Here is a 55,417-nt window from a genome sequence, read left to right as displayed (position 1 = left end):
GGGGGGCATACCGGGGACCTTTGCAACAACGTCTTCGTCGAGGAAGTCAGGGGCTTCTTCTCCGGATACATCGCACTGGCCGGCGGAATCTCGAGCGGCCGGGCTGTGCTGGCGTCGAGAGCGCTGGGCGCTGATTTCGCCTATATCGGCACCTCCTTCATGGCCGCATCGGAAAGCAGGACCGACCCCGCCCACCAGACGATGCTGCTTACGAGCTCGTGCGAAGATCTGATCGTCACGCGCGCCTTTACGGGAGCTCGAGCGAACATGCTCATCCCCAGTATCGTGGCGCAAGGACTTGACCTCGAAATTGTCGCAAGCAGCAGCGCAAAAAAGAATTTTACGGGTCTCGAAGGTGCCGAGGTCAAGCCGTGGAAGGGGATATGGTCAGCCGGGCAGGGCGTGGGCAGAATCCGGGAGATCGAGCCCGTGTCCGGCATAGTGGATAGGCTTGACCGCGAATACCGGGCGGCGCTCAGCGAGCTCGCACGTGGGACTCGCGTTGCAGTGTGATAGTCGCTCCCACCGGGCTACTGGCCGAAATCTGCGAACCCGGTCAGTGACGGAGCTTTTGGTCGACGGCGTGCGGTTCCGTGTCCCACACGTGATCGTCGCAGTCACAAGGTTGCCTCAGATCTTATCCGAGTTGAGCTTTTTGGAGGGTATTCCTTCTCGCCAACGAAAGTATTTATTTATCCGGCACACATCTTGGCAAACGTCGTCTGGAGTTGCAGGTGTCTCAGACCAAACTTCGGAAGCCGCACCAGGCGCCTTCGTCAACGGACATTCGCCGGCAACCAACGTATTCGGCCCACCACCAACTTGCGCCGACTGCTGTTTCCGCTCCCTCCAAAGTTCGCTCAAACGAGTTCTGCTTCTTTTATTACGCGCGATGACCGGCACCGCCCGACGGCCCGATCCAGTAATTAGGGCTGGCCATTGATCATTGGCTTCTCGATTGAGGCATCATCCGGCAGGCCCCACTTGTGTAGCAGCTGACCATAGGTGCCGTCAGCGATCAATGCGCCAAGTGCCTGTTTAAGCTCTTCTCCGAAGTTGGGGTCATCTTTTGAATAAGCCATACCGGTCAACAGCTTGATCACAGGTTTGCCAATGACCGCGTACTGGTCTTCCTCAAGCTTATTTTGATACGCAATTATCGCTGCACCCGTCAGACCCGCGTCGGCAAAGCCCTGCTTGACCATGAGGCGCACTTGGGGCGTATTCTCTCCGGGCACCACGATGATTGCAGGCTTGCCAGCTTTGGTGCAATTCTCCTCGCTCCATTTGACCACCGCGCCGGTTTCGATAACACTGGTGCGTATTGCCCCGACTCTTTTGCCGCACAGCACATCCATGTTGGGGAATTGATCAGCGCTCGCCCTTACCGTGTAGAACACATAGGGTTGATATACGTAATCGATAAAGTTCACACTGGCGCGGCGTTCGGGCGTATCGCCTAGTGCGCTCGAAAGGATATCCGCACGCTTTGTTTTGAGCGGGGCGAAGCTGATTATCTGGGCGAAGCTCGATTGGGTCCAGTTGACTCGCGCGCCCATCTTGGAAGCAATCCCATCGAGAACGTCGATATCGAAACCAACGAGATTTCCGGATGCATCGGCGAATTCGAACGGCGGAAATACAGTTACCGCCATTGCATTGATAACTTTCCTTGCGGCTTCCGCGTCCGCGCCGCCATTGGGCAGTGTGAGTGCGACAGCCAAGACGATTGCCGCGAGACGAAGCGCAAAACGTTCAGACATCTTTAGTCCTTCCATGTTTTTTCGTGTGACAAGGCAGCGCGATCCACGGGCGAGTTAGCGGCAACGACGTTTCCCTGACGCGCGTCACTCAGTGGTTCACAGTCGAAATGTTCGGGGCGGGGCAAGATCGCTGCGAAGTTCACTAACGCGACCGCCGCCGACTGTTGCCGAATAGCGAAGCTGCAGTTCGAGCTGCTCGCAACGGCACCTCGCATGGCGGGTTGGCGGCGCGCTGAACTAGATCACTCGAGCCCTGGATCGCCACGCATGACGGCATTCGTCTGGGCTCTCGGGACGGCAGGCAAGGCGAGGCTAGCTGAACTGGATGCGGCGGGGGCGCGCCCGGCATGATTCCAGCACGACTTGTGCTCTGCAACGCCATTCGGGGCTCCGAGAGATAAGAAGGTCGATCGATTATGGTGGCGCTTGAGCGGTGAATTTCCTCATTTCCGAGTGCCGGTATGCCGAATTTTAGTGCCGACCTTCGGAATTGCGAAGTTTTCGTGCGAAGCCTAGACCGGGCGGCCTACGCGAGAAGAGCCCCGAACGTCTGGCCCAGCGCAACGGCTACCGCGACCGGATCTGGGAGACCCGTGCCGGCGCGGTCGAACTGCGCATCCCCAAGCTGCGCAAGGGCTGCTACTTTCGAGGCTTCCGCGAGCCGCGCCGCATCGCCGAGAAGGCGCTCACGGCCGTGGTGCAGGAAGCCTACGAGCAGGGCGTCTCGACCCGCTCGGTGGACGATCTGGTGCAGGCCATGGGCATGACCGGCATCTCCAAGAGCCAAGTCAGCCGGCTCTGCGCCGAGAGCGACGACAAGGTGAAGGCCTTTCTTGCCCGCCCGATCGAGGGCGACTGGCCGTATCTGCGGATCGACGCCACCTACGTGAAGGTGCGTCAGAATGGCCGCATCGTGTCGGTCGTGGTGATTGTTGCGGTCGCCGTCAACAGTGACGGCCGGCGTGAAGTTCTCGGCATGGATATTGGCCCTTCCGAGGCCGAGACGTTTTGGACGGCGTTCCTGCGCAAGCTCGCGCGCCGCGGCTTGCCTGCGTCAAGTTGGTCGTGCCCACGAAGGCATCAAGACCATTGTCGCCAAGGTGCTCAATGCCAGCTGGCAACGCTGCCGCGTGGGGCCGTTGAAGAACTACTTAGAGCGCACCAAACGCTGATAGCGGCCGCGGATCAGGCTGCGGCGAGATGGCCATGACCGTCGGGCAATACGAAAGAGGCGCCGAAGATCTGGAGAAAGCGCAAAAGAGCGATCGCCGGCCTCTTCAGGTTGTCGGCCGCGGCGGTCAGGAACACTTGGACGCGCATGTTCTGAAGACCGCGTCGGATTGCGCGCGCGAGCCCATGCCAAGTCTTTGCCTCGCCCTGGTATCCTTCGGAGCGCCAACGGTGTCGTCGGTAGAGTTGCCTGTCCTCGGCCGACCAGTTCTCCCGTCGACGACGCGCTCGAAGGAGCGCAGGATGATCGTCGCTCACGACCACAGCCTTCCGCCGACCGGCGGACAGGCACAGGTTCGCCACCGAGCAACGGCTGCAGTCCTTGGCTCTCGAGTAGAAGAAGCTCTCGTGGTTGGTCAAGCGCTGCGGCCGCAGGACCTTGCCTCTGGGGCACTTCAGGATGTCGTTCTGGGCGTCGTACCGGAAGCGACGGAGTGGGACCGGCGAGCGGATCGGCTCGGCCTTGGCAGGGATCACGGCGTGGATGTTCCGCTCTTCCATGGAGCCATAGACCTTTCCGTAGGCGTAGCCCGCGTCGGCGGTGACCGTGGTCACCGCTGTGCCGGTCCTCTCAGCCGTCCGGTCCGCCTGCTCGACGATGTGCTGGCCCTCCTTCAACTCCCCGGTAGTGACCTCCACGTCGAGGATGACGCCGCGCCTATCGTCCACGGCCGCGTGCTGCTCATAAGCCGGCTCGAGCCAGCGATTACGGCCGTTCGTCGCCATCGTAGCCTCGGGATCGGTGGTGCAGACCTTCTTGAATTTACCTGTCTGGCGGCCGCTTCGTGGTATCGTCGAGCTCGGGAGCGTTCGCCGCTTCCACGGCCGCGACGTGCCTCACCGCCACACTCTCCCAGGAGACATTGGCGCGGATCAGCGAGGCGTCGATGGGCACGATCTCTCCAGTGGCGATCTTCGCCACGAGGCAGGCTTGAACGGTTCGAAGATGCGGCGGAAACGATCAGCGCCCCAACGCTGGCGTATGCGGCTTAGGGAAGAATGATCCGGCACAAGCTCGTTAAGGTCGTAGCCGAGGAACCAGCGGATCGCGATTTTGACCTGGGCCTCCCGCAAGAGGCGCCGATCGTGAACGACGCCTAGGAGAAACCCAGCCAGCATCAGCCGAAGCGCGGCCTCAGGATCAATCCCCGGCCGGACATTGTCGTTGCAGTAGAGGCCCGCCACTTCGCCCTGAAGCCAGGAGAGATCCAGCACCCGATCGACCTTGGAAGGATGTGGTCGTCGGGGACAAGCTGGCGCAGCGAGCCGGTGATGAACAGCTCGAGCTGCGCGCGTTCCTTGCATCCCAGCATCGCCGTCGTTCCTATCGCGACGAGTGAATCAGCGCTGTCGGGGTTCTTCAAGCGTCCCCGGTCCACTTCATGCGCAACCCTTTGCCGCATGCCGGCAAGAGCGGGCGGCGCCTCGTCTCCACCTTCATTGCCACAGCCTTCGCACAGGACGATGCGCGAGGCCGCGCGAACTCAGTGGCGCTAGGTCGCCGACCAGTTCCGGCCAAAGCTGCCGAAGCTCGCTGGCTTCCTCGACGAGGCCGACACCGAGGTGCTGGCCTACATGATCTTCCGGCCCCAGCACCGGACCAACTGCACTCGACCCGATCGAACGTCTCAACGGCGAGATCAAGCGGCGGACCGAGGTAGTCGGCATCTTCCCCAATGAGGACGCCATCGTTCGCCTCATCGGCGCGATTCAAGGCGATCTGCTCGCTAGCTCCAGTGGACTCGTAGGTCACGCGAGGGTGTCCCAAAATCTTGCCTGATTTTGTAAAGCTCACAACTATAGTGATCTTGATTGGACTTGCGTCAGATGGCTTCGGGGCTTGCCAGCAACTACCTAGGCAAGTCATCAGTTCGTTTATGGTGTTTACCTGCGGTTCGTTCATTCGGCCAAGCGACGGCGAAGAGGAAGCCAGGAACGTGAGAGCCACCAGGGCGCCCAAGAACAGTTTGTGCATTGTATAACTTCAGCGTTGGAGCTTCAACTAAGCATAGCGGGCTCGGCAGGTGAATTTCATGCACGAGTCACCAGCCACCCAGCACGAGTGGTTCGCCGCAGTGCTGCGTGGACACTACGGCTACTACGGCACGCCGCACAACTATCCAGCGCTCAACGGCTTCTGTCGCGAAGTGCGTCGGACTTGGCTGCGCTGTCTGAGACGGCGCAGTCAGAAAACTCGGCGCATGGGCTGGTCGGAGTTCGAGACCCTGACGGCACGCTTCCGTCTGCCCGTTCCAGGCATCACTCGCACTTGGGCGCAGGCGCGGATATGACGCGGGTTACCCTCGGGAAGAGCCGGGTCGGGAAAGCCGCACGCCCGGATCTGTGAGGGCGAAACCCAAATGGCTGAGCTGCTCGACCACGATCCTCGCCGCACGTGCCGAAAGCAGGTCAATTGCCAGGCGCTGAACGCCGGCACAGACGCAGTATGACTAAAAGTGGGCTTGGCAAACGATGCAATTCAGAGCCGCGCGATGCAGAACAATCGCAGAGATGAAAGAACCATCTAAAGCCATTTTCACAAAGCGCGAATCGCAGCCAGATTAGATCTTACTTTCAACGCCCGACCCAAACGTGCGCTCGGGGTAAAGTGAATCTGGGATACCGCAGTGTCGGGCGTCAACAATTTCCAGCTTTCCTGGGAGTGACAGCGCGTTTCGCCGGCGCGCAGGACCACAATTTCGAACGCGCGTCGTCATCAGATAGTGATACATAGTTTTAAACTTGACACACTTTCCGTCGTCCACTTACGATGCCTTTGTTCGAAACAATCGAGTGTCTCAATGGCGAATGCATTGCTGCGCAGTGACGGAAACAAGCTGTACGCCTCGACCAGGCAATCGCAGTCCAGTGAACGTGGCCCAGGACTGGAGCTCGATAGAATCGATGCTCATCTTCTTGATCTCGTGCAACGCAACAATCGTCTTGGCAGTGAGCAGCTCGGCGCCAAGGTCGGCTTGTCTGCGTCCGGAGTTCAGCGCCGGCTGAAGCGCCTGCGATCAGAAGGCGTAATAGAAGCAGACGTGTCGATCATTCGTCCAAAAGCGGTCGGCCGAAACGTAACGGCGTTGGTTCTCATTACGTTCGAGCGTGGCCGCGCCGACATCATTGATGGCTTTAAGCAGGCAATGCGGAAGGTGACGGACGTGATGAGCGCATTCTGCGTTGCCGGGCAAGCTGACTTCGTTCTCCTCGTTACGGCAAACGACGTCGAGAGCTACGACGACTTCACCCGCCGTCTTGTGGGAGAGCATCCCAACATAAAGCGCCTCGAAACCATGATCATTTTGGATCGGGTGAAAGCGGGCTTCACATTGCCCATCGCTTCTGTCGCAAGCGTCCCCTACTCATTGCGCGGCGGCTGACTGATGCTAATGACTGCCTTCCTTAGGCTAAGAGTTGTTCAGCACTGTGGTTGTCGCCTATCTAGCTGGCGTCGCTGACCGGCGACCGGAGATGCAATTTACTGACCTGCTCTAAGAGCGCCGGCGGCAAATCGCGCGATTTCGGCGGTCAACAGCTGAATGTGCACGAGCGTCCAGATCGTCGCGCCCCGATCAGAAGAACTGAGCTTTGTGAACAAGCGCCGAGGCCTCTGACTCCTTTTTTGTCGCAGCGGCGAGTCTCGGTGCAACAAAGGGTATCGACGGCGTCAAGAAGATGTATCACATTATGATACGATCATAATAACTTGACACACCGGCGAATTGGCGACACATTTGCCAAATCTAGAAAACGCAACGTGGCAAGCTTCCATGAATGAACGTCCGCACGCGCCCGCTGAACGGGCCGCCGCCTCGATTGATCCAGACTTTGCGCGTTATGCGCTTCGGCGCATGGCGTTCATTCGCGGCTTCGAGGAGGCCTGCCTCAACTTGAGCGCTGGCGCGGAAGCGCTGGTTGCCGGATCAATCCACCTCTGCGCGGGGCAGGAAGCCATTGCGGTTGGCGCTTGCGCTGCGACTAACGAGGAGGACCGCATTCTCGCCACCTACCGCGGTCACGGGTGGGCGATTGAGGCGGGGCTCGATCCGTTCGAAATCCTCTCGGAGATCTGCCATCGCGAAACGGGCATCAACGGAGGACGGGGCGGTTCCGCTTATTTCATGGGCCCTGGCACCAAATTTGTGGGAGAAAACTCGATTGTTGGCGCCGGCGCGGCAATCGCAAACGGTGTCGCTATGGCGATGGACAAGACGAAAGGCGTCGTGCTCGTCTCGATCGGTGATGGTGCGATGAACCAAGGTGCCTTGCATGAGGCCATCGTTTTCGCCACCTATAAAAAGCTGCCCGTGATCTTCGTGTGCGAAAACAACGGGTGGTCAGAGATGACGCCGATCGATCGCATTGTCCCGTTCGAACGGCTGTCGCGGCGCGCGAATGGGTACGGTATCCCCGGCGCGACCATCGATGGCTGTGATCCTGTCACGGTTCGCGATACGATTGCTCTTGCGATCGACCGTGCACGGGCGGGCGAGGGCCCGTCCCTGATCGAGTGCAAGGCCATCCGCTTGTGGGGGCACTACAATCGCGACATTGAGCACTATCGACCGAAAGCCGATCGCCTCAGGGCGGCGGAGGCTGATCCGATCGTGCGCCTGCGTAGGCGTATTCTCGAAAATGGGCTGTTTTCCGAAGACGAGCTGGACGCGGATGTCGCGGCGGTAAAGACGCAAATCCAGGCGCTGGTTGAGCGCGTTGCGGCGGCATCGAAGCCGGATGCGGCGACAGCGCGCCTTCACGTGGTGGCTGAGGAACACGCCGCCCCGCATTCGGGGGGGGCGGCTGTTGCGACGGAGCTCACTTACCAGCAGGCCGTAAACGAGGCTCTCCGGGACGAGCTGAAAGAGCGGCCCGAGGTTGTCGTTTTCGGCGAGGATGTCGGCTTCGCCGGCGGTATTTTTGGTTGTACCCGAAATCTTCAGCGCGAGTTCGGCGAACGGCGCGTCTTCGACACGCCTATCGCGGAGGCATCGATCCTCGGAGCGGCGGTCGGTGCCTCAATGTGCGGTCTCCGGCCGATCGCCGAGATCATGTGGATGGACTTCCTTCTCGTCGCGCTCGATCAGTTGGTGAATCAAGCGGCAAACGTGCGCTATATCACACAAGGTAAAAGCAGTGCTCCCATGGTTGTGCGCCTTCAGCAAGGTGCGACGCCCGGCTCGTGCGCGCAGCACTCGCAGTGCCTCGAAGCATTTCTTGCGCATGTGCCTGGCCTGAAGGTCGGGATGCCGAGCACGCCACAAGACGCCTACGATATGATTCGTGCTGCCGTCGCGGATAACGACCCTTGCATCATCATCGAATCCCGCGCGCTGTATCAAACAACGGGCCAAGTTACCAAGACCATTTCCAAGGTCGGATCAGCAAAGCTTCGCAGAGAAGGCTCAGACGTTGCGATCATATGTTGGGGCGCGATCGCCAGTCGTGCCGAGGAAGCCGCGGAGGTCCTTGCTATCAAGGGCGTGCATGCAGCCGTTCTGGATCTACGGTGGATTGCGCCGTTAGATGAAGATCAGCTTGTGTCTGTCGTCGAACGGTGCGGCGGCCGGACTATCATCCTCCACGAAGCGAACCTCACTGCTGGCTTCGGTGCTGAAATTGCCGCGCGGCTTACAGAGCGCGGCTTCGCAAATTTCCAGCGTCTCGGCGCTCCCAATACTCGCATCCCCGCATCGCCTGTGCTGCAAGCGGCTCTTCTTCCTTCCGTCGATGCGATCGTGGCGGCTGCGGATCGCGTGATGTTGCGCGTTTCGCCACGGATCCATGCGTCCTAGTCACCATTCCAGTTATTAGAAACGCGAGAGAGTGATGGCCATCCAAACCGAAGCCGGACGCAGCACCGGCAGAAAGCGCAATGCGAAACAGGAGGCGCTTAAAGCGCCTGCGCCGCGTATTCAGTCGCTCGGGCGGGGGTTCTCGGTCCTCTTTCTCATTGCCAAAAGCGAAAATGGCTTGATGGCGTCGGAAATCATCAAGGAAACAAAGCTTAATCGGCAAACCGTCTACCACATTCTTCAGTCGCTCGGCGCCGTAGGCGTCGTCGTAAAGAACCACAATTCCCAACGGTATGTCCTGGGACTGAAAGTCGCGGGCTTAATCGAAGCATTCAAGCGCCACCTTGCGCCGCCAGAGCGCCTTGCGCCTCTCGTTCGGGAGATCGCCAATCGCACGGGTGAGACCGCCTATGCCGTCGGGTGGGCGGAGGGCGAGATCGTAGTCATCTCCGCGATGCGCGGCAGCGCGACGGTGACCGCCATCGATGTACCGCCTGGCTACTTCGGCAACGCGCATGCGCGAGCTTCCGGAAAGCTCCTCCTCGCGCTTTCCAGCGCCGATACCCGAAAGGTCTACTTCGAAACACGCAAGCTGAAGGCGCTTACACCCCGAACCATCACGGACCTTGCGGTCTTGGAAAAGCACTTCGCGCAAATCCGCAAGCAGGGCTACGCCCTGGAAAAGGAGGAGTTCGTCCCGGGCCTCAGCTGCATCGCCGTGCCGGTCGGAGATGCGGACTCAGGTTTTGCGATCGCGGTGTCGGCCCCGTCACACCGCGTGGAAGAAAGCCTGACGCTTTACCTCCAAACGATGCGCGAAGTTGCGATGCGAGGCGATGAGTGAACCGATGCGTAAGTTCTATGCCGAACGTATGGGTGATCTCACGCTGCCATATCAAGCTGTAGCGATTGAGCTTGGCGTCACCTTGAAACCGATGCGAGAAAATGCGGGTCGCCCGCAACGATGATGGAGAGCCACAAAATGGAACGGACCAACCTACTGCAACGGCCGTATTCGGCGTACGATCGGAAAGAAATAGGCCCAGATGCCGAGTTTCTGAAGGTCGGCAAAGGCACGCCGGGAGGCGAATATTTACGCCGCTTCTGGCAGCCGTTCGCTTTCACCTCGGAGTTTACCGACGTTCCTATGGTCGTTCGAATGTTGGGCGAAGATCTCGTCGCCTTCAAGGACGGCCAGGGCAACTACGGTCTTCTCGAGCGGCGCTGCAGTCACCGCGGTGCGTCGCTCGAATTCGGAAAGGTCCAAGAAAAAGGAATGCGATGCTGCTATCACGGCTGGCACTTCGATGTTGACGGCCGGATTCTTGATATTCCAGGCGACTCGTCGGGGCTCAAGAATCGTCTGTGCCAGGGCGCGTACCCCGTCCACGAATACAAGGGTTTGCTCTTCGCCTATATGGGCCCATCGGATAAAAAACCGGCGTTTCCGCTCTATGACGTGCTTGAGCGCGAGCCCGGCACGCAATTCCAACGCAAAGACGTAGCCCCGTGCAACTGGCTGCAAATCCGCGAAAACGAAACGGACCCGATGCATCTCTCGCAATTGCATTGCGGTCTGTTTGGCATCCAGTTCACTGAAGTGTTCAGCCAGATACCGGTCAGCCTGCAGTGGTTCGAAACGTCGATCGGCGTGATGTACGCAGGCACGTTCCGCTGGAAAGACAAGGTGTATGTGCGCACGAATGACTTAATCATGCCCAACCTGACGCGCGTGGCAGGTGTCGAGGATGCCGAAGGGGAGGTGTTTAACGATATCCGCGGCGGGTCGACGAACTGGGTCGTTCCTCTCGACGATTATAATAGCATGACTATTGGCTGGCGCGATATCGAACCGGAGGTTGATATTGCGGGCGTGGCCGCCTATCTCGATCGTCAGCGGAAGGGCGGCGGCGAAGCGCTTTCGACGTCCGGCAACATCGACACCCAGACCGGTAACCGCAGCTACGAAGAGCGCCAACGGGCGCCGGGGGACTGGGACGCGTTTGTGTCTCAAGGTCCGATGACGATCCACGGTCGCGAACATCTCGTGGGCAGCGATCGTGGCGTCATGACGTTTCGGAAAATGTTGAAGACTGGCATAGAAGCGGTGCGAGCCGGAACAGACCCGCTTGGCGTCGTGCGCGCCGACCAAGCCAACTCGATCATCCGCACGCACGCCCGAAACACGGTGTTGCGTATTCCGAAGGCGCCGACCGAGAAAGAAGATAAGGAGGCTTGCGGCCGGGTTGGCCGCTGGTACGCCGATGCCCTCCGGGAGCACAGATTTGAAAACGCGCCGCAACCGTCGGCCAAGCGGCTCGAGGAAATCCGTGAGCAAGCGGTGAAAGTCTTTAATGGCGAAAAAATCGCTGCGGCGTAGATCAACGAATTCAGAAAGAGCGGAAGACAATGGCTGGCCGTCACGCAGTTTCGTCGGTGGTATTCTTTGTCTGTTGGTATCTCAGCTAGTGCGACAAAACCATTGAGAATCCCCGTCCAGGATAGTGAGCATCGTCTGAGGGTCTACGGATCAGAGCTCAATGCGGTCGCGCGACCCGGTGCGACCATCCTTGAGACGCTCTTGGAGCAAGGAGTTGAATATCCCCATGGCTGCACCACTGGGTTTTGCGGGCTCTGCAAATCCCATCTCCTTTCTGGTCGAGTAGAGCACCTCGATTTTATGGACTCGGCTCTATCAGAAGAGGAGAGGCGTGTTGGACTGATCCTGCCCTGCTGCGCCATACCCGGCTCGGACTGCGTTATCGAACCCGCCGTCAGCGATGTGCCATTGCCTCCGGTGGTGTCATTCGACACAGAGATCGTGAAGATCGAGCCGGTGAGCCCAGAAGTCCGGCTCCTGCGGTTGCGTTCCCAACAGCCGTTCGAGTTTCTCGCCGGCCAATACGCATCCCTTACCTTCGATGGCCTACCGGCCCGCGAATTCTCAATGGCGAGCGAACCCGGAAACGCGGTGATCGACTTCTACATCAAGTGCGTGCGCGGTGGCGCCGTCACCGACCAAGGACTAGCACGCGCGATCGTAGGCGACCGCGTCACGGTGAGCGGTCCGTTTGGCACCGCGTTCCTGCGTACCGACGATACAAGCCCGATCGTTGCGGTGGGTGGAGGCACTGGCATCGCTCCGATCCTGTCGATGCTCTCGAGCGGTCTTGGCAAGGGGATAAGCCAGGACATCCGTCTCTATTTCGGAGTTCGCAACGAAGCCGATCTGTTCTCGATGGAACAGTTGGAAAGTCTGGCGAGCGCACACAAGAATTTGTCACTTAACGTGATCCTATCGTCGCCCGGCGCCCCATCGGCGCGCTGGCGGCGGGGCCGCTTGGATGCCGCCGTGAAAACGGACCTGGCCTCAATGGCCATAACTGGCTGGCGCGCCTACGTCGCAGGCTCTCCTGCAATGGTAAACGCTGTCAACACAACGCTTGCTGCCATGGGTGTCCCCTCAAGCCGCCGCCATTGCGATCCGTTTCTAACGGCGGCCGATCTTCATCGTTAACGGATGCGGCCCCTCGCGCGGTGCAGGAGAATCAATATGTCGAGCGAATTCGTCTTACCCGCCGGGCGCGGCATAGCCGTTCAGCTCGACAACGCCCAGACCGTCCGCATCACGAATATCCGCGGCAGTCAGGTTGTCGATACCTGGGCGTTTAATGCAAGCGAGACGTCCGAGTTCATGTCGATGGAGCACACCCGAGCGTCTCTGAAGAAGCTTACGCCCTGCTGCGGCGAATCCCTTGTCACCAACAAACGGCGGCCCATCCTCACGTTGCTCTCAGATTCTTCGCCCGGCATTCATGACACCTTGATTGCCGCCTGTGACCGTCATCGCTACGAATTGCTCGGCCACATCGGCTATCATGACAACTGCACCGATAATCTGGCGGCTGCGATGCAGGCGATAGGGATGGTCGTGCCCGAAACGCCCTGTCCCTTGAACCTCTTTATGAACATTCCCGTTATTCAAGGTAGTCGGCTCGATTGGCGTGCGCCTGCCTCAAAAGCCGGAGATCACGTCACACTCCGGGCAGAGATGGCCGCGATCGTGGTATTCTCAGCCTGCCCGATGGATTTGCTGCCCGTCAACGGCGTCGATTGCACACCAACCGACGTGGCAGTGTCGATTGATTAGGTCCGGCGTGCGTCGGCCGGCCGCTCGATGGGAGGGGAGACCCTCTCTATTGGCCATGAACCGGTTGGGCAGCGCGCTCGGCAGGATCGCATTCGCCATGCAATCACGGGATTGATCTTATTTAATTTAGCGCTTCAGCCCCAAGCCACAGAACGCGCCGCAGCTCGAGTTACTCCCGCCATCTAATCTGCGGGACGCACGACCTGTTTCTAATTCTTATGTTCAACTTATCTGCGAGTCGCAAGAAGTTCATCAGCAACACGCGCCCTCGCTGAGTAAGGATCGACTCTGGATGGAACTGCACGCCATACGTTGGTTGATGGCGATGAGACAGAGCCATGATCTCACCGTCCTCTGAACGCGACGTCACAACGAGATGTGGTGCGCTTAACTCATTGAGTTCGACGACGAGAGAATGGTAGCGCCCGACGCGAAGTGGCAGCGGAAGTCCCTTGAACAGCCCTTGGCCATCGTGGGTTACGTAAGCGGTTCGGCCGTGCATAGGGCGACGTGCACGCACCACCCGTCCGCCGAAAACGCTTCCGATGCACTGATGTCCAAGGCAGATGCCGAGGATTGGCACGAAACCGGAGAGTTGGCGTACGATGGCGTTGGATATTCCCGCCTCGACCGGGGTGCAAGGCCCGGGTGAGATGACGACTGCGCGCGGATTGAGGGCAACAACATCGCTGACGCTGACCTTGTCGTTCCGGACAATCTCCGTTGCCTCCCCAAGCGTGCAAAAATAGCGGGCAATGTTGAAGACGAAAGAGTCGTAGTTGTCGATGATGACGATCAAAATGCGCCAGATGCTTCAGCACGAAATGCTTCAAAGATTCGTTCCGCTTTGACGAGCGTCTCTTCATATTCCGCCTCTGGTTCGGACATCGCCGTTACCCCGGCACCTGCATGAAAAACGGCCAGATCGTCATCGATGGTTACCGTGCGGATCGCAATATTTGTGTCCATATGCCCATCGAAACCGATGAAGCCGATCGCTCCACAATAGATCTCTCGCGCGATCTGCTCGATGTCCGTAATAATTTCCATCGATCGTACCTTTGGCGCTCCCGTAATAGAGCCGCCGGGAAAGCAGGCTCGAATTAAAGTAATGGCGTCTTGGCCTTCTCGGAGTTGACCAGTAACGACCGACACCAGGTGGTGCACCGAGGCATATGACTCGAGGCTGCATAGCGCCGGAACGTCGACTGAATGCGAAGTGCAAACGCGTGACAGATCGTTGCGTAGAAGGTCCACGATCATAATGTTTTCGGCACGGTCCTTTTCTGATGCAAGAAGCAGTTCTCCGCGGCGCCGGTCTTCATTGGGAACGACAGACCGCGCGATGGTGCCTTTGACGGGGCGCGTTTCGACCAGGCGCCCGTCGAGCCTCAGGAATCGTTCCGGCGAGCTGGAGGCAATGGTCAGCTTGCCATAGCGCAGCAAGGCTGCAAAAGGTGCCGGGTTCAATGATCGCAGCCGACAGTACAAGGCCAATGGATCAAATGAGGTCGAAAGGCGCGCGCTGAAGCACTGCGCAATGTTGGCTTGAAAGACGTCTCCAGACAAAATTAACCCAATGACTCGCTGTACCGCCGCTATGTAAGCCTCGCGGCTGAAGTTCGAACGCCACGCGCCGGCGGCGCCGACCGAACGATTCAGCGTCGATCTTGGGCCGTCAAGCAGTGCGACGAAGTCATCGGCTCGGCGGTGTGCACGCTCGCTCCGACGCGCGGGATGCTGCTCCGGCCATCCAGTGGAAACGATCCAGCATCTACCGTCACGGTGGTCGAAGCTGACGACCACGTCGTAGAAATGTAAGATGGACTGGGGCAGACCCAAGCAGGAAAGCGCCGGGAAGGGCAACTTCTCTAACGTTCTGTTCAGATCGTAAGACAAGAAGCCGGCGGCGCCGCCCTGGAAGGGGGGAAGATCCGGGCGATGTTCTTGCCGATACGCGGCGAGAAGAGTGCGAAGAACGTCCCATGGATCCCCCTGAAGAGCCACTCCATCGCAACCCGCCCGTCCGCCCACGATCGTGTAGGTGCTAAACGGATCGCAGGCAAGATATGAGTAGCGCCCAAGCAGCTCATGGGGTGCCGCGCTGTCGAGAAATGTAAGCTGCCCTCGATGCGAGAGACAGCGGGCCGCTGTGACAGGCTCAATCCACTGCAGTTCGCGGACGTGAGTCGGGCTATCAATCACCGGCGATGTGCCTTTCGAAAAGAGCCTGTATGGCGATTCACTTCAATGAAAGCGATGCTCGCTGACCGTCGAATGCGCTTAAGATTCTAGCGATGCACCGCCGCTGAAGATTGTGCGCCGACAACAAGGCCAACGTTGTCCTTATGCGAAGCCAGCATCCGGCGATACATTGTAGTCAGCAGCGAACCGAAGGTCCCGGAGTGGGCGCACTCGCCTGATCGATTCCTGGTAAAGATCATGCGCCTTGTAAGCCGCAAGTTCCAGTTCGTTGTCGAACTCACCATAGACGATGACGTCGATATCGTTGCCGAGCTGGTCGGACTTGCAATTGCGAGCAACCTCGAGTCGGCGTGCATGTGGGATTGTGGTAAGAACCGACAGGCCCTCGATCATTTGCTCGATACAAGCCGTATCCTTTGCGGTGAACAAGACAATGTGGCGGATCATGGATGGCCTTAACGCGATGACGTGACCTCACACAACTAACTTGAGCTCGAGCCCACCGCAACGGGTGTAACCATTGCTGAGCCTCGATCGCGGCAACGTAAGCACAGCTCTCGATAAGAGCACGCATCGGCGCGCATAAATCCTCCCACTTCAGCGATGGAAATCTGCGGGAATCAGGGAGAGCTCGCTTGATGTGTGCAAATTCACGCAAAAAGCCGCCGCTTTTCTACTTGAAGATGCAGGTAAGATGTTGCCTCTAGGCTAAAATCGTTCGACGCTGAGAAAGGGCTGCCGTGGCAGTGGACAGAAATGCCAATCACAACAATGCGCGAGTTCGCAGTGACTGGAAGCGCGCCGAAGCCGAGGCACTCTATCGACGGCCCTTTGCTGACCTGGTCTTTCACGCCCAGAGCGTTCATCGCGAGAACTTCGATCCGAACCATGTCGAAACCGCGAGCCTGCTCAGCATAAAGACCGGCGGCTGCCCGGAAGACTGCGGCTACTGTTCGCAGAGTGCGCATTACGACACCGGCCTGAAGGCGACCCGCTTAATGGATCGCGCCGATGTGGTTGCCGCCGCTCAGCATGCCAAGGACGCCGGCGCGACCCGCTTCTGCATGGCCGCGGCCTGGCGCAGTCCAAAAGATCGCGATCTCGATCAGGTCTGTCATATGATCGGCGCGGTCAAAGCTCTCGGCTTGGAAACCTGCGTCACCCTCGGAATGTTGACGCCGACACAGGCCGCTCGGCTCTTCCACGCCGGGCTCGACTTCTACAATCATAATGTGGACACCGCGCCGGAGTTCTACGGCAAAATCATCACCACACATACTATCCAGGATCGCATCGATACACTTGCACATGTGCGAGATGCCGGCATCAAAGTCTGCTGTGGCGGCATTATCGGCATGGGTGAAAGCGTCAATGACCGGCTCGCCATGCTCGTGCTGCTCGCCAATCTCCCCGGTCAAGCGGAAAGCGTGCCCATTAACCTGTGGAACGAGGTCAAGCGCGTGCCAGTCAGCGAAACCGCCGGGCGTCCAGATCCCATTGCGGTGGTGCGACTCGTGGCGACAGCCCGGATCATGATGCCACTCAGTGCGGTGCGGTTGTCCGCCGGACGGCAGTACCTGACGGACGAGCTGCAGGCTCTATGCTTTTTGGCCGGCGCAAATTCGATCTTTATCGGCGACGTGCTGTTAACGACCAAAAACCCACAGCGCGATCGGGACGCAAACCTATTGGGTCGGCTCGGCATCAAGTCCGGGCTTGCCTGAGCCAAGCGGCTCGATGAGCAGCCTGTGTACAATCTCAGTTTAGGCTAGAAAAATGCAAATTACCTTGATGAAAGGCAAAATTCACCGCGCGTCGGTGACCGACGCCGAGCTGCACTACGAGGGCTCTATTTCGATTGATCGTACGCTGTCGGAAGCAGCCGGGTTCGTGATCAACGAACGCGTCGAAATCTACAACATCGAAACTGGAGCACGCTTCGCCACCTACGTAATCGAGGCGCCCCGAGATTCAGCCATTATAGGATTGAATGGTGCGGCCGCGCGGCTGGCAATGCCTGGAGACAAAGTGATTATCGTCGCATATGCCTCGTTTGAGGAGTCGGAGGCAAAGATATTCAAGCCGCGCGTTGTGCTGGTCGATAAACAAAATCGCATCTTGCCACGTTAAAATCCGAGCGACTGACAGCTGCGAGCTGTTGTCCTTGCAGGCGATTCAATTGTTTCTACGTAGAGAGCCGGGGACAAAAATGGATTCGAACCGTCCAGCCGATTCCGAGTATGTCGCGGCCTTGCATGGCTTGAAGAACGACGACCGGCTGCGCTTTCTCAAGCGGCGCGCGGGAATCGACTTCGTATCGAATGATTATCTGGCGCTCGCGAGCGCTCCGCGGATGAAAAAAGCCGTCTTGGCGGCTCTCGGGTCTGGCACAGCGATCGGAGCGGGCGGCTCGCGGCTTCTGCGCGGCAACTGCGAGGAGCACGAACGACTCGAAGAAGAAGCTGCCAAGTTCTTCGGCGCAGAGACAGCACTTTTTTTCGGCGGCGGTTATGTGGCGAATTTTGCCGTCCTGACAACGCTACCGCAGCGGGGCGATTTGCTGGTTCTCGATTCTCTCGTGCATGCAAGTATTCACGAAGGTGCGCGAGCTGGGCGAGCCGACTTTCGGATATGCGCCCATAACGATCCCCAGTCGGTCGAAAGTACAATTCGTGAGTGGCGGGCCAATGGTGGAGTGGGCCGGATCTGGATTGTGGTTGAAAGTCTCTACAGCATGGATGGAGACTTCGCCCCGCTTGAAGAACTGATCGCGATTTCGGATCGGCATGAGTCGTTCCTGATGGTAGACGAAGCCCATGCCACTGGTGTCTACGGCCAGCAGGGCCGGGGACTCACGGCGCCCTATGAGCGACGCGAAAACCTTGTGGCCATACATACTTGCGGTAAAGCGCTAGGTGCTGCAGGCGCGCTTGTCACCAGTCCCCGCGTGCTCCGCGATTTTATGGTCAATCGGTGCCGCCCGTTTATCTTCGCCACCGCGCCGTCACCACTGATGGCCGTCGCCGTGCGGGAGGCACTCCTAATCCTGCAACAGGAACCCGATCTACAGCGACGCTTGACTGAGCTGGTAGCGTTTACGCATGGCGAGATTCGAACGCGTGGTCTTCGCAGCGATTCGAGCTCGCAGATCGTGCCCTATATCGTTGGCGAAAATGCTCGCGCAATGCTGCTCGCCTCCTCACTGCAGACCCGCGGCTTCGATATCAGAGGAATCCGGCCACCGACCGTGCCACCCGGCACGGCCCGTTTGCGCATCTCACTGACGCTCAACGTCGGGAGAGATGACATCTGCGCAATGCTCGATGCGCTGTCTGAAGAAACGAGGGAGTTGGAGAAGAGGGGCTGGTCTCGATGAGTCCGCGGATCGTGGTGGCCGGTACAGATACCGGGGTTGGAAAAACGGTATTTTCCGCGGGCCTCGCCCATTTACTCGAAGCCAATTACTGGAAGCCGATCCAGGCCGGGCTGGAAAGCGAGACCGATACTGAGACCGTTGCACGTCTTGGCTGTCTCTCGGCCGATCGCATCGTGCCGGAGCTCTACCGCCTTCGAACACCTGCGTCGCCCCATCATTCCGCGGAGGTTGACGGAGTTCGTATTGACGTCGATTCGCTCCATGTGCCGGAAACGGGAGAGCGACGACTCGTCATCGAGGGCGCGGGCGGTCTGATGGTGCCCCTGGATCGCGGCACTCTTTATATTGACGTATTCGAGCGATGGCGCCTCCCGGTGGTGCTCTGCGCAAGTACAGAGCTCGGTACGATCAACCACTCCCTGCTCTCGATTGAGGCTTTGCGGAGGCGGCATATGCATATTCTTGGGATTGCATTCATTGGCAAAAGGAACCCGGAAACTGAGAGCGCAATTTGCGACATGGGGCGGGTGCGTTGGCTGGGGCGACTGCCATGGATTTCACCTCTTTCGACAGAGTCGCTACAGGCCGTGTTCGCAAACTCGTTTGTGCGTAATGATTTTTTGAATCCATAATGCCAAAGGAGAAGTCGCCCATTTGGCATCCGTTCACGCAGCACGCGCTTCAAGGCGAGATGACTAAGGTTATACGTGCTGACGGTACTTATCTTTATACGGCTGATGGACGTCGGGTCATCGATGCAATCTCATCGTGGTGGATCGTGACCCATGGCCATTGTCATCCGCATATTGTGAACGCGATTCGGGAACAGGCAGGCAAGCTCAACCAGATTATCTTTGCCGGACATACCCATGAACCGGCTGAGGAGCTAGCTGCGCTGCTCTTGAAAATCACACCGCGCGGTCTCGATCACGTATTCTTCTCCGATAGCGGGTCGACCAGTGTGGAAGTGGCGCTAAAAATGGCGCTCGGCTACTGGAAAAACATCGGCAAGCCACGCACGCGCATTGTGGTAATGCAACATTCCTATCACGGCGATACCGTCGGAGCGATGTCGGTCGGTGCTCGAGGCGTGTTCAACGCAGCCTACCGTACCTTGCTGTTCGATGTCACCTCAATCCCATTTCCCGCCAAAGGTCGTGAACGGGAAACCCTTAATGCGCTCGCGTCGGTATGTCGAACCGAAGCGCCAGCCGCCTTTATCGTGGAGCCTCTCGTACTCGGAGCGGGTGGGATGCTGATGTATCCATCCTGGGTATTGAGAGAGATGAAGCGAATCTGCGAGGTTTCGGACGTTCTGTTCATTGCGGATGAGGTGATGACGGGCTGGGGGCGCACCGGTACATTGTTCGCCTGCGAGCAGGCCGAGGTCATCCCAGATATTGCATGTTACTCAAAGGGCCTCACGGGAGGGGCGGTCCCGCTCGCGGTTACACTCTGTGGTGCGAGAATTTTTGACGCGCATTATTCGGCAGATCGGACGCGAATGTTCTTTCATTCGAGTTCATATACAGCCAATCCAATTGCCTGCGCCGCCGCGAAGGCCAATCTGGAGCTCTGGCAAGATCCGAAAACTCCCAAGAAGGTCGCCTCTATCGCTAAGATGCAAGATCAGGCAATCGAACCATTTCGCGCCGATCCGCGCTTTGCAAACGTTCGTCGCACCGGGACCGTCACGGCACTCGATTTGAAGACGAGGAATCCAGGCTATCTCGCAGACATTGGTCCGAAGCTTCAAGCGTTCTTTAAGGACCGACATCTGCTGCTCAGACCGCTCGGTAATACAATCTACGTCATGCCGCCCTATTGCGTCACGGCGGCAGACTTGGACGCGGTCTATGCCGGAATCAGAGATGCTGCCGATGCGCTGACCTGAAGACGCGCTTTCTGCGGGCAGCCCGCAAAGACCGGTTTGACCCACCCGGCAACCTGAATCGATGGCGCAGCGTGAAAAAACTTGGCGCACGAAGAGTCCAAGAGAAGTACATATAACAGGTTCCGCAGGGCTCTAGATCGTGCGAAGTCGACCGGTTCGTGATTATTGATGCAGTGGAAATAGTTCCTAGCCGCTAGTCGCGTGCTAAACGCTTGCATCTCCCGCAATAATTGGAAATGTGCGGTCGCTGTTCAAAGCGCGTCCATTGGCGGCCTCATCTTCGGAGCGGATCTGCGACAAGCCGGCCGATCACAAATGCGAGTACCGGTGCGCTTGATGAGCTCTCAACCCGCGGTGCAGCTCAGAATTGGCTTGCCCGGGCCCATATTGCCCCGCCTTGGACACTCCGAGGTCAAATCAACTCTCCGGTTATTGAGCAACGCGCGAGCGTCTACTCGCTCACATACGATCGATGGTTTGCAGTGCCGACGAGCAGCTGACTATTCCCGCAGATCACGCCTTGGTTACTTGAGCTTTTCGTTCCAATCGAAAACTCGAGGACACGTGTCCCGCGCCAGGCTTGTCGAGAACCTTCAGTGGCTTGTCGGCGATGGCAGCGACGCGCGTCCTTTGCTCCTCTTTTCACGGCACGGCATCGGCGGCGCCGACGTCTGCAGATGTCTCCCGCATGCGTTGGTGACAATAATATGAACGGGACTGTCGAGCGGAGATTTCGCTTGACCTTACACACAACAATCGCCCGCCGAAATTGCGCGCTCGCCTCGATCAAAGAATACGACGATTAAGGGACGGTTCGCGCGTCGATCTCGTGAGTGTGTCTGCGGCGGAGCCCGGCGCGAATTGTTCGATCCGGCAGAGTCAACGCACGTATTTCATCGCTTGCACCTTCCGCGAAGTGATCGTTGCTCGCCACCAAAAACAAAGTTGGTTTCGTTTCATTGACTATACATCAAACGCTCCTACGATTTAGAGCGACAAGCCGAGACCGTCTATTGTGCTTTTGAAGCCGAGTAAGTCCCCGGTGTCCGAGACGATCTCGAATATCTCCGCTGTCGCGTCCGCGATCAGCGCGTAGCGGAGCATTTGTTCAGGGGATCGCGGCTATGAAGGTGATCATGAGCAACGCAATAACCATTCACGAGCTTATTCCGATAGCGGACATCATCAAGCTCGGAGTGCGACTTGGTGCCGAGATTAGGAACCTCAGGCTGTCAGATGATTTGCCAGACGAGGTTATCCGCGCGATCAACCAGTTGGTGCTCGAGCATAAGGTCATCTTCTTCCGCGACCAGCAGCCCCTTAACGACGCCCAGCATGAGCGCTTTGCTCAGCGGCTAGGCCATCTGGTTCCGGATCATCAAATCGGTATCGCTAAGGCGATGCTGTCGATTCTGAAGCCAGATTCGGGCCCGAGCGGTGGTCGCGCCGACCAGCGGCAGCATACGGTGATCATGGTTGAGAGGTATCCGAAGATGTCCCTCCTGGGCAGCGTGATAAGTCGGCTCTATCGCGGCTATACCGTTTGGTCGGATATGGCGGGTGCATATCAGGCGCTTCCGCTACCATTGCGCATGCTCGCCGATCAGCTCTGGGCGGTTCACAGCAACGACGACGATTCTGCGATCAAGGCGCAAGCCACCGGGGCAGAGAAACAAGAGTTGGACGAAGTGTTTGCCGGAACGAGCTCAGAGACAGAGTATCCAGTCACTCTAGTGCACCCCGAGACAGGTGAGCGCATGCTCTCGGTCGGAAGTTTCGCGCACCGCTTTGTTGGCTTGCAGAAAGATACCGGGCAAAAACTCTTCGGTCTCTTCCAATCGTACATTACCGCGCCGGAAAACATGGTGCGATGGAGTTGGATGCCAGGTGACGTTGCGATCTGGGATCGTCGCGCGACGCAGTGTCACGAGATGAAGGACCATGGCGATCCCCATCACCTGCAAGGCCGCGCTACGACCAATTGCGATGTGTCGCTCAGCATCGACGCTCGTCGCCGTGCCAAACGCGTCAACACGTCAAAGCCGCGGGTGCGCAAGGCTCATGAAGCTTACGGCGACATCCGAAGTCGCAGCTCGCCCCGGTGATATGGAACCTTCTTTGCCAAGCTGCTTATGGCTGCACTGGCACGCGAATGCACGGCGTTCAATAAAGCTCTTTAACCGGTTTCCGCCGGATCGCGACAGATTGCACGCTCTCTTGGAAGAATAGCGTCGTTTGTAACGGCAGCAGTGTTTGTGCCCCGACGCTTCAAGCCGTCGCGTCTTAGATGCACCTAGCGGGGCACCGCGGCTAGTTCGATAACTGGAAAAAACTAAGGACGAGAGCCTCGGCGACTGCTGTGAATGTCTCGAGTGACCACCGAAGTACAAGCGGTACGGAGTTGTGACCTTCAGCCTTGTTGACTGAGATTGCCGCTAGTCGAACAGATATTATCGTCGGCAGCGCGTCCGCCTTCATCGGGTCTGGACGAGATCGTCATCACGACCCTGCTCAACGTTGTCAATCTGCCTGGCGCGGAAAAGATGGAAGGCGTGCGCGCAGCTAAATGCGATCTCGGCTCACTGCGCCGCCGGCTAGGGATTACATAGCGCGTCAATTCGCGCGCCTCGAGGTCCCCTGATGAACTCCTGCACTAAAGAAGAAAATGCGCCGGATATATGCGCAACAGAGCCCAACAGCTGGCCGACTTTCTCCTCTATCTGGCGTAAGTGTCGTTTGCAGACGGGGCGTCCCGAAGGGGCGACAAAGGAATCCGACCGAATGAGCACGCGGAGCAACAGCTTCTTGTCAGGCGCCGAGCGCAAGGCGATCAAGCCATGAAAGAGCCCCACGAACCCGGGCATCCGCAGCCAGAGGACGAGCAACCGGAATGGGATGCGCTGGAGCAGGTCCACGGCGCGGGTGCCTTCTGGCCAAACAGCGCCGACAGTTTCTGTAACAGCTGCTATGTCGACCTGGCCGCTTTGGCGCCCGGTCCGAAGCTGTCAATTCAAACGCGCGGCAACATCGATGCGCTGATGCTCCCGGATGCGTGCGAAGATCTGTCTTATCGCTCGCGCCTCAATGGCTTTATGCGTCCAGCGGCCGTCGGTTCACGGACCCGTCGCGCAAATACGAGCCAGTCAGCGCTTCCGGGCTGTCAACGCTCCTTCATTAGGTCAGGTAATTCATGAACAAGGTCTATCCCGACGCCAAATCGGCGCTCGAGGGCGTTCTCAAGGACGGCATGATGATCATGTCGGGTGGCTTCGGCCTCTGCGGCATCGCCGAGACGCTCTCGGATGCGATCCGCGATTCCGGCGTGAAGGGCCTGACCGTGGTCTCCAACAATGCCGGCGTCGACGGCATCGGTCTCAGCCGTCTGCTGGAAACCCGCCAGATCAAGAAGATGATCTCGTCCTATGTCGGCGAGAACAAGCTGTTTGCACAGCAATTCCTCGCTGGTGAGCTGGAGCTCGAATTCAATCCGCAGGGCACGCTGGCCGAGCGCATCCGCGCCGGCGGCGCCGGCATCCCCGCCTTTTACACCAAGACCGGTGTCGGCACATTGATCGCCGAAGGCAAGGAAGTGAAGGAATTCGACGGCGAGAAATATCTGATGGAGCGCGGCCTGTTCGCCGATCTCGCCATCGTCCACGCCTGGAAGGGCGATACCGCCGGCAACCTGATCTACCGCAAGACCGCGCGCAACTTCAACCCGATGATGGCGACCGCCGCCAAGGTCACGGTGGCCGAGGTCGAGCATCTGGTTCCGGCCGGTGAACTCAATCCCGACCACATCCATACGCCCGGCATTTTCGTCAAGCGCATCGTCGAGGTCGGAACGGCCCAGAAGCGCATCGAATTCCGCAACACGCGCCCGCGCACGGCAGCTTGAGATCAGGAGAACCACATGGCCTGGACCCGTGAACAGATGGCTGCGCGCGCCGCAAAGGAATTGCGCGACGGCTATTACGTCAATCTCGGCATCGGCATCCCGACGCTGGTCTCGAACTACATCCCGGACGGCGTCGACGTCAGTCTCCAGAGCGAGAACGGCATGCTCGGCATGGGGCCGTTCCCTTATGAGGGCGAAGAAGACGCCGACCTGATCAACGCCGGCAAGCAGACCGTGAGCGAGCTGCCGTCGACCTCGTATTTCTCCAGCGCGGATTCGTTCGGCATGATCCGCGGCGGCCACATGGACCTGTCGATCCTTGGTGCCATGCAGGTCGCCCAGAACGGCGATCTCGCCAACTGGATGATCCCCGGCAAGATGGTCAAGGGCATGGGCGGCGCGATGGACCTCGTCGCCGGCGTCAAGCGCGTCGTCGTGGTGATGGAGCATTCGGCCAAGGACGGCCCGAAGCTCCTGAAGCAGTGCAACCTGCCGCTGACCGGCGAGCGCGTGGTCGACATGGTCGTCACCGATCTGGCCGTCTTCACCATCGACAAGCACGGCGACGCCGGCATGGCCCTGATCGAGCTCGCCGACGGCGTCTCGCTCGACGAGGTCAAGGCCAAGACCGAAGCCGAATTCCGCGTCGCGCTGAAGAATACGTAAGGTCTTCGCAATGCGGCGCGCATGACGATAAGGTCAGCGCGTCCTGAAGACGCCGAGTTCATCGCCGGCACCATTCTGTCCCCGACGCGTGGTCACCGGCCGCGCGGCGGGTCCGATATCGAGCTAAGCTAGCCGAGACGTTATGCTAAGTATAATCGTGCGGTGCCGAGAAGGTCTTGCTTCGCGCGCAATGCCAATTCGGGATCTTCAGATTCTTAGCGCTCACATGCGCTGGCGTCGCACCGACCAGCTCTTCGTAAAGGCTGGGGTCGGTCGCGCCCTCGGTGTTGATCAGGAATATCCGTGCATTTGGTCCAAGACCAATTCTGGCACGCAAGCCTGGATCGGAAGCAGCCTTCAGTAACGCTGCGAGACCAACACCACCACTTTCGCCTGCGACAACTGCCAAGTCGCCATCCGCCGGGTTTGCCAGACGCTTCATTGCGTTGATTGCGTCCTCGTCGTCGATAGTCATGAAAGCGTCCGCCATCCGCGAAAGGACACGCCAAGCAACCAGCGAAGGCTCATAACATTCGAGCATAGCCATCACCGTGGACTGCGCATGCGCCACCTTCACGGGACGTCCGGCTCGTGCGCTTTCTAAAAGGCACGCTGCACGCGAGGGGTCGACTACAGTGAAAAACGGGCGGTCATGGGCTAACAGTACGGAAAAGTGTCCGGCAACGGCAGCGGCGATCCCACCAACGCCTGACTGAATGAAGACATGGGTCGGGCACTCAGGCAACTGACGCAGGGCCTCGCTGACCAGGGCAGTGTACCCCTGCATAACCAGCCCCGGAATGCGCTCGTAGCCGGGCCACGAGGTGTCAGATACTAATGTCCAACTCCGTTCCGCCGCAACTCGGGTAGCCTCGGCAACCGAGTCGTCATAGTTCCCTTTGACGCGGATCATCTGCGCGCCAAAATGGGCGATGGCAGCTATGCGCCCATTACTCACGCCCGAATGAACGAAAATGGTGCATTCTGCACCGACAAGTTGGGCACCGTAAGCAACCGATCGGCCATGGTTGCCGTCCGTGGCACAGGAGACTGTCATGCCTGCCGCCATAGCCCTCACTTCAGGCGTGCGCAACTCGCTCACGTCGACATCGCGGCCGAACCTCCGACTTGCTTCCTCGAGCACCAATCGGATCACGGCATAAGAACCGCCCAAAGCCTTGAAACTGCCCAGACCGAGACGATGGCCTTCATCCTTGAGATGGATCGAACTGACTCCAATCTCACGAGCAAGGGCCGTCAATGAAACGAGAGGAGTTTCCGTGTGGCCATCCCGATACCTGAGAAATCGCTCGACCTCGCGAGCGGCCGCGACGCTCAACGTATCGGCGTCTGAGGTATCCAGAGGACGGCGGTAATCAGTGTGCTGGTTGAGGAGAAACACGGTTTGTTTTTATGACCTCGTTGACAGCCCTGTACGTGACAGCGCGATTGCGGAGTTCAAAGTTTCCGATCGCTTATGCAAGATCGCCCCAAAAGCGGCTGACCGCTCACTGAGTTAGATCGCTCCTTTCAGCTCTTGGTTACTTGGACCGAAATCAGCAAAGATAGCGTTACCGCAGATTGCAGATCCGGACAACGCCGGCTGCACACAGCCAATTTCTAAGACGCGCTCACATCGTCTAGCACTTTGGCGAATTTGGAAACCACGTGGGCTGCTGACGGCTTCATGGTTTTCTTCGTTGGCACAAGGTCGGCAATAGGTGCGGTGAAATCAATCAAAAAGCTCGATAAGGCGCCGAATTTATTCGTCAAATAGCGTGTCCTCGCACTAATAGCTCTCGATAAACTCATACAATAAGGATTAAGCGTGATTTATCCCCATGGGGTGTTGGGGGCGACAATACGGCGGTAAGCCACTTCAATTCGGCGGGCGTAGGAGTAGGACATGGCCAGCCACTTTTCCGTATGGGCGCGTATGCCGAGACCTTGTTTCGGAATAGCAAGCGCGACCTACAGCAAAGACTTTGGCTGCAGTACAATGTCATGCGGTTGGGCTGCGAACTCGATCAGTCCGAGCCTCGGTCCCCAGCCCGGAACGGATATGACGCGCGTAGGCCGAATCCAGAACTGGTCAGACAGGTATCTGCCGAAATGCGTGATCTCGCTTGCCCAGAATGACTAGAGCCTGGCGTCGTAAGCCAAGCTGCGTGTCTATTGACCAACGGCAGGTCATCAAGGGAGCCTACGCGGATGGCTACGGCAATCCGACGAACGCCTGGGCTCGAAGCGAAAGCACGTGTTTTCAAAGTACACATGAAAGGGGAATCGATATGTTCTCAAGTGGTATCCGTCGTCTGACCATGAGCGCTGCTGCGGCTATATTTGGCTTAATGGCTGCTAATGCGCACGCGCAAAGCGCAAAGCGAGTTATCAATGCAATGGCGCTGACTACGTATCCGCCGTTCGAATTCAAAGACGAAAAGGCTGGCAAGATCGCGGGATTCAACATTGATGTTCTAGAAGCTATGGCAAAGAAAGTCGGAGCGGAGGTCAGCTGGACCGAGACAAGCTACGCGCTCATGATCAGCTTTGCGCCGCTGAACACAAAGCGCGCCGACATCCTTTTGGGCACAATGGGTGATACGCCCGAACGCCGCGCCAATGCGAACTTCCTGGATTACGTGTACTCAAACGAGATATTCTACACTCTAAGCACAAAAGCTGAGGGCTTCGCGAACCCGGATGCGTTATGCGGTAAGCACGTAGCGGCGACACGGTCCAGCCTCATCGAGATCCAGGGGATTGAGAAATGGAGTGAGGAGAATTGCGTCAAAGCTGGCAAGCCCGCGATCGAGGTAGTGCCCGGTGAGAATACCGCCCAAAGCCGACTTTTGGTACAGCAGGGCCGTGCTGACGCCGCTATCACCGGTGAAGGCGTCATCGCGTATCAAAACAAGCTGGAGGGAAACCAATACGCAGTGATCAGTAAACCCGTAGTCAAGCTGATGACCGGTTTCGCTTTCGCGAAAGATAATCTTCAGCTTGGGGAAGAGCTAAAAGCGGCGCTTGCCGGGATCATCGCCGATGGCGCCTATGGCCAACTGCTGCGCAAGTGGGGCTTGACGGATCAGGCCAGTATTGGGCAGCCAATGATCAACGGTCAGCCCTAGTCGGCCGTTTGGACGCTGAGCGGCAACGGTCTTTAAGTAGTCACACTCACGCCGGCGATTTCTTGACTGTCTGTGGCGCGCAGCATACCGGTTTCATGTAGTGAGCGTGCGCCACGAGGACAGTATCTTGCATCCAGCGCTGGCGAGCACGAAACGGGTGCACTGCCAAGGTGCGGCTTGATCGGGGAGCCCTGCGATGCGACGATACAGGTTCACTCCTCAGCTGATCGGCTCTCCATCAACCCCTTATCGACATCGATGATTCGATGATACCGGCTCGCTGTTCCTGCGAACCTCGGCATCATATCGGCGAGACTATCTCCTAACAGTTCGACATCGTGCCGACGCAGCTGCGGGTCTCGTTTGGCCAACAAATGCGCCTGCTGGCACTCCAAAAATGCAGGAGCGCAGGCGCCGGCTTAGGCGCGCGTGAGCGAGGCGGCTGGCCACGGGATGGGCGGTCGCGCGGGTGCTCACGTTTAAATCGAGGACATCGATTCCGTTGGCCTTTCAACATCCTGTTTCATGATCAGGACGACCGATGTTCACGCCCTGCCATGCGGCAGGCCGTTGGCGCGGTTATCTGGGGCCCGTCGCTGATGAGCGACCGCCGGAAAGCTGAAAATTGTATAATCTCGCCGCGCTCCAGAAAGAACGGCCGAAAGCGTTCGGCATCCTGACTGCGCTGTTGGGAGACGTTGATCGGGCCTCAGCTAATTGCGGTGGCGTTGACGCCGTTTCCTTGTTTGGCGCTGCACCTGTGACGGCCGCGCTTAGGCGGTGAATGATTGTGAGACGCGGCCAAGCATGAGACTAAAGTCCCTGTCACCGCAGGTTCAAAACAGATTCGGCCGCATCACATATGTCGCACAATCGATGTGGTGAAATCTCTCAAGATTGGCCGTCCGGCGGAGAATTGAGCCCCTGATGCACGCCTGGCGGGGGTGTGATATTTTTATGTCGCTTCTGCACCGCGCAAGACGCGCCCGCATTGAACGGCTTCCAAGTGTCGTTCCGCCCGACAGGGGATAAGGTAACAACCGAAAGCGAGGTGGCGACGGGAGTAGCGGAAAAGGGGCTGGAGATCGGTTGGGAACTGGTACGCGATTGGAAGGTCAATCCACTTAAGGTCGGAAGCGTACTTGCTTGAGTTATCATTCACATCGGGCTTGGGGGAATCTCGCACGGTCCTCGAGGAAGTCTGCGAAAATATTCGTCAAACGATAGGGGCGCCCGCGCGCATGTCGCCTCGAAGAAGTTGGAAGCCGCCGCTGGAGGTGAGACCAGGCGCGACCGCCTCAAGCAAATCGGCATCGATGCTCTTCGCCAAGCGCCTACCATGTGGCGACAGGCCGAAAAATGGTGTTGTAGCTTAGGTGAATTTCCAGGTCACAGTCCTGAAGATTCTGGTGAGCTATCCAGACGGGTTCGCGCCCATGGCGGAGCTTAAGCGGGACATGGCGATTTTGGCGACGAGCGGTCCGGATTGGGCTGAGCGCACCAAGAGAATGGCCGCCCGCGTGCCGGACCTGGATATCTTTTCCCAGCAACTTATCGAGCGCGTAAACGGTGGGTGGCGGGTTACGGAAAGGGGGCGCGCGGTGCTCAATGTCATGGAAGCGCGCTCTATCCCTACGGAGGTGAAGCTAGAGACCGAGGTGACCGCTGCAGAGCCCCCGAACTCAGTGCTCACTCAATCCCTTCCTGTCGAAGAAGGCCGAGGACAGCGTGAACCGCGGCAACGATATCGTCTCCCCGGCAACCGAAGGTGCGCCACCCGATCTTAGCCCCGCGTTTTTCATCCTGCGTAAAGCCACTCAAGGCTGAAACGACCGACCCGACGAGGGAGTGGGCCAGCTGCTCGTAAATAATCGCGAGTTGTGCGTTCCTTGAAAAAGCGAAGCCGGGGAGATGGTGCAGACAACGCTACGCACCCTGTTACAAACATTTCCATCCACCCCGCCAGTTGAAATCCTTCAAAGAATGCTGCCAAACGCAGCATTTAATCCTCAAGATGCCGCTCATTGCATCAATTGCGAATGGAATATCCGCTCCAATGGAGCGCACCACTTCGCCAAGATGGCGCATGTTGAAGTCAAATTCTCGCGCCTAATGTTGTACATGCCGCAAGTACCTCGAGATCGCCGTCGCCGCGCTTCGCGCGGGCGTATGGCTGCGGCGAAACGAATCTAGGGGCTCCCACGTAACGCCTAGAGGAGAAGACGATGCACAACAGTCCCCAGAATTCCCGCGACACCTCAGGAAGGTGCTGCGCCATATGCGGCGGAAAATTCGGGCTGATCCGCTACTACTGCTGGCGAACAGCCCTTTGCTCGAAGAAATGCGTCGATCGCTTAAAGAAGCGGCGGGAGGCCGACCGCAAATGGATTTGCTGGCTGCGGGCGGCGTAATTCGTGAGACCGAGTCGCGCGCGACAGCTAACTACGCCAGAAGAAGCACTAACCGGACAGAATCGAACCTAGCCGTGGCATTGCATCCGGCATTTTGCATCGTGAAGACGTCAAGTGACAGAGACCTCAGCAACAATCATCGACTTCAATGACTACAGGATGAGGAGGCGTGGTGGAAGCAAGCTTCCACCTGACCTCATTCGCTCAACTCTGATCCCTGACCCGGTCCTCACGTTGTGTTTCTTGTGGCCGTTCCTGCTCTGGAACCCGTTCGGTTGGCTCGACCTAACTACAGCGCAACGAGCGTCTTCACCACCAATGTAGAGGGTTCGTTGTCTCTGCTGGGAAATAGAGCCAGATTTCCTTCGGCGTGGGGTCGAGGAGTCCCGCGCGCTGGCGGCGATGAATCCGTTATCTTTCAACAAAGAAGCAGTATGTGTTTCGAGTTGCACCTGTCAGTCAGGCGCTCTTGTTACAATCAGCACAGGCGCCAGACTTCTGATGTCGTTTCTTGATGAGCGGGAGGATTTGCACAGACCTCGCTGAATCTCGTTCCAAATCAATCGTCTCAGCAACAGGTCTCAAATGCTGTGCAAAGGCATCTTTCTTGTTGCGGGCGAGAAGGTTCTGTCGATGGTTGCGCGACCATTAGGAGTTTTTGTCCCGTTCTTCTCTAACCGTTTGAAAGGGGGTACATCCTTCTACTCCGCCGGCATTGACAGTGTTGTCACTTCTTCCCTAGGAAGCGATGACTGGAGGGACTAAGGGGGCAGGGTACCTAAAATGAGCCACAGTTCGGGGCAGCCTGTTGAACGTGTCACAATTCCTATGCTCCAGCGATGCAAGCAGGAGGGACGGCGCGTGGTAATGACCACCGCTTATGACGCGGTCACGGCGCGTATTGCCAACACCATCGTCGATATCATCCTTGTCGGGGATAGTGTTGGCAATGTCTGCCTTGGCTTTGATGACACGTTGCCGGTCAGCATGGCCATGATGAACCATCACTTAGAGGCCGTTGCGCGCACGAGGCCCCATGCCCTGCTCGTGGCCGACATGCCCTTTCTTAGCTTTCATGTCAGTTCCGCGGAGACGATCCGCAACGCTGGAAGCTTCCTTCAACGTGGCGCTGACGCCGTGAAGCTTGAGGGGGGTGCCAAGCGTGTTGAAATGGTACGCGCGCTGGTCGATTGCGAAATCCCTGTAATGGGTCATCTCGGTCTTACACCCCAGAGCGTCAACGTCATGGGGGGCTTTAAGGTGCAGGGCCGGAAAGCCGATGACGCCTTGCGTTTGCTCGATGACGCCCAACGTCTCCAGGAGGCCGGCTGTTTTGCTCTGGTCCTGGAAGGCATCCCGGCCGAGCTCGCTGCGCGAGCAACCGAATCTTTAACGATACCCACCATCGGAATTGGCGCGGGGCCTAGTTGCTCAGGGCAGGTCCTTGTATTCCACGATGTTCTAGGTCTGATTGAAGGCCGTCGCCCGAAGTTTGTTCGAGCCTATGCAGAGGGTTTCCAGCTGTTGCAGGAGGCTCTGTCGCGCTGGGGCGCTCATGTCCGCAACGGTGCATTCCCGGCGCCACAAGAGTCCTATCGGGTTTCCGACGAGGTTCGGGAAGCAATCGCGCGCTGGACGCGCTCCAACTCAACCTGACGCCCAAGCAAAAATATGCAAATCCTTAACGACAGTCGCTGAACTGCGCCGCGTCCTCGCAGATGCTCGCAGGAATAACAGCCGCATCGGGTTCGTCCCGACCATGGGTTACCTACACGACGGCCACTTGGCGCTGGTTGAGGCAAGCCGGGAAAATTGCGACGTGACCGTCGTTAGCATCTTCGTCAATCCCACTCAGTTCGGGCCAAATGAGGATCTTAGCACCCATCCGCGCGACTTTCTCCGCGACGAGCAGCTGTGTCGCGATGCCGGGCAGCAATCGTCTTTCTGCCGGGCGTAGAGGAGATCTATCCGGCTCAATTTGAGACCTTTGTCGAGCCGGGCGAGCTCGCAAGACCGCTGTGCGGAGCTTTCCGGCCTGGACACTTTCGAGGTGTTGCGACTGTCGTATCCAAGCTGTTCAATATAGTGCAGCCGGATGTCGCGTTTTTCGGCCAAAGGGACTTTCAGCAATGCGCAGTGGTCCGTCGCATGACAGTAGACCTCAATCTACCGATTGAGATCGTCACCGTGCCAACAGTTCGCGAGCACGATGGACTCGCTATGAGCAGTCGTAACCGCTATCTTGGCGCGGAAGAATGGCGACGCGCCCTTGCGCTTAGTCGTGGACTGTTCGAAGCTGCAGATCAGTTCGGCGCAGGAGAGCGCGACGTCGGAAAGCTGATTGCGATCGCAAAGAAGCATCTGGTATGGATAGATCGGCTGCAGTACATCGAACTCGTCAATGCCGATACGCTTCAATTGGCTGAGAGTCCACTGCGGCACACGGCAGCACTCTGCGCCGCAGCATATGTCGGCTCGACTCGGCTGATCGACAACGTGATACTGTCGTTACCGACTTCTTAGGTTCAGACGCGATCTGACGAATAAGGTGCGATCAGAAATTTTGTATTCGGTTCGGTGGATGGGGGGCTGGTGGCGGGCCGGGGAGAGGCTGTTAGAAAACGCGGAGTGGTATGACAGGCGTATCAGCCCAACGTCTTAAGGGACGAAGAAGATCCTATCCGGACCTTCCTGGGAAAGATGCTGCCTTTTTCGGCGCCGATTCATTCTCTCGCGCCTAAATCCGCCGTCGAAGGGATCGACTATCGCGATGCGCGTCTCGAATCGGTTTGCGCGAACCAAATGCGTGCATGATTTCGAATTCTCGCTAGTCAACGAGACACCGCGAGTTCCTACTTTCGAAATTATTCTAGAATAACTCGCGCTCGTCATCGGCCGAACGAAGCCGGTCAAGCCCTCCCGTTAGTCGAAATTGATAAGCGTCCACTCGGACTCGCGCCCGCGCCGAGGCTCCAACTCATTTAGGAAATAACAATAAGCAAGACTGGATCTTTAGCCGGGAACGATCAAGGCTCTTTCGCAACATCCGCATTGGATTACGCAGCCAAATGGCACTGCTCGGTACCTGCGAGATCCTTGTCACGGGCCCGATCTGTTTGGTCCCCCTATATTACGCGCCCGTAGTCGAAAATGAGTGGAATGATAGCAACAAATTCAGATTTTACGTCGCATCGTTGTCGCAGCGGTTCCTGGAGTCACGGCAGATTACGGGCGACTTCCTCCCAGGCCCGGCGAAATGTGGATCAAGAGGTATGCCGCTAGCTATGAGAGCGGCAACTCACAGAGTCGAGCCGTGAAGAAGTTGTGTCGGCTCTTCCAGATGATTACCCGCTAAGGCAGGCGATCTCGTTGCGGCCAGTTCTCGATCTCTATGCAACTCGCCTTCACAAGGCAGTCGCAGCGCAGCGCGACTTCAACGAAGACGACGGATTTCAGGGTAAGTGGCGCAAAGGTTTGCATGTCGTTGAACAGCGTATCGCAGAGCTGAACCAGCCACGTCTCACGATCTTGATGCTAATGATGCGCCGGCATGAGAAAGATTTCATTTCGGAGGCGAAGAGAAATATGACGATCAACTGGCGGACCAAGATGCGGAGTTCGAAACCACGCTAGCTCAGGAACCTGCCCCACCGAGATGAAATCCCAAGTCATTTGAGTTGGTCCGCGCCTATAGGTCAACTTTCGTATCGTTCATGGTAACGAAGCAGACGGTAGACCAAGTGGATGACCTCGGACAGATCTACGTTTCCTCGCCCGTAATGCCACGATCGAAGCTGCGCGTGCCGACGATTTGGACACGTTTTTGCGCTCGTAGCCGAGGAACTGAAAGATCTCGCCCGGCAAGCTTCGCATGCGACCGTTGCAATCACCGAGCAGATTGACGGCATCCAGGCAGCCACAACCGAGTCGGTTTGTGCGGTCAGCAAATAGGCTTGATCATAGGTCGCATGTCGGACATGGCCAGGGCTGTTGTCGATTCCGTCGGAGATCAAGCGGCAACGAGCAAAAGGATCGCGTTCAATGTGCAGGGTGCAGCCGCCATAAGCGCTGAGGTGGCGGTCAGAGCGCGCGAAGTCACGAATGGGGCAAATGAAACCGGAGGTGCTTCGGTCCAACTGCTAACGTCTGCCGAACTGCTGTCCGAGGAAAGCTCGCGATTGAAGTACGAACGAGACCGCTTGGATCGTGTCCCGTAGCGTGGTGTAGCTGGCGGTGGATCACCGCGTTCGCCGGCGAGAGCCGCGCTGGTCAGTTGGCGATAGCCACTGACGCTCGGATCATCGCTCAGCGGCGCGATTGTTTCCAGCGTCATGTAGCGGGCACGCTGGACGGCCCATTGATCATTCTGTTCGAGCAGGATCGCGCCGATGAGGCGAACGATGGCGTCCTCGTTGGGGAAAATGCCGACCACGTCGGTGCGCCGCTTGATCTCGCCGTTGAGACGCTCGGTCGGGTTGCTGGAGTGCAGCTTGGTCCGGTGCTGCGGCGGGAAGGCCATGTAGGCGAGCACATCCGTCTCGGCCTCGTCGAGGAAGCCGGCAAGCTTGGGCAGCTTGGGCCGGAGCTGGTCGGCAACCTTCCGCCACTGTGCTCGCGCGGCGTCGGCATCGTCCTGGGCAAACGCTGTGGCAATGAAGGCAGAGACGACGCGCCGGCCGCTCTTGCCGGCATGCGCCAGCGCGTTGCGCATGAAGTGGACGCGGCAACGCTGCCAGCTGGCGTTGAGCACCTTGGCCACGGTGGCCTTGATGCCTTCGTGGGCGTCGGACACCACCAGCTTGACGCCGCGCAGGCCGCGGCGGGCGAGCTTGCGCAGGAACGCCGTCCAGAACGTCTCGGCCTCGGAAGGGCCGCTGTCCATGCCCAGGACCTCGCGTCGGCCGTCGCTATTGACGCCGACCGCGACGATCACCGCGACTGAGACGATGCGGCCATTCTGGCGCACCTTCACGTAGGTGGCGTCGATCCACAGATACGGCCAGTCGCCCTCGATCGGACGGGCGAGGAAGGCCTTCACCTTGTCATCGATCTCGCCGCACAGTCGGCTCACCTGGCTCTTGGAGATGCCGGTCATGCCCATGGCCTGGACGAGGTCGTCGACCGAGCGGGTCGAAACGCCCTGCACATAGGCTTCCTGAACCACGGCGGTGAGCGCCTTCTCGGCCATGCGGCGCGGCTCCAGGAAGCCCGGGAAGTAGGAGCCCTTGCGCAGCTTGGGAATGCGCAGCTCGACCGCGCCGGCGCGGGTCTCCTAGATCCGGTCGCGGTAACCTCCGCGAGCTCTGCGGTCGCGTCCATACGGGTCGCTATCGGCCACAGCCGGTACGGCGAGTCTACATCCCGAAAGCCGATGGCGGTAAGCGGTCTCTCGGTATGCCGGCGCTAGAGGACAAGATTGTCCAAAGCGCGGTAGCGGGTGCTGAGCGCCGTCTACGAGGTCGACTTCCTCGGGTTCTCCTACGGCTTCCGGCCGGGGCGGAATCCTCATATGGCGCTTGGCCTTGCACACGCGATCATGAGCCAGCGCGTCAATTGGGTGCTCGATGCCGACATACGCAACTTCTTCGACTCGGTCGACCACGAGTGGCTGCTGCGGATGGTGGCGCACAGGATCGCTGATCCTCGCATCTTGCGGCTCATAAAGCTGTGGCTGCGGGCCGGCGTTCTTGAAAGCGGCGAGAAGCAAGAAACGGACAGGGGTACCCCGCAGGGGGCGGGCATCAGTCCGCTCCTCGCCAACATCTTTCTGCACTACATCCTCGACCTCTGGATCCATCGATGGCGCCGTCGCCGCGCACGCGGTCGCGTTGTGGCCGTGCGCTATGCGGACGACTGCGTCATGGGCTTCGAGAACAAGGTGGATGCGCAGGAAATGCTCTTGGCCCTCAAGGGGCGGCTGGCCAGCTTTGGCCTGATGCTTCATCAGGGCAAGACGCGGTTGATCGAGTTCGGTCGGTTTGCGGCCCTCTCGCGTCAGCGGCCCGGCGAGCGGCGACTCGCTTCGCCTTCCTCGGCGTTACCCACTATTGCGGGCGGACCCGGGGCGGCCGCTTTATCCTGAAACACAAGACGGAAGGGAAACGCCTGACGCGCAAGCTGTCGGCGTTGCGCCAGGAAGCCTGAAGGCTCATGCACGAGCCCTTGGCCACCCAGCACCAGTGGTTCGCCACGGTACTACGTGGACACTACGGCTACCACGGCAGGCCGCACAATTATCCAGCGCTCAACGACTTCTACCGCAAAGTGCGTCGGAGCTGGCTGCACTGTCTGAGACGGCGCAGTCAGAAAAGTCGGCGCATGGGCTGGTCGGAGTTCGAGGCCCTGACGGCACGCTTCCGTCTGCCCGTTCCACGCATCACTCGCACTTGGGCGCAGGCGCGGATATGACGCGGGTTACCCTCGGGAAGAGCCGGGTGCGAGAAAGCCGCCTGCCCGGATCTGTGAGGGCGAAAGCCAAATGGCTGAGCTACTCGACCATGATCACCGCTTGTTGGGTGCTATCCAAGCGGCTTGACTGGGACCAACGTCGGCATGGTGCGTAAGGCGCGCGGAGAATCCATGTCGACCAGTTGGTTCGGCACGGTAAACAAGCCCACTTCCCAGATGATCGGCCGTTTGAGGTCAAGGAAGCCACAAACCCTCGCGCAGTGAACCTAGTGCGCCGCCGCGCGAGCGGACTGGGCGACCTCGTTGACATCGCGCCACAGCTTGCTGGTCCAGCTCGGCGCAACGTGACGGCGAGATGAGGCCGCGCTACGTGCAAAGTAAGACCTGATATGCAGAAAGGTCGCGCGCTGGAATACGTCGGAGGTGCTGGTTTAATCGCAGGATTTTGTCGCAACGCCGCCCCTGATCGCACGAAACGACGTTTTGCTACTGCTAACTTAAAATCAATAGTTCGTGAGGGTCAAAAGGGATTGCCCCTTAAGAATTGTACCCATTAAGCGGCGGACTGCAGTATGAACGACCATCTCCTGTCCGTCCTCCACGGGCGCGATAGCTCCGAAGCTGCAGCTCTCAAGCAGGCACCCGATATACCTCGGATGCTTCACCGCCCTGGTGCTGTGCGCTCCAGTACGCGGCCTTTTGTCAAAAACGGGATTCTCACGAGCATTTCTCTTCAGGAGCTCGCGGCAATCGGGGAGTTCCTTGAGCCGGTCGTTCTCAGAGAACGCATGGTGCTGCAAGAACCGAAGAAGCGCCTCGAACACATCTATTTCATAGAGTCAGGCCTTGTCTCGCTCAGGATCGTCGCAGCGGGGAGCATTCTCGAAACTGCGTTAATAGGACATCAGGGTGCGGTCGGCGCTTCGCTCTTGGCCGGAGGGCATCTTGCGACGCATCAATCCGTCGTGCTCTTTCCTGGAAGCGCGCACAGGATCCTTCTCGAGGATTTGAAGCGCGTCATGCCCGAACCCTCCGAAATCCGTGAATACCTCCTTCGGTATGCTCAAGCGCTGAACTTGCATTGCGCTCAGACGGGATTGTGCGGCGTTCGACACGATCGAGAGAAGCGGCTTGCGTCCTGGCTCTGTTTGGCAAGCGATGCTCTCGATGCTGATGTGCTTCCAATTACACATGACTACTTCTCTTTGACGTTGGGATTGCGTCGCGCGGGGGTAACGGAAACGCTGATCCGATTCGAACAGCAAGGATTAATTCGAAAAACGCGTGGCGTGCTGCAGATTGGGGATCGGCACCGTCTGGAGCAAAAAGCATGCAGTTGTTATAAGCTCATTGCTGGCACTTATGCTCCCGCGCCTGCTATTGCAGCTATCGACGGCGCCCGAGGTGACTTGGATCCGCACGTAAGTTCGCTTTAGCGGTTGCAAGCGCGTCTCTTGCATCTCCGAACACGATATTGAAGGTGCGTCTCCGTATTGACGTACGCATCCGGCGACGGCCCTTGGGAAGGTCGCTTTGGGCGGATAGCCCACCGCGCTCAGGCGGCGTGAGCGACGCTCTGAGGGCGTCAAATCCGAGACTGGAGATCGCGAATGCGCTTGGCAGGATGATCTGATCATCTGGCAAGTGGCCGCGCACATCGGTGGGCCAATCCTGCGGATCGATGTCGTTGAGCTTCGCCGTGGCAATGAGGGTGTATCGCCGCGGCGCGTGCCGCCCTCATCGGAGGCCCGCGAAGGTCCAATTTCTTCTTCCCACGGCAACAGCTCGTAGCGCGCTAACAGCATTGTTCGAGATGCAAAGCCGCACGTCATCAAGGAAGGGGGTGAATGCATCCTAGCGATTGAGGCAGTACCTTCGTCGTGTCGCTCTTCTTGGAGAACTTGGCTCGCTGCTCGCACTAAAACGCCTCCAGCTCAACGATCAGAACGCGGCTACGCTCCTGGTCACGACCAGGGGCTCCTGCGGCGCAAGAACCGTTGACCTCACGTTCAATGACGAACATGACATCGATATAGCGCGACAATATGGATGGAGAGCACTTCCATCCTGATTGCCGCTCGACTCAGACTCCGCCCCGATTGTTTGCGGCGCGTTGCGTCCACTCGAAAGCATGATCCGTGCGGCTGATCAAATCGACTCGATACTCACTGTCCACAGTTGAGATCACGACGCTCGCCGCGTTCTTCTCTGCATGGCCGTTTCTAAGCATGCGCCCGTTTGCATCGGCCACGGAAGCGAAGGGTTGGAGGTCAAGATCCTACTATTGCCCCACTCTGTGCAGCACTCGCATCGAGTGGCCTCATGACTAAGCGCGCAAAAATGCGCGACACACTTACAACAATAGCAGCTCCCCTCATGAAGATCATTGATACGTACGAAGCGTACGTTGACCGCTAGTTGCGGTACAAATCGTACGCTTGTGAAGCACTTAGAACACGCTGCGCGGAACGTGCGCGCGCGCGTCCGTTTCGTACGAAGTTTTCACGCCGCTAAGTAACGCAATCTGTCAACTTAATCACACGAGCGGCGGAATGGTTCGCACCGTGATGTCACTGGTTCAATCTATCAGTGGTGTTCGAGGAACGCCCTGTAGGTCGAGAATGATTGGGGCGGAAGTGGCTAATCTCCAAGCGAGACTAGCCGCTCTTGAGTTAAACAACTGGAGGGTTTTTTTATGAAGATGGCGAAGAGCCTCTTTCTTGGTTCGGCGGCGGGTCTGATCGCTATGGGCGGTGCGCAGGCGGCCGATCTCCCCGTCAAGGCGAAAGCGATCGAGTACGTCAAGGTCTGCTCCTTGTACGGTGCCGGATTCTATTACATCCCGGGCACTGACACCTGCATCAGATTGGGCGGCTATATGCGCGCTGAAGTCGTGCTGAACTCAAGCTATCACTATATTGCACCCGACAGTGGTGTGGGTGGCGCTAACAATCGTCTGAGCGATTACTACAGCGCGCGCTCTCGTGAGGGCCTCTACATCGACACTCGCACCGCGACCGAGTACGGCTTGCTCCGCACGTACTTCGAGGGAGCGTGGACTTATACGACTGGCCCCTATAGCGGTAACGGCGCTGGCGGGACGAGCTATACTACATCGGTAGGCTCTCAGATCGCGACTGGTACTCCCGGTCTTTACCACGCCTTCATCCAGTTCGCCGGCTTTACGATGGGCAAGGCGTTTTCGCAATTCAGCACGCCCTGGACCCAGTATCCGGCGAATACCATCGAGCTGCCTGGCGCAGGGGGCTGGGATCCCGTGCAGCAGTTCGCTTATACCTTCGACTTCGGTCAGGGCATCACGGCATCGTTGTCAGCCGAGGATCAGGTCTCCCGTAACCAACTCGCCATCTGGAACGTGAGTGCAGCAACACCCGCCGGAATTGCGGCTGGTGCGTACGGCGCCAGCGACTTCGGTGGTGCGCGAGCCCCGGATTTCGTAGCGAAGGTTCGTGTCGACCAGGCTTGGGGCCTCTTCCAGGCGTCGTTCGCTGCGCATGACAATCATGCCGCCTACTACGGCGGGACCGAAGTCACCGGCCACCCCGATGACAAATGGGGCTGGGCAGGCCAGCTGGGCTTGTCGATCAAGAACATTCCGACTGGCGCGGGTGATACGATCAACATGTCAGCTGTGTATACGAATGGTGCGAGCCGTTACAATTTCCACGACTATACGGCAGCACCTAGCTTCGCGATGTACGGAAGCACAGGTCTCGCTGGTGCCTACCAGAGCGTCGGCATCGCCGGCGTATCCGACGCGGTGTTCGTGACTGGCTCCGGCCAGCAACTGACTACGACCTACGGCTTTCAGGGAGGCTACTCTCACAACTGGGATCCCCACTGGGTGAGCAGCATCTTCGGTGCATGGAGCGCTGTGCGGTACAACAACACGGCCAAGGGCTACATTTGCGGCGCAGTCGTTGCAAACATCGCGCTCTCGACCGGCGCGGCAGGCTGCAACCCCGACTTCAACTACGCGATTATTGGTACGAGGACGGGGTGGACTCCAGTTAAGAACCTGACCTTCTCGGCCGAGCTTGCCTACACCATGCTCGACCAGAAGTATGCGAGCGGAAGCACGGTGACGCTGCCGACGCAGTCAGGCATCGCCAAGCCAGGTACTACGTATGAGCTGAAGGACCAGGGCGCTCTGACGCTACTGCTCCGGGCTCAGCGCGTCTGGTGAGTTCTTTTCAAACTAGCGGAAGGAGGAAGGTAGCGGCTCTGTTCATCTAAGTTTAACCTCCAAGAAGGCCTTCGGCATGCCCGCCGGAGGCCTTCATATTTATGTTCAAGCGCAGATTCTTAAAGCGGTGCTCTCGCTAGAGATTTCGGAGGGGCGACGTCACACAGGCGCGACTCTCGGTCGTATGCGCCCCCTAATTGGCCAAGAAGATAAGGTGAGCGTGGGAGGAGGTGCACCCGAGAAGATCTTGACCGGCTTCAGAATGCGCGCCGTTGGGCTGCCCCGAGGAAGGCGTTAGCGTAGTCGAGGGGCGTTGCTTGAGGGCCTATGACCACCTTGCGATCCGCTCCGCGATAATCCTTCCCTCCGCGGAAAAGAAAGCGACGTCAAGAATGCAACCATTGCGAAACCAACTACTGAATGACTGTGTGGCTCCAAAAAAGGAGATAGGAATGCGGAACAAGTGTTAATCGTCTCGCGCGACCTCAGCTCGTTGCCCGCACAGAGAGTCCGCCTTGCGGCGGTTTAGAGCAACGTACGAACTCTCAGTGCCGGTCAACACCTATCCTGGACACCATCGTGAATGTCAAAATCCGGAGAACGCTTTCAAGCTCCCGGTTCGGTGCACGATGGATGAACTCCCGACGGAGAACCGAACCTGACATCGAAGAGCGATCGATGTGATCGAAAGCGAGTTGATGGTCTTGAGAGTTAAATTGCGGTAGTTCGACGCGGCCACCATTTCGTCGTAGCCCAAGATCCGCGGCGCAGTTGCTGAAGATGCTCTGAATCCTAGCGACCATCAACACGCCTTCCGCGACCAAGTTAGGGAATCCTCTGCTCCCGCGGGTATTCGCGATAAGACAATCGCCGGGCTGCATACCCGCCAGGGACACCACACCGGGTGCGGTGGACGCGGTCGCCGGTGCCCAGGAGCGGCCGGTTGCATTGGCTTGAGCAATCGTCGTCGACACCGAAGTTGCTTATGACCCACTCGGGGGCGCTTGACCAACATTTGCGTCATGGAGCCCGCGGGAGAGGGATCTGGACTGTTCGTAACGCCGTGGGAATCGACTTACTGGGCGAGTCCACATGCTACCGGCAAGTGCTCTCCGCTTGTTCCCTCCAGCATCTTGCCGGCCGCAGATCACATGAATCTTCGCAAGCGGCAGAAACGATGCACAATTTAAGCGAGGTGATGATCGAGATTGATGAAAATCAGCTCTGTGGTCCGATATGGTCCGTGACCAGCAAGTCAAAAATGCAGGTGAGGGAGTGGTGCTTTTTCCGTTTGAACTGGGCGACGAAAGCACTTTGCGGTCGCTCGCAAACCTCGGCGGGCGCAGCGAGCTTCTGGACGAGCCCGGCGCGGAAGACTGCTATGCGATCCGACATGGTCAGCGCTTCGAGGGTGATTAGCTGACCACGTGCGCGCGCGGCTTGCGAACCGTGGCCATGATGATTTGTGCTCAAGTTGCGGAATTCGGAAGGCACGATGCTGGTCCACCCCCAATGCGGTGATCACTATCGGTTGGAATACGGAGGATTCTGGGGCGCTCGACGCGCGTGAGGACGACCGAGGCTTCGTCGGAGCAGGCTATCGCCGTTTGGCCAGAGCTTCCTCCGCCCGGGCGTGGCATAAAAAGGAGAGAGTAGATGATGAAGTTCTCATGGAGGGATGCAGGCCTCGCCGTGACCGTAATCGGCCTGACAGCGGGTGTGTTCGCGTCAACGAATTCGGCCTTTGCAGACGATCAGCTTACGGTCACCGCTGGTGGCGGGGGTTTCCAACAGGCGCTGCGCAAACTAATTTTCGATCCCTTTTCGAAGGCGAGCGGGATCAAGGTCACTGAAGCCGAATACGATTACGGCCTCGCCAAAATCCGCGCCATGGTCGAGACCAAGACCGTGAGCTGGGACGTGGTCTGGGCCGCCGAGTCGGCCGTCCGGCAGCTGTGCGCAGAGGGGGCGATCGAGTCGATCGACTGGAAGAAGCTGGGCCTCGACCGGGCCAAGTTCGAGGGCGTTAGCAGCACGGACTGTGGGGTGCCATCCAGCGTCTCTGCCGACGTTGTTGCCTACGACAGGGACAGGCTGCCTAACGGCCCGAAGACCATCGCGGATTTCTTCGATCTGAAGAAGTTTCCCGGCAAAAGGGGACTATATAAGAGTCCTCCTCTTGAATGGGCATTGATCGCCGACGGTGTGCCCACTAAGGACGTCTACAAGGTGCTTAACACGCCCGAGGGAGTTGATCGCGCTTTCACGAAGCTCGATACGATCAAGAAGGAGATCATCTGGTGGACGGCCGGCGCTCAGCCGTTGCAGCTTCTCGCCGATGGTCAGGTCGTAATGAGCGCCGCCTGGCCCGGTCGAATCTTTGATGCCAACAAGAGCACTGGGAAACATTTCGAGATGATGTGGGACGGCGCGGTACTCGGCGGGACCTCTTGGGTGATCCCAAAGGGGAGTCCGCGATTGGGCAGCGCCTACAAGTTCATTGCCTTTGCCAGTTCGCCTCAGGCGCATGCCGACGTGGCAAACTTCACCGGCTACGGAATAGGCAACAAGGACGCGATTGCGCTCCTCGATCCGACAGTCCTGCCCAGCCTTCCGAATGCGCCCGCCCATATGGCTAATGCCCTCCGGTCGGACGCAAGTTTTTGGAGTGAGAAGGGCGATGAAATCCGCCAACGCTTTACCGCCTGGCTCGCCCAGTAACGCCACGATAGCAGTGGTGGGAGGGGTTCTGTTCTTCTCGCCTCTCTAACCGACGAACTGCGAACAAATTCGAAGGCGACGATGACCGTTCAAATTACCGGCAGCGCGGAAGGCATGCCTCTGCATCTCAAGCTACAGCGGGTCGAGCGCCGGCAGACGCTTACGGCCTTTGTCCTCGTTTTTCCGCTCCTGCTGTTCATTCTAGTCCTGTTCGTGCTGCCAATCGGACGGATGCTGCTCAACACTGTTCAGACGATACACCGTTGACTGTGATGCGCGGGCGGTGACGGTGCCAAAAGGATGGGGCGGCAAGGACCTGCCGGACGAGGCGGTGTATGCCGCGCTGGCGGACGACCTGAAACAGTCTTGGGCTCAGAAGAGGACGGCGTCGATCGGCAAGCGAACGAAGTACGAGTTGCCCGGCTCCCTCAGCGCGGCGGCATTGAGTGCGCGTAAAGCGAGCACGCATTCGGCCGGCCGCTACAAGGACGCGCTGATCGAAATCAGTCCACTTTGGGGGCGGCATGACTTCTGGAGCTTCCTGAGGCGCCGAACCTCGGCCTATACGGGCCGCTACCTGCTACTCCCCTCGATTACCAGTATGGCCCTGACAACCAGATCGTCGCCTTACCACCCAAGAACGCGATGTTACGGGGCGTTTTCTTGCGCACCCTGTGGCATCAGCATTGCCCCAACCGTCACGACCCTGCAGCTCGGTTCCCAGTGGACTATGTCCTGGCAACATTGCCGAGGAAGACCAGCAATCTCCTCACCTGTGTGCTCGCTTTTCCAGAAACGCAAGAGAACCGATCTGGTCAACTGGATCATACGCTTGATCGATCCGGACAGATCGATGGCTCATTGCCGATGAACCGTATTATGCAGAGAGCTCAATGCCCCATTCATGATCACGCTGAGTTAGTCTCTGAGAGTTCACCGATTCCATTATCACCCGCACGACGCACGTCGTTGATCGGCACGAAGACATTCTGTGCCAAATGAACAAATTTGCCTAGAACTGGAAAGAGAGATGCGGGCAGCAAAAGGGGGCGAAATCTTGTCGAATTTCGTAAAGATCGAGAAAGGGCTGGGCACGGAGGGGCGCATCGCGGTGGTACGGTTCGACCGTGGCGATCGCATCAACGCGCTTTCTGACGAAGTAATCCGCGATCTGACTAGAGCTGCTGAAAGCTTTGAGGGCGACGCGAAAACCTCTGTTGTGATCTTGACCGGCGGGCAGACGTTCAGTGCCGGCGCTGATCTGAAAAAAGATGCAAGCCCTTCCCGCGGTGCGCTGGATATGGCTGCGCGACGGTCTCGGATCGGATCGCGGCTCACCCGCGCTTGGTACGAGATGGACCAAGTGACGATCGCCGCGATCGAAGGCTTTTGCATCGGAGGCGGTATCGCGCTCGCCGTCGCCCTCGACTTCCGGATCATGGCGCGAGACGCCCACATCCGCGTACCCGAAATCTCGCTCGGCATAAACATGAGCTGGCAAACCATCCCGCGTATGCTGCAGCTGATTGGTCCGGCACGCACGAAGCAGGCGATCATTCTCGCTGACCAGCGCATCTCCGCGGAAGAAGCTTACGAATGGGGGCTAGTGGAGAAAGTGACGGATCCCAGGGCAAGCCTTGAAGCAGCGATGGAGCTCGCCGAGAAAGTCGCCGCGCAACCGCCGATCCCAGTCGCTATGACTAAGCAAACGGTCAATCGTCTCGCCGGTGCTCTTGACGATCTCGCGAGCCATATGGATGTCGATCAGCTGGTTTTGACCTGCATGACAGAGGATTACCAAGAAGGGATTATGGCCTTTCGTGAGAAGAGAACGCCACGCTTCAAAGGGCGCTAAGCGCAAAGAGTTGAGGAAAAGGGAACGTCTCAGGACGAGCCAAAGCAGAGATGCCGCCGCAAGAGAACTGGTAGCTTGCGAGCAAGCCCGATGCGACGATCAGCTCGTCCACGATCCGCCAGAACTGTCATCTGGCAATGTGGAATGCACAACTGCTTTCATCTCAGCTCCGCACGGACCCATTCGCCTTTGACTAAAGCAAGGGAGGGTCTTCGCTCGCTGGTTTAGGCCTCAGATGTGTTCTCGAAGCCTTCTCCCGCGCGCTGATATTCTGAGACGCACCACGACGGCTAGTTGTCGAGGCTTTCTCAAGCTTGATCAAAGGGTCCCAGCTGTTGCCGAACTCGTGGAGATAGTGGATCGTCTTGGCGCCGGTCTCGTGAACGATATGGCAGAGCCGCGCCTTGCGGGCATCGATCGGCTCGGAGCCAAAATCAGGATCAGGGATGCCCAATGCCGTCGCGGATGCGACCAGCAGAACGCGAGTGTACACCCCCAATTGGGATCCATACTGGGCGAGCAGCATCTTCGGTGCATGGAGTGTGTGCGGTACAACAACACGGCCAAGAGCTATATCTGCGGCGCCGTCGTTGCCAACATTCAGGTAAGCGCCTCAAAAAACGCCTCGTTTCGCGGGTGTGCCCTCACCGAAATGGCTAACCGAAATCTGCGCATTTCGACCAGTGACGCAGAATTTCGGCTGAAAATTGGATCACATCGATGAAATTCACCTCCAGGAACTTGCTAAGTGTTTCGTGAAGAAAACAAACTTCTGTTGACCTCAAGGTCGCCGGAATTGAACGCGGGTGAGGAAAACGGTGAGCCGTGTGGTCCAGCGCAGATGCGCTTCTGCAATCGCGAGCGCTGGCGTAACTGCTGCAATCCATCAAGAAGAGCATCGTGTCTCGTCGCAAGGGGCGCCCCTGTGATGGGAGCACCAGGGGAGGGTAGAGTGTTGATGCCAAGCGCGAACGATGCCTTCGTTGAGTTTTCCGGGGTTCAGAAGACCTATGACGGCGAAACGCTGGTCGTTAAAAATCTCAACTTGGGCGTCGCTCGAGGTGAGTTTCTGACGATGCTCGGCCCTTCCGGCTCTGGCAAAACAACGACTCTCATGATGCTCGCCGGTTTCGAGGCGCCCACTCACGGCTCCATTCTCTTGGCGGGGCGCGTGATCGATAATATGCCGCCGCACAAGCGCGAGATCGGCATGGTATTCCAGAATTACGCGTTATTTCCCCATATGACAGTCGAGGAGAACCTCGCCTTCCCGCTTAAGGTCCGAAAACTTGGCAAGGCCGAGATCCAGGCCCGGATCAAGCGGGCGCTCGACATGGTCCGTCTCGGCGCTTATGGCGGCCGACGGCCCGGCCAGCTGTCGGGCGGCCAGCAGCAGCGCGTTGCACTTGCCCGCGCGCTCGTATTCGATCCCAAGCTCGTGCTGATGGACGAGCCACTCGGTGCATTAGACAAGCAGTTGCGCGAGCACATGCAGCTCGAGATCAAGCGCATCCACCAGAGTCTTGGTGTTACGGTCGTCTATGTGACGCATGATCAGGTCGAGGCGCTGACCATGTCGGACCGCATAGCCGTCTTCAATGAGGGAGTCATCCAGCAGCTGGCCGCGCCAGTTGAGCTTTACGACCGCCCGCAAAATGCTTTCGTGGCCCAGTTCATCGGGGAGAATAACCGCCTCCACGGGAAAGTCGTGGCGATGAATGGCGGCGACTGCAAGATAGAGATTGCAGGAGTCGGGCACGTGCAGGCGCTGGCCGTCAAAGTGGAAGCGATTGGCCGGCCGACGGTGCTGTCGCTACGGCCGGAGCGCGTGAAATTGAACCCGACACCAGGCTCGTTGCCCAACGTCTTTAGCGCGCAGGTTGCGGAGGTGATCTATCTTGGTGACCACGTGCGCGCGCGGCTTTCGGTCTGCGGCAATGATGACTTTGTGGTCAAGTTGCCGAATTCGGAAGGCGTGGTGCAAGTCGAGCCCGGTGCGGTGATCACCATCGGCTGGAAAACAGAGGATTGTCGGGCGCTCGACGCGCCGTGAGGACACCGAGCTCCACTCGAGCAGGGGCGGCTGGGTCTTCGGCAGCGCTACGTCCGTCGTGGGGTGGCAAGATGGGAGAGAGTAAACCATGAGAACGTCATTGAATTTAACGCGCGCTCTGGCCGTCAAGCCCTTCTCGAAGGAAACCGGGATCAAAATCGCTGAAGCCGAATACGATTACGACCTCGTCGAAATCCGCGCGATGGTCGAGACCAAGACTGTGAGCTGGGACGTGGTCTACGCCGGCGAGTCGGCCGTCCGGCAGTTGTGCGCGGAGGGAGCGATCGAGTCGATCAACTGGAAGAAGCTGGGCGTCGACCGGGCTAAGTTCGAGGGGCTCAGCTTCACGGAATGTGGGGTGCCGGCCGGCATCGGTGCCACCGTCGTTGTCTATGACAGGAACAAGCTGCCGAACGGTCCGACGACCATCGCCGAGTTTTTCGATCTGAAGAAATTCCCTGGGAAAAGAGGGCTACGGCCGGCGCCCAGCCGCCGCAGCTTCTCGCGGATGGTCAGGTCGTCATGACTGCCGCCTGGCACGTCAGAATCTATGACGCGGTCAAGAACTCCGGAAAGGATTTCGAGATCATGTGGGATGCCGCAATACTGGGCGGAAACTCCTGGGTGATTCCAAAGGGCAGTCCGCGATTGGACAGCGCCTATAAGTTTCTCGCCTTCGCGGGTTCGGCGTAGTCGCAAGCCGACGTGACGAACCACACGGACTCCGGGCCGAGCAACAAGGACGCGATCGCGCTCATCGAGCCGAGGGTCCTGCCAAACATTCCGAATGACCACATGGGTAGTGTTCTGCTGAGGGACTCAAGTTTTTGGACTGAGAACGGCGATGAAATTACCCAACGTTTCACTGCCTGGCTGGCAAAGTAATACCAAAACATAGAAATGGCCTGGCGGGTGCTGTTCTGCTCCCCGCCTCTAACAACTGAACTGGGAGAACGTCCTTGGCGACGATAGCCGTCCAAGTCACCGGCAGCCAAGAAGGCATGCCTCTGCATCTCAAGCTGCGGCTGGTCGAGCGGCGGCGGAAGCTTAAGGCCTTTATCCTCGTACTTCCGCTCCTGCTGTACATCCTGGTCGCTTTCGTGCTGCCGATCGGACGGATGCTATTCAACTCTATTCATGACGACACACTATTGACCCTAATGCCACGGACGATGAAGACGATAAGTGGATGGGAAGGCAGAGATCTCCCGGACGAGACCATCTATGCCGCGCTGGCCGGCGACCTAAAAGATGCTTGGGCTCAGAAGACTGGGACCGCGATCGGCAAGCGAATTAACTATGAGTTGCCCGGCTCCCTCAGCCAAGTCGTACTGAGCGCGCGCAAAGCGAGCCTGCTTCCCCGCGGCCCCTACAAGGAGGCGCTGATCGAAATCAGTCCGCTCTGGGAGCGGCACGACGTCTGGAACCTGCTGAAGCGCGGTAGCTCGGCCTATACCGGGTACTACCTGCTACGCTCCCTTGATTACCAGTATGGCCCCGATAGCCAGATCGTCGCCTCACCACCAGAGAACGCGATCTTTCAAGGCGTATTCTTGCGCACGCTTGGGATCAGCATCGGCGTAACCGCCCTGACACTGTTGCTCGGATTTCCAGTGGCCTATCTCCTGGCGAGATTGCCGAGCAAGACCAGCAATCTCCTGATGATTATGGTCGTTCTGCCTTTTTGGACATCGACGCTGGTGCGCACCACCGCTTGGGTCGTGCTCCTGCAGCAGCACGGAGTCGTCAACCAAACATTGATGGCCCTGCATATCATATCTCAGCCGGCTGAGCTTATTTACAACCGGATCGGGACCGTCGTGGCAATGACCCACATTCAGCTGCCATTCACGCTGTTACCAATCTACAGTGTTATGAAAACAATCTCACCGACCTTTGTTCGGGCCGCTCGCTCGCTCGGTGCCGGACCCTTTTACGCCTTTTGGAAGGTCTACTTCCCCCAGACCCTGCCAGGGATCGCTGCCGGCTGCCTACTGACTTTCATTCTGTGCCTGGGCTACTACATAACTCCTGCCCTCGTTGGAGGACCGGCTGACCAAATGGTTAGCTCTTTCGTTGCCCACTATACAAACGAAGAGCTCAATTGGGGCATGGCCTCGGCGCTCGGCGCCATCCTGCTCACCGCGACGCTGCTACTCTACTATTGTTTCGACAAGCTGGTTGGCGTCGACCGGATCAAGATGGGATGAGAGCGATGGCCGAATCCGCGTATGCCTCTCGGATGGAGAAGGGCTGGTACTACCTGCACCGGCTGCTCTGTGCGGGGGTGCTGCTATTTCTAATCGCGCCGATCTTCGTGGTCATTCCGCTTTCATTTAATTCCGTACCCTTCTTCACCTATCCGTTGTCTGCGTTGTCCCTGCGCTGGTATCAGGAGTTCTTCCTCACAGTTCGATGGCAGGGCGCGCTGCACAATTCGATCTTCGTCGCCGTATCGGTCACGCTCCTATCGACCGTGCTAGGCACGCTGGCCGCGCTCGGACTTAGCCGCCCAAACTTCCCTTGGCGAACGATGGTGATGACCATACTGATATCGCCTATCGTCGTGCCGGTCGTGATAACCGCAGTGGGCGTGTATTTCTTCTATGCCGATGTTGGGCTGCTCAACAGCTTTACCGGACTAATATTGGCGCACACCACGCTGGCCACTCCCTTCGTCGTCATCACCGTGACCGCTGCCCTGAGTGGTTTCGACCAGTCGCTAACCCGCGCTGCCGCCGGGCTCGGCGCGCCGCCGGTCACCGCTTTCTTCAAGGTTACTCTGCCGCTTATACTTCCCGGCATGATCTCCGGCGCGCTATTCGCCTTTCTCACTTCCTTCGACGAGGTGGTGGTTGCTCTTTTCCTCGCAAGCACCGATCAGCGCACCTTGCCGAAGGTCATGTTTTCTGGCATCCGCGAGGAGATCAGTCCGACGATCATCGCTGCCGCGAGCGTACTGACAGTATTCTCCGTCATGATCCTGACCAGTATCGAACTGTTGCGGCGGCGCTCCGAGCGCCTGCGTGGTATCCGGAGCACCTAATGGTTCCTGCCATTTTGGGAGACCCTTACGCCGGCTCGGATAATCTCTTTGGCATCCCTAATCGTCATGTCGCGTGCATTAGCAAAAGCGAGCAGAGCATGACCAAGCTGCGTGATAGCGTGTAGTCGAGGATGGCCGAGTACACGAGCTACATCGAACGTAAGGAGGCGGCCTTTCGCGATATTGTGGACGAACCAGCAAACCATTTCATCGATCTATTCCGGGCGCGAATGTTGCCATATCTTTCTGAAGTCATTCCCAAAGCGAGGTCAGGTATACGCTCAAGATTCGCAACAAGTTGGAGCGTACCGCCGTCTACAGTGCTCGCCTGCTACCCGGATTTGGGTGGGTATCTCAGGAGAAGATGGAAGGGATTGCGCTTCAGCCGGGGGAGCAGGGCGAGATAACACTCCTCGCGACTGCGCCGTCTCGGGGCCGATCCGCGACGAAGGCTCATAACGGCGGAGATACTAATCGACGGTGTATCGCAGGGACCTATCTGTGAAGCCCTCGTGTCAGTTTCCGGAGTTCCGCGAGCTCGACCTTAATCCTCCGCGCCAGCCGCTAACTATAAGGTGGAGGAACTGTCTTATCACGCGAGTGCGTCCATAGGAGACTATCCGCCAAGCTGCTGAGCTCATTTTGGCTGCTCGACAAATTCCGCAATCGAACCGAGTTCGTGCGACCGAGCCATCGGGTTCTCGTTTCACGATGAACTCCTGCGCTAAAGCAATGAAACTTGCCTGATCTCCGTGCCGACCCCGCAGAAGTCGGCGGTTTTAGTCTGTAGAACGAGACAATTCTTCTGCAGAATCGGCTGTGGCTAGTGGGTTAAAATGAACGAGGGAGGACGATCAGCTGTCGTTCTAAGACGTGGACACTATTTGTTGACGAGGCGCTTGGTTTTTACGCGAAGCTCAGCCCGGCGGACTACACGCGTCTGTAAGCATCCGAGAGGATGGTTCATAGTGCATCATCCCTCCGCAAGGGGCCAAAGCTCCCGTTCGGGCAAGTATAACAGGCGAATCGATCAACCAGGCGGACCGGCTTGGCGCGCAACGCGACCGTCATCTAAATGGACTGACCCGTGCTTCGGTAGCGCCAGGTGCTCACGACGCAGGCATTTGAGGAGGACAGGATGGGTTTGTTGCAGGGTAAAGTAGCAATTATCACCGGCGCCGGCGGGGGACTTGGCGAGGCTTATGCTAAGCTGTTTGCCAAAGAGGGGGCGGCGATCGTCGTCAATGATCTCGGCAGCACGGTGAATGGTTTCGGTGCGAGCGCGGCTGCTGAAAGAGTAGTGGCTGACATATTAGCGGCCGGCGGGCGCGCCGTGGCCAATGTCGACGACGTATCTACCACAGCAGGGGGAAGGAATATCCTCAAGACAGCGATCGATGCTTTCGGTCAGGTCGACATCTTGATCTGCAATGCCGGCATCTTGCGCGACCGGACCTTTGCTAAAATCTCTGAGGATGATTGGGATCTGGTTCTCAAGGTTCATCTGAAGGGGACTTACTGCTGCACGCTACCAGTTTGGAATTGGCTCAAAGACAACGGGCGGCCGGGCGTGATAATTATGACGTCCTCGACGTCGGGATTGTTCGGAAATTTCGGTCAAGCAAACTACGGAGCGGCCAAAGCAGGCATCTATGGCTTGATAAGGGTTCTTTCTATCGAGGGCCGCAAACACGGCATCCGCGTTATGGGCGTGGCGCCAAACGCGATCACTCGGATGTGGGCGGACGTTCCAGGGATCCGAGAAGAGCGCGCTTCCATCCTGCGTCCCGAAAACGTCGCTCCTGGCGTGCTCTTCATGGCCTCCGACTTGGCGGCCGACCATTCGGGCAAAGTGCTCGCCGTGTCGGGCGAGGAGATCGCAGAGGTTAAAATGCTGATGGCTGAGGGCTTCCATCCCAAAGCACCTTACACCGCGCTGGACGTCGCGGCGCGCGCAGCTTCAGTATTCTTCGCGGCAGACCTGAAGTAACGCTCACGTCTCTTCTTGGCCGAGCGGCTGGTGACCTCAAACGGCCCTAACAGTTAAGCACAGGAGCGGTTTTGTTCGTCGCCGAGCTGACGGGCGCAATCGCCGCCGCTTTCCCGGCTCTACCGCGTTCCAGACTGACCGCATTTCAAAAACAAGAGTGAGCACACCATGGATTATGCACTTCCCAATTTTTCGATCGACCTCAAGGGCCAGAACGCGCTAGTCACCGGAGCATCGGCAGGCTTGGGCGTGCGATTCGCCAAGACGCTTGCGCGATGCGGAGCACAGGTGGTCTTGACGGCCCGGCGGCTCGATCGCCTCGAATGCGTGGCGGCGGAAATCAATGCGGCCGGTGGCAAGGCCGTACCGCTTCAACTCGATGTGACAGATGCGAATCAGCTGACCAAGGTTATCGCGGAGGCAGAGCGGCAGCTCGGTCCAGTAACGATCCTGGTGAACAATGCGGGGATCCCGGACGCCCAGCGCGCGACAAAGATGTCGATGGATCTGATCGACCTCGTGCTGGATACGAATGTGCGAGCACCGTACGTACTGTCATGCGAGGTCGCGCGGCGCCTGATCGCGGCAAAGCTTCCCGGTCGCATAGTTAATCTCGCGTCGTCGTCGGCCTATTCATATGGAGGCAATGGCGCCGCCCTCTATTCGATCAGCAAGGCCGCAGTGGTACGCATGACCGAGGCACTTGCGGTCGAATGGGCGAAGTTCAACATCAATGTCAACGCAATCGCGCCGGGAGCGTTTTCGTCCGAGATGATGGATGGCATGCTGCAACGTGTGGGCGATATCACCAAGGCGTTTCCGCGGCCGCGCATTGGCCATCCAGCTCAGCTCGACAGCACCTTGCTGTTCTTGGTCTCACCGTCATCCGACTTCGTGACGGGCACCTGCGTACGCGTCGACGACGTTCAAACTGGCAGGTAACCACGCCCTTAGCGAAGCAATGCTAAGGGAATCGGCTTCGGTGGATCGAGGCTCCCAAGTGGCGGCGCCCGGCGGCACGCTGTGAGGCCGGTAGATTCGATGCGAAGCCATTTCTTGCCAAGCGGATTAGTTGGCCGGCCGAGCCATCTCCTCGACCCACCGTCGATCGGTTGGCCAAAGCTGACGACCGACGACGGCGGAGAGGAGGGCGTGCCTCCCCCGGGGCCTGAGCATCGTCAGGCCCCTTGGCGTAGCGCCTCTTCTTGGGCTCCTTCGACAGATCCATGTTGAGATAGAGATGATCCTCGAGTCAGGCCTCCTGGCGCTCCGCGGTCAGCGCCCGCGCGTCGTGCGAGCTGGCCTACGCGTCGCAGTGGTCATGATGTTGGGCATCTAACTGCGATCGCGCTGAGTTGGCTTATGCGAGTAGCGGATTATACGGCTCTCAGTATCTGGATCTATGGATTGTTACCGGACGAACTTCTGCGCCGAAGTTCAAAAATCGCCTGATATGTGTGTTCCCCGGGCATGAGTTGGCGATTTTCTTCTGCAAGATAGGGGTAAGCGGTAACGGACGGTTTGATTGTGCCGACAGCGCGCTGGGTGGCTCATGCGCCTGAGCGGGGCGAAAAGCAGATCTGTGAGAAACGAATGGCTGAAGACTTGATTCCTTTGGGCGACAAGCTGACCCGCCGCGCCCAAGCAACTCCAGATGTAGCAGCTGTTAGCTGTGGGGAGACCACAATTACTTGGGCTCAGCTTGAGACGCGCGCAAACCGCATCGCCCGGGCTTTGGAGGGACTGGGAGTTAAGCTGGGGGATCTGGTGACGATTGGCCTTCCCAACGGCGTCGATTTTATCGAGGCTTCCTGGGGCGTCTGGAAACTCGGCGCGACGCCCCAGCCCGTGTCCTTCCGGCTGCCGCGCGCCGAACTGCAGGCCATCATCGACCTCGCCGATCCGCCCGTGGTGATCGCCTTATCGGCGATGGAGACCAACCGACGGCGCGTCACGGTCGAGGACCTGCTCGCGCTCTGTGATGATGACCGGCCGCTGACATCGCGCGTGTCACCTGTTTCGAAGGCTTTGACGTCGGGGGGGTCGACCGGCCGGCCGAAGCTGATACTTTCCGGATCACCTGGCCTGACCATCGCAGAAACCGAAAGTCCGAGCTTCTGTCGCTTCCATCCAGGTGACACGGCGTTGATTCCTGGGCCCCTCTATCATGGCGGACCGTTCGGGTGCGCGATGGAGGCGATAACGAGCGGTGCCCATCTGGTGCTGATGCCGCGCTTCGACGCGGAGGGCGTGCTCGCTGAGATCGAGCGGCGAAGGGCGACGTGGGTTTTTTTGGTGCCCACCATGATGAACCGCATCTGGCGGTTGCCGGAAGAGGTGCGTGGCCGGTACGACGTTTCATCCTTAAAGACGCTCTGGCACTTCGCTGCGCCCTGCCCGATGTGGCTGAAGGAGGCTTTTATCAACTGGCTGGGGCCAGAGGCTATCTTTGAGCTTTATGGCGGTAGCGAGAATCAAGCCGGGACCGTCATCACCGGATGTGAGTGGCTGGATCACCGCGGTTCTGTCGGCCGCGTAAGCTGGGGCGAAATCAAGGTCGTCGACGCCGACGGAAACATAGTACCACCTGGCAAGGCAGGTGAGATCTACTTACGGGC

44 protein-coding genes and 7 pseudogenes are annotated in these 55,417 nt (G+C 58.4%); 39 read left to right on the top strand and 12 right to left on the bottom strand.

Going from position 1 to position 55,417, the window contains the following annotated elements:
* Positions 1-513, top strand: a 513-nt coding sequence (locus AC0L23_RS31610; RefSeq protein ID WP_473357791.1) for an NAD(P)H-dependent flavin oxidoreductase, incomplete at its 5' end; no start/stop codon positions are given.
* A gap of 413 nt (positions 514-926) precedes the next feature.
* Here the strand turns inward: AC0L23_RS31610 and AC0L23_RS31605 are convergent.
* The gene (locus tag AC0L23_RS31605; protein ID WP_473357790.1) at positions 927-1,763 is read right to left on the bottom strand and encodes a transporter substrate-binding domain-containing protein; all 837 of its coding nucleotides are present in this window, start codon (positions 1,761-1,763) and stop codon (positions 927-929) included.
* A gap of 532 nt (positions 1,764-2,295) precedes the next feature.
* Here AC0L23_RS31605 and AC0L23_RS31600 point away from each other — a divergent pair.
* Positions 2,296-2,917 (top strand): annotated as a pseudogene (locus AC0L23_RS31600) (IS256 family transposase); the annotation flags it as partial.
* A gap of 31 nt (positions 2,918-2,948) precedes the next feature.
* Here AC0L23_RS31600 and AC0L23_RS31595 read toward each other — a convergent pair.
* Positions 2,949-4,306 (bottom strand): annotated as a pseudogene (locus AC0L23_RS31595) (transposase).
* Positions 4,307-4,354: 48 nt separating this feature from the next.
* Here AC0L23_RS31595 and AC0L23_RS31590 point away from each other — a divergent pair.
* The 8 genes and pseudogenes from AC0L23_RS31590 to AC0L23_RS31555 all read left to right on the top strand — a co-directional run.
* Positions 4,355-4,704: pseudogene (locus AC0L23_RS31590) on the top strand (transposase); the annotation flags it as partial.
* A 322-nt stretch (positions 4,705-5,026) separates the two neighbouring features.
* Complete coding sequence (locus AC0L23_RS31585; RefSeq protein ID WP_473357788.1) at positions 5,027-5,284, top strand: hypothetical protein; 258 nt, start codon at positions 5,027-5,029, stop codon at positions 5,282-5,284.
* Between the two features lie 594 nt (positions 5,285-5,878).
* Complete coding sequence (locus tag AC0L23_RS31580; protein ID WP_473357797.1) at positions 5,879-6,376, top strand: Lrp/AsnC family transcriptional regulator; 498 nt, start codon at positions 5,879-5,881, stop codon at positions 6,374-6,376.
* 390 nt (positions 6,377-6,766) lie between these two features.
* Positions 6,767-8,788 carry an alpha-ketoacid dehydrogenase subunit alpha/beta gene (locus tag AC0L23_RS31575; RefSeq protein WP_473357787.1) on the top strand — a complete coding sequence of 674 codons (2,022 nt, stop codon included), beginning with the start codon at positions 6,767-6,769 and terminating at the stop codon, positions 8,786-8,788.
* A 34-nt stretch (positions 8,789-8,822) separates the two neighbouring features.
* Positions 8,823-9,632, top strand: a complete 810-nt coding sequence (locus AC0L23_RS31570) for an IclR family transcriptional regulator (RefSeq protein WP_473357786.1) — start codon at positions 8,823-8,825, stop codon at positions 9,630-9,632.
* Positions 9,633-9,770: 138 nt separating this feature from the next.
* Positions 9,771-11,168: a Rieske 2Fe-2S domain-containing protein gene (locus AC0L23_RS31565; protein WP_473357785.1), complete on the top strand. Its 1,398-nt coding sequence runs from the start codon at positions 9,771-9,773 to the stop codon at positions 11,166-11,168.
* 66 nt (positions 11,169-11,234) lie between these two features.
* A complete protein-coding gene (locus AC0L23_RS31560; RefSeq protein ID WP_473357783.1) occupies positions 11,235-12,305 on the top strand; it encodes a 2Fe-2S iron-sulfur cluster-binding protein in 1,071 nt (356 codons plus the stop codon).
* A 36-nt stretch (positions 12,306-12,341) separates the two neighbouring features.
* Positions 12,342-12,938: a DUF1989 domain-containing protein gene (locus AC0L23_RS31555; protein WP_473357782.1), complete on the top strand. Its 597-nt coding sequence runs from the start codon at positions 12,342-12,344 to the stop codon at positions 12,936-12,938.
* A gap of 169 nt (positions 12,939-13,107) precedes the next feature.
* On the opposite strand, the gene AC0L23_RS31550 is transcribed toward AC0L23_RS31555, so the two are convergent.
* The 3 genes from AC0L23_RS31550 to AC0L23_RS31540 all read right to left on the bottom strand — a co-directional run bounded on the left by AC0L23_RS31550 (position 13,108) and on the right by AC0L23_RS31540 (position 15,590).
* On the bottom strand, positions 13,108-13,737 hold the full coding sequence (locus AC0L23_RS31550) for an anthranilate synthase component II (RefSeq protein WP_473357781.1): 630 nt from the start codon (positions 13,735-13,737) through the stop codon (positions 13,108-13,110).
* The gene (pabB, locus tag AC0L23_RS31545; RefSeq protein ID WP_473357780.1) at positions 13,734-15,143 is read right to left on the bottom strand and encodes an aminodeoxychorismate synthase component I; all 1,410 of its coding nucleotides are present in this window, start codon (positions 15,141-15,143) and stop codon (positions 13,734-13,736) included. The genes AC0L23_RS31550 and pabB overlap by 4 nt, the downstream gene beginning before the upstream one ends.
* A gap of 141 nt (positions 15,144-15,284) precedes the next feature.
* Positions 15,285-15,590 carry a Dabb family protein gene (locus tag AC0L23_RS31540; protein WP_473357779.1) on the bottom strand — a complete coding sequence of 102 codons (306 nt, stop codon included), beginning with the start codon at positions 15,588-15,590 and terminating at the stop codon, positions 15,285-15,287.
* A gap of 293 nt (positions 15,591-15,883) precedes the next feature.
* On the opposite strand from AC0L23_RS31540, the gene bioB reads away from it, so the two are divergent.
* The 9 genes from bioB (at position 15,884) to AC0L23_RS31495 (ending at position 24,977) form a co-directional block, all read left to right on the top strand.
* Entirely contained in the window at positions 15,884-16,867 is a 984-nt protein-coding gene (bioB, locus tag AC0L23_RS31535) for a biotin synthase BioB (protein WP_473357778.1), read from the top strand.
* A gap of 52 nt (positions 16,868-16,919) precedes the next feature.
* Positions 16,920-17,273, top strand: coding sequence for an aspartate 1-decarboxylase (panD, locus tag AC0L23_RS31530; protein ID WP_473357777.1), 354 nt, complete (start codon positions 16,920-16,922; stop codon positions 17,271-17,273).
* A 79-nt stretch (positions 17,274-17,352) separates the two neighbouring features.
* Complete coding sequence (locus tag AC0L23_RS31525) at positions 17,353-18,519, top strand: 8-amino-7-oxononanoate synthase (protein WP_473357775.1); 1,167 nt, start codon at positions 17,353-17,355, stop codon at positions 18,517-18,519.
* Entirely contained in the window at positions 18,516-19,151 is a 636-nt protein-coding gene (gene bioD, locus AC0L23_RS31520) for a dethiobiotin synthase (RefSeq protein ID WP_473357773.1), read from the top strand. The genes AC0L23_RS31525 and bioD overlap by 4 nt, the downstream gene beginning before the upstream one ends.
* Positions 19,151-20,413, top strand: a complete 1,263-nt coding sequence (locus AC0L23_RS31515) for an adenosylmethionine--8-amino-7-oxononanoate transaminase (protein WP_473357772.1) — start codon at positions 19,151-19,153, stop codon at positions 20,411-20,413. The genes bioD and AC0L23_RS31515 overlap by 1 nt, the downstream gene beginning before the upstream one ends.
* Positions 20,414-21,549: 1,136 nt before the next feature.
* Positions 21,550-22,518 carry a TauD/TfdA dioxygenase family protein gene (locus tag AC0L23_RS31510; protein WP_473357796.1) on the top strand — a complete coding sequence of 323 codons (969 nt, stop codon included), beginning with the start codon at positions 21,550-21,552 and terminating at the stop codon, positions 22,516-22,518.
* A gap of 732 nt (positions 22,519-23,250) precedes the next feature.
* Entirely contained in the window at positions 23,251-23,607 is a 357-nt protein-coding gene (locus AC0L23_RS31505; RefSeq protein ID WP_473357771.1) for a hypothetical protein, read from the top strand.
* A complete protein-coding gene (locus tag AC0L23_RS31500; protein ID WP_473357769.1) occupies positions 23,604-24,311 on the top strand; it encodes a CoA transferase subunit A in 708 nt (235 codons plus the stop codon). The genes AC0L23_RS31505 and AC0L23_RS31500 overlap by 4 nt, the downstream gene beginning before the upstream one ends.
* Positions 24,312-24,326: 15 nt before the next feature.
* Positions 24,327-24,977 (top strand): CoA transferase subunit B, encoded by a 651-nt coding sequence (locus AC0L23_RS31495; protein ID WP_473357768.1) that lies wholly within the window; start codon positions 24,327-24,329, stop codon positions 24,975-24,977.
* 145 nt (positions 24,978-25,122) lie between these two features.
* Here AC0L23_RS31495 and AC0L23_RS31490 read toward each other — a convergent pair whose 3' ends face one another.
* Positions 25,123-26,379 carry a diaminopropionate ammonia-lyase gene (locus tag AC0L23_RS31490; RefSeq protein ID WP_473357767.1) on the bottom strand — a complete coding sequence of 419 codons (1,257 nt, stop codon included), beginning with the start codon at positions 26,377-26,379 and terminating at the stop codon, positions 25,123-25,125.
* 218 nt (positions 26,380-26,597) lie between these two features.
* Entirely contained in the window at positions 26,598-26,750 is a 153-nt protein-coding gene (locus AC0L23_RS31485; protein ID WP_473357765.1) for a hypothetical protein, read from the bottom strand.
* A gap of 395 nt (positions 26,751-27,145) precedes the next feature.
* Here AC0L23_RS31485 and AC0L23_RS31480 point away from each other — a divergent pair, with 395 nt between their 5' ends.
* The 6 genes and pseudogenes from AC0L23_RS31480 to AC0L23_RS31455 all read left to right on the top strand — a co-directional run bounded on the left by AC0L23_RS31480 (position 27,146) and on the right by AC0L23_RS31455 (position 34,152).
* On the top strand, positions 27,146-28,108 hold the full coding sequence (locus AC0L23_RS31480) for a transporter substrate-binding domain-containing protein (protein ID WP_473357764.1): 963 nt from the start codon (positions 27,146-27,148) through the stop codon (positions 28,106-28,108).
* A gap of 1,376 nt (positions 28,109-29,484) precedes the next feature.
* Positions 29,485-29,895, top strand: coding sequence for a hypothetical protein (locus AC0L23_RS31475; RefSeq protein WP_473357763.1), 411 nt, complete (start codon positions 29,485-29,487; stop codon positions 29,893-29,895).
* Between the two features lie 124 nt (positions 29,896-30,019).
* Entirely contained in the window at positions 30,020-30,301 is a 282-nt protein-coding gene (locus AC0L23_RS31470; RefSeq protein ID WP_473357761.1) for a hypothetical protein, read from the top strand.
* Between the two features lie 1,001 nt (positions 30,302-31,302).
* Positions 31,303-32,175, top strand: a complete 873-nt coding sequence (gene panB / locus AC0L23_RS31465) for a 3-methyl-2-oxobutanoate hydroxymethyltransferase (RefSeq protein WP_473357760.1) — start codon at positions 31,303-31,305, stop codon at positions 32,173-32,175.
* A 13-nt stretch (positions 32,176-32,188) separates the two neighbouring features.
* Positions 32,189-33,042, top strand: a pseudogene (panC, locus tag AC0L23_RS31460) (pantoate--beta-alanine ligase).
* A gap of 801 nt (positions 33,043-33,843) precedes the next feature.
* Positions 33,844-34,152 carry a hypothetical protein gene (locus tag AC0L23_RS31455; RefSeq protein ID WP_473357759.1) on the top strand — a complete coding sequence of 103 codons (309 nt, stop codon included), beginning with the start codon at positions 33,844-33,846 and terminating at the stop codon, positions 34,150-34,152.
* A gap of 652 nt (positions 34,153-34,804) precedes the next feature.
* Here the strand turns inward: AC0L23_RS31455 and AC0L23_RS31450 are convergent.
* A pseudogene (locus AC0L23_RS31450) lies at positions 34,805-35,818 on the bottom strand (IS256 family transposase); the annotation flags it as partial.
* Positions 35,819-35,956: 138 nt separating this feature from the next.
* On the opposite strand from AC0L23_RS31450, the gene AC0L23_RS31445 reads away from it, so the two are divergent.
* Complete coding sequence (locus AC0L23_RS31445) at positions 35,957-36,601, top strand: reverse transcriptase domain-containing protein (RefSeq protein WP_473357758.1); 645 nt, start codon at positions 35,957-35,959, stop codon at positions 36,599-36,601.
* A gap of 898 nt (positions 36,602-37,499) precedes the next feature.
* The gene (locus AC0L23_RS31440; RefSeq protein WP_473357756.1) at positions 37,500-38,363 is read left to right on the top strand and encodes a Crp/Fnr family transcriptional regulator; all 864 of its coding nucleotides are present in this window, start codon (positions 37,500-37,502) and stop codon (positions 38,361-38,363) included.
* Here the strand turns inward: AC0L23_RS31440 and AC0L23_RS31435 are convergent.
* Both AC0L23_RS31435 and AC0L23_RS31430 read right to left on the bottom strand, forming a co-directional pair.
* The gene (locus AC0L23_RS31435; RefSeq protein WP_473357794.1) at positions 38,314-38,610 is read right to left on the bottom strand and encodes a hypothetical protein; all 297 of its coding nucleotides are present in this window, start codon (positions 38,608-38,610) and stop codon (positions 38,314-38,316) included. The genes AC0L23_RS31440 and AC0L23_RS31435 overlap by 50 nt on opposite strands.
* Positions 38,611-38,664: 54 nt before the next feature.
* Positions 38,665-38,754 carry a hypothetical protein gene (locus AC0L23_RS31430; RefSeq protein ID WP_473357755.1) on the bottom strand — a complete coding sequence of 30 codons (90 nt, stop codon included), beginning with the start codon at positions 38,752-38,754 and terminating at the stop codon, positions 38,665-38,667.
* A gap of 868 nt (positions 38,755-39,622) precedes the next feature.
* Here AC0L23_RS31430 and AC0L23_RS31425 point away from each other — a divergent pair.
* Positions 39,623-41,134 carry a porin gene (locus AC0L23_RS31425; RefSeq protein ID WP_473357754.1) on the top strand — a complete coding sequence of 504 codons (1,512 nt, stop codon included), beginning with the start codon at positions 39,623-39,625 and terminating at the stop codon, positions 41,132-41,134.
* Positions 41,135-42,427: 1,293 nt separating this feature from the next.
* On the opposite strand, the pseudogene AC0L23_RS31420 reads toward AC0L23_RS31425, so the two are convergent.
* Positions 42,428-42,541, bottom strand: a pseudogene (locus tag AC0L23_RS31420) (spermidine/putrescine ABC transporter ATP-binding protein); the annotation flags it as partial.
* A gap of 249 nt (positions 42,542-42,790) precedes the next feature.
* On the opposite strand from AC0L23_RS31420, the gene AC0L23_RS31415 reads away from it, so the two are divergent.
* From AC0L23_RS31415 to AC0L23_RS31400, 4 genes are all read left to right on the top strand, one after another.
* Positions 42,791-43,855 (top strand): ABC transporter substrate-binding protein, encoded by a 1,065-nt coding sequence (locus tag AC0L23_RS31415; protein ID WP_473357753.1) that lies wholly within the window; start codon positions 42,791-42,793, stop codon positions 43,853-43,855.
* A gap of 81 nt (positions 43,856-43,936) precedes the next feature.
* A complete protein-coding gene (locus AC0L23_RS31410; protein ID WP_473357752.1) occupies positions 43,937-44,122 on the top strand; it encodes a hypothetical protein in 186 nt (61 codons plus the stop codon).
* Positions 44,123-44,138: 16 nt separating this feature from the next.
* Complete coding sequence (locus AC0L23_RS31405; protein ID WP_473357751.1) at positions 44,139-44,726, top strand: hypothetical protein; 588 nt, start codon at positions 44,139-44,141, stop codon at positions 44,724-44,726.
* 186 nt (positions 44,727-44,912) lie between these two features.
* Positions 44,913-45,710 (top strand): enoyl-CoA hydratase/isomerase family protein, encoded by a 798-nt coding sequence (locus tag AC0L23_RS31400; protein ID WP_473357793.1) that lies wholly within the window; start codon positions 44,913-44,915, stop codon positions 45,708-45,710.
* A gap of 193 nt (positions 45,711-45,903) precedes the next feature.
* Here the strand turns inward: AC0L23_RS31400 and AC0L23_RS31395 are convergent, their stop codons facing one another.
* On the bottom strand, positions 45,904-46,236 hold the full coding sequence (locus AC0L23_RS31395; protein WP_473357750.1) for a hypothetical protein: 333 nt from the start codon (positions 46,234-46,236) through the stop codon (positions 45,904-45,906).
* Between the two features lie 432 nt (positions 46,237-46,668).
* On the opposite strand from AC0L23_RS31395, the gene AC0L23_RS31390 reads away from it, so the two are divergent.
* The 7 genes and pseudogenes from AC0L23_RS31390 to AC0L23_RS31360 all read left to right on the top strand — a co-directional run.
* Complete coding sequence (locus tag AC0L23_RS31390) at positions 46,669-47,763, top strand: ABC transporter ATP-binding protein (RefSeq protein WP_473357792.1); 1,095 nt, start codon at positions 46,669-46,671, stop codon at positions 47,761-47,763.
* 88 nt (positions 47,764-47,851) lie between these two features.
* Positions 47,852-48,456: pseudogene (locus AC0L23_RS31385) on the top strand (extracellular solute-binding protein).
* 266 nt (positions 48,457-48,722) lie between these two features.
* Positions 48,723-49,973 (top strand): ABC transporter permease, encoded by a 1,251-nt coding sequence (locus AC0L23_RS31380; RefSeq protein ID WP_473357748.1) that lies wholly within the window; start codon positions 48,723-48,725, stop codon positions 49,971-49,973.
* 5 nt (positions 49,974-49,978) lie between these two features.
* On the top strand, positions 49,979-50,809 hold the full coding sequence (locus tag AC0L23_RS31375; protein WP_473357747.1) for an ABC transporter permease: 831 nt from the start codon (positions 49,979-49,981) through the stop codon (positions 50,807-50,809).
* A 1,138-nt stretch (positions 50,810-51,947) separates the two neighbouring features.
* Positions 51,948-52,799 (top strand): SDR family NAD(P)-dependent oxidoreductase, encoded by an 852-nt coding sequence (locus tag AC0L23_RS31370; RefSeq protein ID WP_473357746.1) that lies wholly within the window; start codon positions 51,948-51,950, stop codon positions 52,797-52,799.
* Between the two features lie 168 nt (positions 52,800-52,967).
* Positions 52,968-53,741, top strand: coding sequence for an SDR family NAD(P)-dependent oxidoreductase (locus AC0L23_RS31365; protein ID WP_473357745.1), 774 nt, complete (start codon positions 52,968-52,970; stop codon positions 53,739-53,741).
* 651 nt (positions 53,742-54,392) lie between these two features.
* Positions 54,393-55,417 (top strand): AMP-binding protein (locus tag AC0L23_RS31360; protein WP_473357744.1); only part of this gene is annotated, 1,025 nt, incomplete at its 3' end.

This window comes from Bradyrhizobium sp. MI1.4 (assembly GCF_055811315.1).
This window is presented reverse-complemented; position numbering and strand designations above follow the sequence as displayed.

Bases quoted from the DNA above. Each gene is read 5' to 3' on its own strand.
- panD (WP_473357777.1), top strand. From the start codon at position 16,920: ATGCAAATTACCTTGATGAAAGGCAAAATTCACCGCGCGTCGGTGACC.
- AC0L23_RS31390 (WP_473357792.1), top strand. From the start codon at position 46,669: ATGCCAAGCGCGAACGATGCCTTCGTTGAGTTTTCCGGGGTTCAGAAG.
- AC0L23_RS31515 (WP_473357772.1), top strand. From the start codon at position 19,151: ATGCCAAAGGAGAAGTCGCCCATTTGGCATCCGTTCACGCAGCACGCG.
- AC0L23_RS31605 (WP_473357790.1), bottom strand. From the start codon at position 1,763: ATGTCTGAACGTTTTGCGCTTCGTCTCGCGGCAATCGTCTTGGCTGTC.
- AC0L23_RS31585 (WP_473357788.1), top strand. From the start codon at position 5,027: ATGCACGAGTCACCAGCCACCCAGCACGAGTGGTTCGCCGCAGTGCTG.
- AC0L23_RS31375 (WP_473357747.1), top strand. From the start codon at position 49,979: ATGGCCGAATCCGCGTATGCCTCTCGGATGGAGAAGGGCTGGTACTAC.
- panB (WP_473357760.1), top strand. From the start codon at position 31,303: ATGAGCCACAGTTCGGGGCAGCCTGTTGAACGTGTCACAATTCCTATG.
- AC0L23_RS31565 (WP_473357785.1), top strand. From the start codon at position 9,771: ATGGAACGGACCAACCTACTGCAACGGCCGTATTCGGCGTACGATCGG.
- AC0L23_RS31395 (WP_473357750.1), bottom strand. From the start codon at position 46,236: ATGCTGCTCGCCCAGTATGGATCCCAATTGGGGGTGTACACTCGCGTT.
- AC0L23_RS31495 (WP_473357768.1), top strand. From the start codon at position 24,327: ATGGCCTGGACCCGTGAACAGATGGCTGCGCGCGCCGCAAAGGAATTG.
- AC0L23_RS31510 (WP_473357796.1), top strand. From the start codon at position 21,550: ATGAGCAACGCAATAACCATTCACGAGCTTATTCCGATAGCGGACATC.
- AC0L23_RS31555 (WP_473357782.1), top strand. From the start codon at position 12,342: ATGTCGAGCGAATTCGTCTTACCCGCCGGGCGCGGCATAGCCGTTCAG.
- AC0L23_RS31540 (WP_473357779.1), bottom strand. From the start codon at position 15,590: ATGATCCGCCACATTGTCTTGTTCACCGCAAAGGATACGGCTTGTATC.
- AC0L23_RS31570 (WP_473357786.1), top strand. From the start codon at position 8,823: ATGGCCATCCAAACCGAAGCCGGACGCAGCACCGGCAGAAAGCGCAAT.
- AC0L23_RS31575 (WP_473357787.1), top strand. From the start codon at position 6,767: ATGAATGAACGTCCGCACGCGCCCGCTGAACGGGCCGCCGCCTCGATT.
- AC0L23_RS31415 (WP_473357753.1), top strand. From the start codon at position 42,791: ATGATGAAGTTCTCATGGAGGGATGCAGGCCTCGCCGTGACCGTAATC.
- AC0L23_RS31525 (WP_473357775.1), top strand. From the start codon at position 17,353: ATGGATTCGAACCGTCCAGCCGATTCCGAGTATGTCGCGGCCTTGCAT.
- AC0L23_RS31470 (WP_473357761.1), top strand. From the start codon at position 30,020: ATGGTGCAGACAACGCTACGCACCCTGTTACAAACATTTCCATCCACC.
- AC0L23_RS31425 (WP_473357754.1), top strand. From the start codon at position 39,623: ATGAAGATGGCGAAGAGCCTCTTTCTTGGTTCGGCGGCGGGTCTGATC.
- AC0L23_RS31370 (WP_473357746.1), top strand. From the start codon at position 51,948: ATGGGTTTGTTGCAGGGTAAAGTAGCAATTATCACCGGCGCCGGCGGG.
- AC0L23_RS31365 (WP_473357745.1), top strand. From the start codon at position 52,968: ATGGATTATGCACTTCCCAATTTTTCGATCGACCTCAAGGGCCAGAAC.
- AC0L23_RS31440 (WP_473357756.1), top strand. From the start codon at position 37,500: ATGAACGACCATCTCCTGTCCGTCCTCCACGGGCGCGATAGCTCCGAA.
- bioD (WP_473357773.1), top strand. From the start codon at position 18,516: ATGAGTCCGCGGATCGTGGTGGCCGGTACAGATACCGGGGTTGGAAAA.
- AC0L23_RS31505 (WP_473357771.1), top strand. From the start codon at position 23,251: ATGAAAGAGCCCCACGAACCCGGGCATCCGCAGCCAGAGGACGAGCAA.
- AC0L23_RS31500 (WP_473357769.1), top strand. From the start codon at position 23,604: ATGAACAAGGTCTATCCCGACGCCAAATCGGCGCTCGAGGGCGTTCTC.
- AC0L23_RS31410 (WP_473357752.1), top strand. From the start codon at position 43,937: ATGACCGTTCAAATTACCGGCAGCGCGGAAGGCATGCCTCTGCATCTC.